This window comes from Micromonospora sp. NPDC000089 (assembly GCF_042899365.1).
Taxonomy (GTDB): Bacteria; Actinomycetota; Actinomycetes; order Mycobacteriales; family Micromonosporaceae; genus Micromonospora.
In genome coordinates, this window is the sequence record NZ_JBIAZT010000010.1 from 1 (window position 1) to 55,394 (window position 55,394).

The 55,394-nt window shown below is 74.3% G+C and carries 53 protein-coding genes and 3 pseudogenes (1 of these 56 running past the window's edge); 20 read left to right on the forward strand and 36 right to left on the reverse strand.

Annotation, left to right across the window (positions count from 1 at the left end; translation table 11 throughout):
• Positions 1–379 precede the first annotated feature (379 nt).
• From ACFY3U_RS18960 to ACFY3U_RS18970, 3 genes are all read right to left on the reverse strand, one after another.
• Complete coding sequence (locus ACFY3U_RS18960) at positions 380–745, reverse strand: WhiB family transcriptional regulator (RefSeq protein ID WP_387203044.1); 366 nt, start codon at positions 743–745, stop codon at positions 380–382.
• 132 nt (positions 746–877) lie between these two features.
• Positions 878–1,135 carry a hypothetical protein gene (locus tag ACFY3U_RS18965; protein WP_387203047.1) on the reverse strand — a complete coding sequence of 86 codons (258 nt, stop codon included), beginning with the start codon at positions 1,133–1,135 and terminating at the stop codon, positions 878–880.
• Positions 1,136–1,260: 125 nt separating this feature from the next.
• Positions 1,261–3,426 (reverse strand): ATP-dependent DNA helicase UvrD2, encoded by a 2,166-nt coding sequence (locus tag ACFY3U_RS18970; protein ID WP_387203050.1) that lies wholly within the window; start codon positions 3,424–3,426, stop codon positions 1,261–1,263.
• A 94-nt stretch (positions 3,427–3,520) separates the two neighbouring features.
• Here ACFY3U_RS18970 and ACFY3U_RS18975 point away from each other — a divergent pair, with 94 nt between their 5' ends.
• Positions 3,521–3,763 carry a mycoredoxin gene (locus ACFY3U_RS18975; protein WP_387203053.1) on the forward strand — a complete coding sequence of 81 codons (243 nt, stop codon included), beginning with the start codon at positions 3,521–3,523 and terminating at the stop codon, positions 3,761–3,763.
• A gap of 132 nt (positions 3,764–3,895) precedes the next feature.
• Here the strand turns inward: ACFY3U_RS18975 and ACFY3U_RS18980 are convergent, their stop codons facing one another.
• Entirely contained in the window at positions 3,896–5,203 is a 1,308-nt protein-coding gene (locus ACFY3U_RS18980; RefSeq protein ID WP_387203056.1) for an MFS transporter, read from the reverse strand.
• 212 nt (positions 5,204–5,415) lie between these two features.
• Between ACFY3U_RS18980 and ACFY3U_RS18985 the strand changes: the two genes are divergently transcribed.
• The 3 genes from ACFY3U_RS18985 (at position 5,416) to ACFY3U_RS18995 (ending at position 7,208) form a co-directional block, all read left to right on the forward strand.
• Positions 5,416–6,390, forward strand: a complete 975-nt coding sequence (locus ACFY3U_RS18985; protein ID WP_387203059.1) for a helix-turn-helix domain-containing protein — start codon at positions 5,416–5,418, stop codon at positions 6,388–6,390.
• Positions 6,391–6,464: 74 nt separating this feature from the next.
• Complete coding sequence (locus ACFY3U_RS18990; protein ID WP_387203062.1) at positions 6,465–6,698, forward strand: DUF397 domain-containing protein; 234 nt, start codon at positions 6,465–6,467, stop codon at positions 6,696–6,698.
• 213 nt (positions 6,699–6,911) lie between these two features.
• Entirely contained in the window at positions 6,912–7,208 is a 297-nt protein-coding gene (locus ACFY3U_RS18995; RefSeq protein WP_387203065.1) for a hypothetical protein, read from the forward strand.
• A 159-nt stretch (positions 7,209–7,367) separates the two neighbouring features.
• Here ACFY3U_RS18995 and nudC read toward each other — a convergent pair whose 3' ends face one another.
• From nudC to ACFY3U_RS19010, 3 genes are read right to left on the reverse strand one after another with little or no spacing between them, the layout of a single operon-like run.
• Positions 7,368–8,315, reverse strand: a complete 948-nt coding sequence (gene nudC / locus ACFY3U_RS19000) for an NAD(+) diphosphatase (RefSeq protein WP_387203068.1) — start codon at positions 8,313–8,315, stop codon at positions 7,368–7,370.
• Positions 8,312–9,649 carry a M16 family metallopeptidase gene (locus ACFY3U_RS19005; protein ID WP_387203071.1) on the reverse strand — a complete coding sequence of 446 codons (1,338 nt, stop codon included), beginning with the start codon at positions 9,647–9,649 and terminating at the stop codon, positions 8,312–8,314. Before ACFY3U_RS19005 ends, nudC begins: the two co-directional genes overlap by 4 nt.
• On the reverse strand, positions 9,646–10,956 hold the full coding sequence (locus ACFY3U_RS19010) for a M16 family metallopeptidase (protein ID WP_387203073.1): 1,311 nt from the start codon (positions 10,954–10,956) through the stop codon (positions 9,646–9,648). Before ACFY3U_RS19010 ends, ACFY3U_RS19005 begins: the two co-directional genes overlap by 4 nt.
• A 161-nt stretch (positions 10,957–11,117) precedes the next feature.
• Here ACFY3U_RS19010 and ACFY3U_RS19015 point away from each other — a divergent pair, with 161 nt between their 5' ends.
• Genes ACFY3U_RS19015 through ACFY3U_RS19030 form a run of 4 tightly spaced genes read left to right on the forward strand, consistent with a single transcriptional unit; the run spans position 11,118 to position 14,345 of the window.
• The gene (locus ACFY3U_RS19015; RefSeq protein WP_387203076.1) at positions 11,118–12,176 is read left to right on the forward strand and encodes an ABC transporter substrate-binding protein; all 1,059 of its coding nucleotides are present in this window, start codon (positions 11,118–11,120) and stop codon (positions 12,174–12,176) included.
• Positions 12,173–12,949, forward strand: coding sequence for an ABC transporter ATP-binding protein (locus tag ACFY3U_RS19020; RefSeq protein ID WP_387203079.1), 777 nt, complete (start codon positions 12,173–12,175; stop codon positions 12,947–12,949). The genes ACFY3U_RS19015 and ACFY3U_RS19020 overlap by 4 nt, the downstream gene beginning before the upstream one ends.
• Positions 12,939–13,823 (forward strand): ABC transporter permease, encoded by an 885-nt coding sequence (locus ACFY3U_RS19025; protein WP_387203082.1) that lies wholly within the window; start codon positions 12,939–12,941, stop codon positions 13,821–13,823. The genes ACFY3U_RS19020 and ACFY3U_RS19025 overlap by 11 nt, the downstream gene beginning before the upstream one ends.
• Positions 13,824–13,826: 3 nt before the next feature.
• The gene (locus ACFY3U_RS19030) at positions 13,827–14,345 is read left to right on the forward strand and encodes an RrF2 family transcriptional regulator (protein WP_387203085.1); all 519 of its coding nucleotides are present in this window, start codon (positions 13,827–13,829) and stop codon (positions 14,343–14,345) included.
• Positions 14,346–14,349: 4 nt separating this feature from the next.
• On the opposite strand, the gene ACFY3U_RS19035 is transcribed toward ACFY3U_RS19030, so the two are convergent.
• The 8 genes and pseudogenes from ACFY3U_RS19035 to ACFY3U_RS19070 all read right to left on the reverse strand — a co-directional run bounded on the left by ACFY3U_RS19035 (position 14,350) and on the right by ACFY3U_RS19070 (position 26,307).
• Positions 14,350–15,186: an alpha/beta fold hydrolase gene (locus ACFY3U_RS19035; RefSeq protein ID WP_387203087.1), complete on the reverse strand. Its 837-nt coding sequence runs from the start codon at positions 15,184–15,186 to the stop codon at positions 14,350–14,352.
• 69 nt (positions 15,187–15,255) lie between these two features.
• Positions 15,256–16,554 (reverse strand): DEAD/DEAH box helicase, encoded by a 1,299-nt coding sequence (locus ACFY3U_RS19040; RefSeq protein ID WP_387203090.1) that lies wholly within the window; start codon positions 16,552–16,554, stop codon positions 15,256–15,258.
• A 218-nt stretch (positions 16,555–16,772) separates the two neighbouring features.
• Positions 16,773–16,976 (reverse strand): cold-shock protein, encoded by a 204-nt coding sequence (locus tag ACFY3U_RS19045; protein ID WP_007464836.1) that lies wholly within the window; start codon positions 16,974–16,976, stop codon positions 16,773–16,775.
• A gap of 225 nt (positions 16,977–17,201) precedes the next feature.
• Positions 17,202–17,912: pseudogene (locus tag ACFY3U_RS19050) on the reverse strand (RecB family exonuclease); the annotation flags it as partial.
• 179 nt (positions 17,913–18,091) lie between these two features.
• A pseudogene (locus ACFY3U_RS19055) lies at positions 18,092–20,717 on the reverse strand (ATP-dependent helicase); the annotation flags it as partial.
• Entirely contained in the window at positions 20,714–24,268 is a 3,555-nt protein-coding gene (locus ACFY3U_RS19060) for an ATP-dependent helicase (protein WP_387203093.1), read from the reverse strand. The pseudogene ACFY3U_RS19055 and the gene ACFY3U_RS19060, both read right to left, overlap by 4 nt.
• Positions 24,269–24,872: 604 nt before the next feature.
• Positions 24,873–25,418, reverse strand: a complete 546-nt coding sequence (locus tag ACFY3U_RS19065) for a TIGR00730 family Rossman fold protein (protein WP_387203096.1) — start codon at positions 25,416–25,418, stop codon at positions 24,873–24,875.
• A gap of 4 nt (positions 25,419–25,422) precedes the next feature.
• Positions 25,423–26,307, reverse strand: a complete 885-nt coding sequence (locus ACFY3U_RS19070; RefSeq protein ID WP_387203099.1) for a TIGR00730 family Rossman fold protein — start codon at positions 26,305–26,307, stop codon at positions 25,423–25,425.
• A 156-nt stretch (positions 26,308–26,463) separates the two neighbouring features.
• Here ACFY3U_RS19070 and ACFY3U_RS19075 point away from each other — a divergent pair, with 156 nt between their 5' ends.
• Positions 26,464–26,625 (forward strand): hypothetical protein, encoded by a 162-nt coding sequence (locus tag ACFY3U_RS19075; protein ID WP_387203102.1) that lies wholly within the window; start codon positions 26,464–26,466, stop codon positions 26,623–26,625.
• A gap of 142 nt (positions 26,626–26,767) precedes the next feature.
• On the opposite strand, the gene dapE is transcribed toward ACFY3U_RS19075, so the two are convergent.
• Positions 26,768–27,844, reverse strand: coding sequence for a succinyl-diaminopimelate desuccinylase (dapE, locus tag ACFY3U_RS19080; RefSeq protein ID WP_387203105.1), 1,077 nt, complete (start codon positions 27,842–27,844; stop codon positions 26,768–26,770).
• An 83-nt stretch (positions 27,845–27,927) separates the two neighbouring features.
• Between dapE and dapD the strand changes: the two genes are divergently transcribed.
• Positions 27,928–28,884, forward strand: coding sequence for a 2,3,4,5-tetrahydropyridine-2,6-dicarboxylate N-succinyltransferase (gene dapD / locus ACFY3U_RS19085; protein ID WP_387203108.1), 957 nt, complete (start codon positions 27,928–27,930; stop codon positions 28,882–28,884).
• A gap of 112 nt (positions 28,885–28,996) precedes the next feature.
• Here the strand turns inward: dapD and ACFY3U_RS19090 are convergent, their stop codons facing one another.
• Positions 28,997–32,395: a S8 family serine peptidase gene (locus tag ACFY3U_RS19090; protein WP_387203111.1), complete on the reverse strand. Its 3,399-nt coding sequence runs from the start codon at positions 32,393–32,395 to the stop codon at positions 28,997–28,999.
• 110 nt (positions 32,396–32,505) lie between these two features.
• Between ACFY3U_RS19090 and ACFY3U_RS19095 the strand changes: the two genes are divergently transcribed.
• Together ACFY3U_RS19095 and ACFY3U_RS19100 are read left to right on the forward strand one after the other, a co-directional pair.
• Positions 32,506–33,063 (forward strand): sugar O-acetyltransferase, encoded by a 558-nt coding sequence (locus ACFY3U_RS19095; RefSeq protein WP_387203114.1) that lies wholly within the window; start codon positions 32,506–32,508, stop codon positions 33,061–33,063.
• A gap of 93 nt (positions 33,064–33,156) precedes the next feature.
• Positions 33,157–35,733, forward strand: coding sequence for a hypothetical protein (locus ACFY3U_RS19100; RefSeq protein WP_387203118.1), 2,577 nt, complete (start codon positions 33,157–33,159; stop codon positions 35,731–35,733).
• On the opposite strand, the gene ACFY3U_RS19105 is transcribed toward ACFY3U_RS19100, so the two are convergent.
• Both ACFY3U_RS19105 and ACFY3U_RS19110 read right to left on the reverse strand, forming a co-directional pair.
• On the reverse strand, positions 35,710–36,351 hold the full coding sequence (locus tag ACFY3U_RS19105) for a nucleoside/nucleotide kinase family protein (protein WP_387203121.1): 642 nt from the start codon (positions 36,349–36,351) through the stop codon (positions 35,710–35,712). The two genes, ACFY3U_RS19100 and ACFY3U_RS19105, sit on opposite strands and share 24 nt — an antisense overlap.
• An 80-nt stretch (positions 36,352–36,431) precedes the next feature.
• Positions 36,432–37,295 (reverse strand): helix-turn-helix domain-containing protein, encoded by an 864-nt coding sequence (locus ACFY3U_RS19110; RefSeq protein ID WP_387203124.1) that lies wholly within the window; start codon positions 37,293–37,295, stop codon positions 36,432–36,434.
• Positions 37,296–37,396: 101 nt separating this feature from the next.
• On the opposite strand from ACFY3U_RS19110, the gene ACFY3U_RS19115 reads away from it, so the two are divergent.
• Positions 37,397–38,095 (forward strand): SDR family NAD(P)-dependent oxidoreductase, encoded by a 699-nt coding sequence (locus ACFY3U_RS19115; RefSeq protein WP_387203126.1) that lies wholly within the window; start codon positions 37,397–37,399, stop codon positions 38,093–38,095.
• Here the strand turns inward: ACFY3U_RS19115 and ACFY3U_RS19120 are convergent.
• The 3 genes from ACFY3U_RS19120 to fdxA are packed head-to-tail and all read right to left on the reverse strand — an operon-like array spanning position 38,092 to position 40,561.
• Positions 38,092–39,111: a prephenate dehydrogenase gene (locus ACFY3U_RS19120; RefSeq protein ID WP_387203129.1), complete on the reverse strand. Its 1,020-nt coding sequence runs from the start codon at positions 39,109–39,111 to the stop codon at positions 38,092–38,094. The genes ACFY3U_RS19115 and ACFY3U_RS19120 overlap by 4 nt on opposite strands.
• An 11-nt stretch (positions 39,112–39,122) precedes the next feature.
• Positions 39,123–40,238, reverse strand: coding sequence for a succinyldiaminopimelate transaminase (dapC, locus tag ACFY3U_RS19125; protein ID WP_387203662.1), 1,116 nt, complete (start codon positions 40,236–40,238; stop codon positions 39,123–39,125).
• Entirely contained in the window at positions 40,235–40,561 is a 327-nt protein-coding gene (gene fdxA / locus ACFY3U_RS19130) for a ferredoxin (protein ID WP_387203132.1), read from the reverse strand. The genes dapC and fdxA overlap by 4 nt, the downstream gene beginning before the upstream one ends.
• Positions 40,562–40,638: 77 nt before the next feature.
• Here fdxA and ACFY3U_RS19135 point away from each other — a divergent pair, with 77 nt between their 5' ends.
• Positions 40,639–41,598 (forward strand): GNAT family N-acetyltransferase, encoded by a 960-nt coding sequence (locus ACFY3U_RS19135; RefSeq protein WP_387203135.1) that lies wholly within the window; start codon positions 40,639–40,641, stop codon positions 41,596–41,598.
• 43 nt (positions 41,599–41,641) lie between these two features.
• Here the strand turns inward: ACFY3U_RS19135 and ACFY3U_RS19140 are convergent, their stop codons facing one another.
• The 3 genes from ACFY3U_RS19140 to mshB all read right to left on the reverse strand — a co-directional run bounded on the left by ACFY3U_RS19140 (position 41,642) and on the right by mshB (position 43,566).
• Positions 41,642–42,106: a hypothetical protein gene (locus tag ACFY3U_RS19140; protein ID WP_387203138.1), complete on the reverse strand. Its 465-nt coding sequence runs from the start codon at positions 42,104–42,106 to the stop codon at positions 41,642–41,644.
• An 81-nt stretch (positions 42,107–42,187) separates the two neighbouring features.
• Entirely contained in the window at positions 42,188–42,625 is a 438-nt protein-coding gene (locus ACFY3U_RS19145; RefSeq protein ID WP_387203140.1) for a hypothetical protein, read from the reverse strand.
• A 17-nt stretch (positions 42,626–42,642) separates the two neighbouring features.
• Positions 42,643–43,566 carry an N-acetyl-1-D-myo-inositol-2-amino-2-deoxy-alpha-D-glucopyranoside deacetylase gene (gene mshB, locus ACFY3U_RS19150; RefSeq protein WP_387203143.1) on the reverse strand — a complete coding sequence of 308 codons (924 nt, stop codon included), beginning with the start codon at positions 43,564–43,566 and terminating at the stop codon, positions 42,643–42,645.
• Between the two features lie 86 nt (positions 43,567–43,652).
• Here mshB and ACFY3U_RS19155 point away from each other — a divergent pair, with 86 nt between their 5' ends.
• Positions 43,653–45,797: a prolyl oligopeptidase family serine peptidase gene (locus tag ACFY3U_RS19155; RefSeq protein ID WP_387203146.1), complete on the forward strand. Its 2,145-nt coding sequence runs from the start codon at positions 43,653–43,655 to the stop codon at positions 45,795–45,797.
• 37 nt (positions 45,798–45,834) lie between these two features.
• Here the strand turns inward: ACFY3U_RS19155 and ACFY3U_RS19160 are convergent, their stop codons facing one another.
• The 5 genes from ACFY3U_RS19160 to ACFY3U_RS19180 form a co-directional block, all read right to left on the reverse strand.
• Positions 45,835–46,089, reverse strand: coding sequence for a Txe/YoeB family addiction module toxin (locus tag ACFY3U_RS19160; RefSeq protein ID WP_387203148.1), 255 nt, complete (start codon positions 46,087–46,089; stop codon positions 45,835–45,837).
• Positions 46,086–46,370: a type II toxin-antitoxin system Phd/YefM family antitoxin gene (locus ACFY3U_RS19165; protein WP_387203151.1), complete on the reverse strand. Its 285-nt coding sequence runs from the start codon at positions 46,368–46,370 to the stop codon at positions 46,086–46,088. Before ACFY3U_RS19165 ends, ACFY3U_RS19160 begins: the two co-directional genes overlap by 4 nt.
• 64 nt (positions 46,371–46,434) lie before the next feature.
• Positions 46,435–46,626: a hypothetical protein gene (locus ACFY3U_RS19170; RefSeq protein ID WP_387203154.1), complete on the reverse strand. Its 192-nt coding sequence runs from the start codon at positions 46,624–46,626 to the stop codon at positions 46,435–46,437.
• Positions 46,623–46,868 (reverse strand): Arc family DNA-binding protein, encoded by a 246-nt coding sequence (locus ACFY3U_RS19175; RefSeq protein ID WP_387203157.1) that lies wholly within the window; start codon positions 46,866–46,868, stop codon positions 46,623–46,625. The genes ACFY3U_RS19170 and ACFY3U_RS19175 overlap by 4 nt, the downstream gene beginning before the upstream one ends.
• 99 nt (positions 46,869–46,967) lie before the next feature.
• Positions 46,968–47,408 carry a YybH family protein gene (locus ACFY3U_RS19180; protein WP_387203160.1) on the reverse strand — a complete coding sequence of 147 codons (441 nt, stop codon included), beginning with the start codon at positions 47,406–47,408 and terminating at the stop codon, positions 46,968–46,970.
• Between the two features lie 139 nt (positions 47,409–47,547).
• Between ACFY3U_RS19180 and ACFY3U_RS19185 the strand changes: the two genes are divergently transcribed.
• The gene (locus ACFY3U_RS19185) at positions 47,548–47,709 is read left to right on the forward strand and encodes a hypothetical protein (RefSeq protein ID WP_387203163.1); all 162 of its coding nucleotides are present in this window, start codon (positions 47,548–47,550) and stop codon (positions 47,707–47,709) included.
• A gap of 259 nt (positions 47,710–47,968) precedes the next feature.
• Here the strand turns inward: ACFY3U_RS19185 and ACFY3U_RS19190 are convergent.
• Together ACFY3U_RS19190 and ACFY3U_RS19195 are read right to left on the reverse strand one after the other, a co-directional pair.
• Positions 47,969–48,337 (reverse strand): annotated as a pseudogene (locus ACFY3U_RS19190) (hypothetical protein); the annotation flags it as partial.
• A 33-nt stretch (positions 48,338–48,370) separates the two neighbouring features.
• Entirely contained in the window at positions 48,371–48,538 is a 168-nt protein-coding gene (locus tag ACFY3U_RS19195) for a hypothetical protein (RefSeq protein ID WP_387203165.1), read from the reverse strand.
• 195 nt (positions 48,539–48,733) lie between these two features.
• Between ACFY3U_RS19195 and ACFY3U_RS19200 the strand changes: the two genes are divergently transcribed.
• Positions 48,734–49,435, forward strand: coding sequence for an XRE family transcriptional regulator (locus tag ACFY3U_RS19200; protein WP_387203665.1), 702 nt, complete (start codon positions 48,734–48,736; stop codon positions 49,433–49,435).
• Positions 49,436–49,514: 79 nt separating this feature from the next.
• On the opposite strand, the gene ACFY3U_RS19205 is transcribed toward ACFY3U_RS19200, so the two are convergent.
• Positions 49,515–49,961, reverse strand: coding sequence for an oxidoreductase (locus tag ACFY3U_RS19205; RefSeq protein WP_387203168.1), 447 nt, complete (start codon positions 49,959–49,961; stop codon positions 49,515–49,517).
• Between the two features lie 208 nt (positions 49,962–50,169).
• On the opposite strand from ACFY3U_RS19205, the gene ACFY3U_RS19210 reads away from it, so the two are divergent.
• The 3 genes from ACFY3U_RS19210 to ACFY3U_RS19220 all read left to right on the forward strand — a co-directional run bounded on the left by ACFY3U_RS19210 (position 50,170) and on the right by ACFY3U_RS19220 (position 52,862).
• Complete coding sequence (locus tag ACFY3U_RS19210) at positions 50,170–51,432, forward strand: ISL3 family transposase (protein ID WP_387203171.1); 1,263 nt, start codon at positions 50,170–50,172, stop codon at positions 51,430–51,432.
• A 158-nt stretch (positions 51,433–51,590) separates the two neighbouring features.
• Positions 51,591–52,253, forward strand: a complete 663-nt coding sequence (locus ACFY3U_RS19215; protein WP_387203173.1) for an MOSC domain-containing protein — start codon at positions 51,591–51,593, stop codon at positions 52,251–52,253.
• A 9-nt stretch (positions 52,254–52,262) separates the two neighbouring features.
• Positions 52,263–52,862 carry a YdeI family protein gene (locus ACFY3U_RS19220; RefSeq protein WP_387203177.1) on the forward strand — a complete coding sequence of 200 codons (600 nt, stop codon included), beginning with the start codon at positions 52,263–52,265 and terminating at the stop codon, positions 52,860–52,862.
• Between the two features lie 19 nt (positions 52,863–52,881).
• On the opposite strand, the gene ACFY3U_RS19225 is transcribed toward ACFY3U_RS19220, so the two are convergent.
• From ACFY3U_RS19225 to ACFY3U_RS19235, 3 genes are all read right to left on the reverse strand, one after another.
• Positions 52,882–54,126: an RNA polymerase sigma factor gene (locus ACFY3U_RS19225; protein ID WP_387203180.1), complete on the reverse strand. Its 1,245-nt coding sequence runs from the start codon at positions 54,124–54,126 to the stop codon at positions 52,882–52,884.
• A 20-nt stretch (positions 54,127–54,146) separates the two neighbouring features.
• Positions 54,147–54,527, reverse strand: a complete 381-nt coding sequence (locus ACFY3U_RS19230) for a YciI family protein (RefSeq protein ID WP_387203183.1) — start codon at positions 54,525–54,527, stop codon at positions 54,147–54,149.
• Between the two features lie 135 nt (positions 54,528–54,662).
• A protein-coding gene (locus ACFY3U_RS19235; protein WP_387203186.1) for a DUF6194 family protein crosses the window boundary here: on the reverse strand, positions 54,663–55,394 show its final stretch. Its footprint extends 852 nt past the window's final position; the window shows 732 of its 1,584 coding nt (coding positions 853–1,584); its start codon lies beyond the right edge, outside the window — the gene reads right to left on this strand; its stop codon occupies positions 54,663–54,665.

The window sequence follows — 55,394 nt, forward strand, 5'->3', positions numbered from 1 at the left end:
CTCGGCACGCTGGGGGCTAGGGCCCCCCCCCGCCCGGCCGGGGGGGGGGGGGGCCCGGCCGCGGGGGGGGGGGCGCCCCGCCGCCCCGCGGGGGGGGGGGGCCCGGGCTTCCGGCCCCCCCCCCCCGCGGCGTTGGTAGGGATCTAGCGGATGCCCAGATCGTGAGCCGACCGGCTGCGGCCGGCCATGGCGACGGTACGGGCGGAACGGGTTGCCTCAGTGCTCGTGGTGGTACGACCGGCCTGAGGCCGGCGCATTCGAGCCCTGGTCAACGCTTCGTGGAGTAGTTGCATCTCGGTTCCGTTCGGCAGGAGCAGCATCGTTGTCAGCTTTCGTGCGGCCGGTGCGGGCACCGGCGGGACGTGTGGAACGGGAGTTGTCAGGCCGCCAGCCGGACGGCGTTACGCGAGGTGGCCACACCACTGGCCGCCAGTCGCGCCTCGGCCTCGACCCGGAGCGCCGCGTCGCGGGCGAGGTCCTCCTTGCGTGGCCGGCCACGGGGCCGCTTGCGCGGGACGACCGCGCCACGCTCGAAGATCTCGCCGCCCCAGACGCCCCAGGGCTCGGCCCGCTCCACCGCGCCGGCCAGGCACTCGACGCGCAGCGGGCAGTCCCCGCAGAGCGACTTGGCCAGCTCGAGCTCGGTGGGCGAGTCGGAGAACCACAGGTCGGGGTCGACCTTCCGGCAGGGCAGGTTCGCCTCCAGCTCGACACTAACGTCGAGGGGGGCCAACGCCAGACTCATCGCCCGGTCACCTCTCTCTCACTTCGATCTCGTGGATCGCATTCCGACGTACTTCGACGGGATAAAAAAACTGAGGCCGCGGATCCCGGTGTGCGGGTTCCGCGGCCTCGAGGTGAGCCGGTGGTCTGTGGATCAGACCGGTCTCCCTCGAGGTGGAACGCCGCGGACATCCAGCCGCTTCTTGGCGCCATCGATGCCCATGCCCGTGAAGCCACTGGTGGCGTCGACTCCGGCATTCGGCGCAACGGTCAAGGTCAGCTCGGCCTGAACCTGGACCTGGTGCACCTGCGAAACCGACGGTCGCGCAGCGGCAAGGGCCACCCGGACAGTCGACAGCGGAGCGCAGGCAGCTGGCAGCGCCGCCGGACGCTCATAGGTGAAGATCTCCATTGGGGCCACCTCCCTCACGTTCCTCGATGTCAACTCGGACTCAACCCCGCTGAGCAGCCGGAATGCGCCGCTCGGTGAGGTGTGTCCTGAGGCTATTCCTCGCCACGGGGCGAGGGCAAACGAATTTACGACGAGATTTCGAAAGTTTTCTGCGGGCCGATCTCGTCCACCGTCGCGCCGCCCACCAGCGCCAGCACCGCCTCGCCGTACAGGCCGAGTTTCCGGGGCCCGATGCCGGCGATGGCGATCAGCTCCTCGACCCGGGCGGGCCGCCGCTCGGCCAGCGCGGTCAGGGTGGCGTCGGTGAACACCACGTACGCCGGGACCTTCTGCGCGTCGGCCACCCGGGCCCGCCAGTCGCGCAGCCGCTCGTACAGGGCCTCGTCGATGTCGGACGGACAGGTCGGGCAGCGGCCGAGCTTGCGGTCCGGGCCGGCGAGCAGGGTCGCGCCGCAGATCCGGCAGGAGACGATCTGGGTGGCCGGCCGCCGGGCAGCCCCCCGCTTGGCGACGCCCCCGCCGGCCCGCTCGCCGCCGCCGGAGCGGTCCAGCTGGGGCAGGAAGCGCGACGGCCGCCGGGCCCGACCGCCCGGCGAGCGGGCCGCGGCGTACGACAGCCAGAGCCACTCCCGGGCCCGGGTCACCCCGACGTAGAGCAGCCGCCGCTCCTCCTCGACCTGCTCCGGGGTGCGGGCGTACGAGGTGGGCAGGGTGCCCTCGGAGAGCCCGACCAGGAAGACCGCGTCCCACTCCAGGCCCTTGGCCGAGTGCAGCGAGGCCAGGGTGACCCCGTCGACCGTGGGCACGTGCTGCTGGGCGGCGCGGCGGGCCAGCTCGTCGTTGAAGTCGGTCAGGGTGACTTGGCGCTCCACCGCCGCCGCCTCGCCGATCGGCAGCACCTCGGGGGTGGCCGCGTACTCCTCGGCGAGGCCGACCAGCGCGGCCAGCGCCTCCCAGCGCTCCCGGGCGGCGCCACCGGGCGGGGCGGCGTCCGGGGCCCAACCGACCGCGGCGAGCGCCTCGCGCACCGCCAGCGGCAGCGGGGTCTCCCCCGGGATCGAGCGGGTGGCGGCCCGCAGCGCGACCATCGCCTGGCGCACCTCGACCCGCTCGAAGAACCGCTCCGCGCCCTGCACCACGTACGGCACGCCGGCCTCGGTCAGCGCCTTCTCGTACGCCTCGGACTGCGCGTTGGTGCGGAACAGCACGGCGATCTCCCGCGCCGGGACGCCCCCGCCGACCAGCGCCCGGCAGCGGGCCGCCACCGCGGCGGCCTCGGCCGGCTCGTCGGTGAAGATCCGCAGCTCCGGCTCGGGGCCGGGCGGGCGCTGGCCGTGCAGCTCCAGCCGCAGCCGGGCCTCGGCGCCCCGGGCCTGACTGATCACCGCGTTGGCCAGCCCGACCACCTGCGGGGTGGAGCGGTAGTCGCGGACCAGCCGGACCACGGTCGCGCCGCGGTGCCGGCGCGGGAAGTCGACCAGGTACGACGAGGTGGCCCCGGTGAAGGAGTAGATGGTCTGGCTGGCGTCGCCGACCACGGTCAGGTCGTCCCGGCCGCCCAGCCACGCCTCCAGCAGCCGCTGCTGCAGCGGGTTGACGTCCTGGTACTCGTCGACGACGAAGTGCCGGTACTGGCCGCGGACCTGCTCGGCGACGTCCCGGTGCTCCTCGATCCCCCAGACCGCGGCGCGCAGCATGTCCTCGAAGTCGATCACCCCGTTGCCGCGCTTGAGCCGCTCGTACGCGGCGAACACCTCGGCCACCTTCGCCGGCTCGTACGGCGTCTCGCGCAGCGCCTTGGCCGCGGCCACCGGGTACTCGCCGGGCTCGACCAGCGACGACTTGGCCCACTCGATCTCACCGGCCAGGTCCCGCGCGGCGGCCCGGTCGGCGCGCAGGCCGACCTTGGCGGCGGCCAGGGTGACCACCCGGACCTTGCTGTCCAGCAGCTCGGGCATGGCCCGCCCGTCGAGCAGCCGGGGCGCGAAGTAGCGCACCTGGCGCAGCGCGGCGGCGTGGAACGTCCGGGCCTGGACGCCGGCCACGCCCAGCGTGCTGAGCCGGGCGCGCATCTCGGCGGCGGCCCGGGCGGTGAAGGTGACCGCCAGCACGTGCCGGGCGGAGATCTCCCCGGTCAGCGAGCGGTGGGCGATCCGGGAGGTCACCGCTCGGGTCTTGCCGGTGCCGGCGCCGGCCAGGATGCAGACCGGGCCGGCCGGGGCGGTCACCGCGGACCGCTGCTCCGGATCCAGCCCGGCGAGCACGAGCTCCGCCGCCGAGTGAACCACCACAGCGAGGAATCATCTCAGCTCCCGCCGACGTTGCACTGGTTAGCCTGGCCTGAACCGACCGGGTGTACGGCGAGACCCTCTGGAGGATTCGACCATGTTGACGATGTATTCCACCCCGTGGTGCGGCTACTGCCACCGGCTGAAGTCGCAGCTGGACCGGGAGGGCATCGGTTACCAGGTGGTCGACATCGAGCAGGACCCGAAGGCGGCGGAGTTCGTGATGAGCGTCAACGGCGGCAACCAGACCGTCCCCACGCTCCGCTTCGCCGACGGCAGCGCCCTCACGAACCCGTCGATCACCCAGGTCAAGCAGCACCTCGCCACCCTCCCCAGCTGACCTTCCCCCTCCCGAAGAGCGGCCGCCCCACCCGGGCCGGCCGCTCTTCCCCTTCCCACCCCGCCGCCCCGCCTCGCCGATCTAGGGATTGATGCTGCTAGTCGATCTCCATCAGCAGCAACGGTCCCTAGATCAGCGAGGCGGGGGCGCGGCGACGGGGGCTGAGGGAGGGGCGGGGGCCGGGGATGGGCGGCGGGGGGACGGGATGCGGGTGGGTGCGGGTGCGGGTGGGGGTGGGGGTGGGGGTGGGGGTGGGGGTGGGGGTGGGGAGAGGGCGCGGCCGCGCCAGAGCCAGGCGCCGGCGGCCGTGGTGATCAGGCCGACCCCGACGAAGAGCAGGCGGTAGTCCAGGACGCTCACCAGCAGCGCGCCGGTGCCGATGGAGATCGCCTGCGGCCCGCTCACCACCGCCTCCGAGGCGGCCGCGACCCGGCCGAGCAGCGCCGGCGGGGTACGCCGCTGGATCAGCGTGGCCAGGCCGACCATGGTCAGCGGCAGTGACACCCCGGCCAGCAGCAGCGCCAGCACCCCGAGCCGCAGGTCCGGCCAGGCGAGCGCCAGCGCGGCCGGCCCGAAGAAGCTCACCCCGGCGGCGAGCGCGCCGACCTCACCGACGCGGCGCACCACGCCCGCGGAGAGCAAGCCACCGACCAGGCCGCCCACCCCCTGCACGGCGACCAGCACGCCGACGAACGCGACGTCGCGGCGCAGCCCCTGGTCGACGTACGCGAAGATCAGCGACTCACTGAAGCCCATCACCAGCGAGCCCAGCCCGTAGCCGAGCAGGGCCCGGCGCAGCGCCGGCTCGGCGGCCAGGTGCCGTAGCCCGGCCCCCAACTCGGCCGGCCAGCGCAGCGCGGCCGGCGCGGCACCCGGCTCGGGCACCCGCAGCGTCGCCACCACGGCGGCGGCCGTGACGAACCCGGTCATCGCCAGCGTGGTCAGCAGCCACCCGCCGACGGTCGCGTAGAGCGCCGCCCCGGCGAGCGGGCCGCCCAGCCGTAACCCCTGCCGGACGGTCTGCAGCGCGCCGTTGGCCTCGGCCAGCAGCTCGCCGGGCACCAGTTGCCGGATCAGCCCGCTGAGCGTCGCACTGAGCGTGAGGTACGACAATCCGTAGAGCGCCGCGACCACGTAGATGATCCACACGTCGGCCCGGTCCCGGACGGCGAACAGCGGGGTGAGCAGCAGCGCGGTGCCGAGGTTGGCGGCGACGAAGAACGGCTGGCGGCGATGCCGGTCGACCACCCAGCCGACCAGCGGGGCCAGGGTCATCGGTGCGATGATCGCGAAGATGGTCGCGCCGGCCAGCCCGTCGGAGCCGGTCAGGTCCTTGACCCAGATGGCCAGCGCGAGCAGCAGGATCGACTCGGCGGCCATGCTGGCCAGCAGGGCGACGAAGAGCAGACGAAAGTCGGGACGGCGCAGGACGGTGCGCATGGGGTTCCCTCCGGCGGGGGTGGCAGGAGCGCCCGACCGGCCGTGACCTCGTCGTCCAAGCCGGTGGAGCACCTTCCACAGTCCTCTTTTTGTCGCAGGACACGCCGCGCCGGAACCTCCGGCACCGGTCGCGACGTCCATACTGACCGTGGGGGGCGAATTTCATACAGTTACCGTCGCGTCCGCGGCGGTCGACGGGAATCGAGGACACCGTGCCTCCTGCCGTACCGAGTCCGATCCTGCGCCGGCGCAGGCTCGGCATCGAACTGCGCCGCCTGCGGGAAGCGGCGGGCCTCACCGGCGATCAGGTCATCGAGCGGATCGGCTGGGCGTCCGCGTCGAAGCTGTCCCGCCTGGAGAACGGCCGCAGCCGCCCCGACCCGGACGACGTGGCGCTGCTGCTGGAGCTCTACGGCGCCGACCCCGACGTCCGTACCGACCTGCTCGGCATCACCGAGGAGGCCGGCGACATGCGCGCCTGGCGGCGGTCGTACCCGGTGATGACCCAGCAGCAGCTCGGCTGGGCCGAGCTGGAGGCTGGCTGCGCGGATATCCGGGAGTACAACCCGGTGCTGGTGCCAGGGCTGCTGCAGACCGCCGGGTACGCCCGGTTGCGGATCGTCTCGGCCGACCGGGCGGCCACCCAGGCCGGCGAGCCGGACGTGGCCGACCCGGAGACCGAGGTGCAGGCGCGCCTGGCCCGGCAGCGGCTGCTGGACCGCACGGACGGCCCCCGCTACACCGCGGTGCTGGAGGAGGCGGCGCTCGGCCACCGCGCCGGCCCGCCGCAGGTGCTGCACGAGCAGTTGGTCCAGCTCTGCGAGCTGGCCATGCTGCCCAACGTGACGCTGCGGCTGCTGCTGCGGGACACCCGGATCGGTGAGTTCTACCTGCCACCGACGGCGTTCTCGCTCTACCGCTTCGCCGACCCGCAGGATCCGGAGACGCTCGCCATCGAAGGTGGCTTCATCGACGCCATGTCCACCGAGGCAAATACGGTAAACCGCTATAAAGTGACATTCGAGTGGCTATGTTCGGCGGCGCTCTCCGCATCGGACACCCTGACCTGGCTCTTCGTGGCAACGGGACGGCTGACCGAAACGGCGGTTCCGCCCACGGCGACCCCGGGCCCGGCAGCGGCGCCGACCCAGCGCCGCCGCCCCTCCGGGCGACTGACGGATCGGTGATCCACACCGGACCGTCAGGTTCGGGCGGGCGTCACTCGTTCCCATCAGAACAGCTCAGGACCAGGAGCAGACCCATGACCGAGATCCGCAACCTCGTCACCGCCGGCCAACTGACCGGCGCGCCGTGGCGCAAGAGCACCCGCAGCCAGACCTCCAACTGCGTGGAGGTGGCGCCGCTGGGCGCCGCCCCGGGCCCGATCGCCCTGCGGGACAGCAAGGACCCGGACGGCCCGGTGCTGCTGTTCGACCGGGCCGGCTGGCTCGGCTTCATCGGCGGCACCAAGACCGGTCGGTTCGACCTGAGCTGATCCGGTGACCGGGCGGGGCCGTCGGCCGTCGGCCGGCGGCCCCGCGTCGTTCCCACCACCTCGACCGACCCCGTCGCCCTCCCCCGATCGGTCGGGTAGTGGACCCAGCACCGCGTTTCCCTTGCCCGGGGTCTCACCGCGCGTAACATGACGTCTCAGTGACGTGGAAGTTCCACTGCGTACTCGTCCGTCGCGGTCCATCCGGAGACAGCCATGCGTTTCCTGATCGTTCGTACCGACATCCGTGCCGCCGCCGACAACGACATCCTGGCCGCCTGGGCCGGTGGAGGCCGGCTGCGCGACGAGACGACCGCCCCCGAACCCCGCCGCCAGATCGTGCACGCCGAGGACCGGGACGCCGCGTTGCTGCTGGCCCGGGCGTTGGCCACGGTGGGCGCGGTGCGCGCCGGCCGGCAACGGGTCAAGGTGCTGCCGCTGGACGACCCCGGGCAGTACGCCTACTGGGACGCCCCGCCCCCGCCGGAGCGACCGGGTGGCCCCTACGGCTGACCGCTCCCCGACGTCCGTCGTGGTCGGATCGGCTCCTCGCCGCGTTCCTCGCCCCGCCCGCCCACGACGGTCCGTGTTCCCGGCCCGTGACCGCCGCGGCAACGACGGTCACGGGCCGGGGCCGCGTCCGGGCCCGGCCAGTCAGCAGTGGCCGTCGAGTCAGCAGTGGCCGTCGAGCCAGCGGTGGATCAGGAACAGCGCGATCGACGACGCCGGCGGCAGCACCAGCCGGGCGCCGTCGCCCACGTCGACCGCCCGACCGGCCAGTGCCGCGCCGATCTCCCGGCGGGTGAACCATCGGGCGTACGCGATCTCGACCGGGTCGACCCGGATCGGCGCGCCCGGGTCCGCCTCGGCCAGGAAGCCCAGCATCAGCGAGCCGGGAAACGGCCACGCCTGGCTGCCCACGTACCCGATCCGGTCGACCGCGACGCCGACCTCCTCGCGGACCTCGCGCAGCACGGCGGCCTCGGCCGACTCGCCCGGCTCGACGTAGCCGGCGAGGCAGGAGTAGCGGCGCTCGCCCGGGCTCTGCGGCCAGGTGGCGTTGTTGCCGAGCAGGCAGCGCCCGTCCATCCCGTCCACCCCGTCGTGAACCAGCACGATCATCGCCGGGTCGGTCCGCGGCCAGGCCCGGTGGCCCTCCGCGTCCACCCGGGACCAGCCGCCCTCGTCGATCGTGGTGCGGTGCCCCGTCCGGGGCGACCAGCCGTGCCCGCGGTGCCAGTTGACCAGCGCCAGCGCGGTGGTGAACAGGCCGGCGTCCCGGTCCGGCAGCAGGTGGCCGATCTCCCGCAGGTTCGCCGGCTGGGCGCCGGGCAGCTCGGGCAGCGGCGCGTCCACGGCGAAGACCGGCACGCCGTCGGGCTCCACACCGAGGAAGAGCGGCACCGACTCGCCGGTCGACCCCACCTCCACCGCGTCCCGCAGCACCAGCGTCGGCGGGCTGGTGTCGGTACGCACCAGCGCCCGGCCCTGCCGCCCGGAGTCCAGCACCAGCACCCGGGCCCGCCGCCACGCCTGGGCCAGCCACTCCGGGTCGGTGCGCCGGTGCGCCGCCCGGTCCAGGGTGGAGCGGGCCAGCGGCGGCGCTGTCTCGCCGGTCACGGCGCCTCGACCTCGACCGGGGTGAGCGCCGACAGCTGGGCACCCACCCGCTCGGCGTCACCCAGCACCACGGTCACCGCGTGCGCCGGCGCCAGGTAGCGGGCCGCCGCCGCGGCGACGTCGTCGATCGTCGCCGCGGCCAGCCGGGCGGAGTGCTCGGCGAGGAAGTCCAGGCGCAGCCCGTTGCCCGCGTACGCGCTGGTCAGCGACGCCAGGCCGGCCTGGGTGGACATGCCGAGCTGGAGCGTGCCGAGGGCGTACTGGCGGGCCTGCTCCAGCTCCTCCACCTTGGGCGGCAGCGTGGCCAGCCGGCCCAGCTCGTACGTCGTCTCGACCAACGCCGGGCCGGTCACCTCGGTGGCCACCTCGGCGGAGGCGACCAGCACCGAGCCGGCGACCGAGTGCTCGATCCCCGAGTACGGGCCGTAGGTGTAGCCCTTGTCCTCGCGGATGTTCTCCGTCCAGCGGGACGAGAAGTAGCCGCCGAAGATCAGGTTGGCCAGCTGCAGCGCGGCGTGCTCCGGGTGGGTGCGGGGCACCGCGGGCAGCGCGACGCGCAGCGACGACTGCACCGAGCCGGGCCGGTCGACCAGCAGCAGCGGCCCCGGTCGCAGCGCCGGGGCGGGCGGCAGCTCCACCGCGTGCCCGGCGCCGTTCCAGCCGGACAGCGCCGCCTCGGCCGCGTCCAGCGCCTGCTCCGGGCGCACGTCGCCGACCAGCACCAGCACCGCCTCGGCCGGGTGCACCCGCTCGCTGTGCAGGGCCCGCAGCGTGTCCGGTGCGACCTGGCGCACCTCGTCCGGTTCGGGGGTCTGCACGGCGTACGGGTGCTCGCCGTAGACCCGCTTGAGCAGCGCGGTCCGGGCCAGGTGGCTGGGCTGGCTCTGGGCCACCTGGATCCGGTCGACCAGCCGGTCCCGCTCGGTGCCGACCTCGTCCCGCGGATAGCTGGCGCCGGTCAGCACGTCGGCCAGGATCTCCAGGGTGCGGTCCAGCCCGGTGACCAGCCCGGCGCCGGAGAGCATCAGCCGGTCCGGGTCGATCCCGGCGGAGAGCCCGCCGCCGACCCGTTGCAGCTCGGCGGCGATCTGGATGGCCGACATGGCCTGCGTACCGGAGAGCATGGTCTGCGCGAGCAGCGCGCCGTCGGCCAGCGGGGCCCGGCCGAACGGCATCCACAGCCGCAGCTCGACCAGCGGCACGGCGGGCCGGCGTACCGCGATCACGGTGAGCCCGTTGGCCAGCGTCCGTTCGGCCTGCTCGGGCAGGTTGAGCCGGGGGTTCGGGCCGAGCGGCGGCAGGGCCCGCCCGGTGGCGGGGGCGGTCGTCGTCATCGGGCACCTCCGGCCACGACCTCGACGCAGGCCCGGCGCTCGGGGCGCAGGGTGGCCGCGGCGGCCCGCACCTGCTCGTCGGTGACCTCGCCGACCAGCCGGGGCAGGTCGTTGAGCAGCCCCGGTTCGCCGCGTTGCTGTTCCAGCACCGCCATCCGCAACGCCCGGCCGAGCACCGCGTCGGTCTCGCGCAGCAGGTGGGTCGCCATCCGGGCCTGGGTGCGCGCCAGCTCGCCGTCGGCCAGCCCGTCGGTGGCCAGCCGGTCCAGCTCCTCGTCGACGGTGCGCAGCACCTTGTCCACGTCGCCGCCCGGCGGCAGGTGCGCCTGCAGCAGCAGCGCGGTGGGGTCGCGCACGTCGAACGGGTCGCCCATGAAGCCGAGGTAGCCGGCCAGGGCGGTGACCGTGCGGTCCCGCTGGACCAGCCGGTCGACCAGCCGGGACGCGTCGCCGTCGGTGAGCACCTCGGCCAGCACCACGTACGGCAGGTAGCCGGCGAAGTCGCCGATCGGGTCGGGCACCCGCCAGGCCCCGGCCACCGCCGGCAGCGGCGCCAGCTTGTCGGTGTACGAGGTGCGCCGCTCGGCGGTCAGGTCCGGCTCGGCGAAGTCGGGGCGCTCCGGGGCGGGCCGGGCCGGCACGTCGCCGAAGTGCCGCTCGATCAGCGTGGTCGCCTCGGCCACGTCGAGGTCCCCGCTGACCGCGAGCACCGCGTTGCCGCTGGCGTAGTACCGGCGGAAGAAGTCGGCGGCGTCCGCGACGGTGGCGGACTCCAGGTCGACGAAGGACCCGTACCCGTCGTGGGCGTTGGGGAAGGTGTCGAACATGACCGGCGGCAGGGTCAGCCAGGGGAACCCGCCGTACGGCCGGTTGAGCACGTTGACCCGGATCTCCTCCTTGACCACGTCGACCTGGTTGCGCAGGTTCTCCTCGGTCAGCCTGGGGCCGCGCATCCGGTCGGCCTCCAGGAACAGCGCCCGTTCCAGGGCGTTGCTCGGCAGCGTCTCGAAGTAGTCGGTGTAGTCCAGGTGGGTGGAGCCGTTGAAGGTGCCGCCGGCGCCCTGGACGTGCCGGAAGTGGGCCAGCTTCTCGAGATTCTCCGAGCCCTGGAACATCAGGTGCTCGAAGAGGTGGGCGAAGCCCGTCCGACCCTCCGGCTCGGAGCGGATGCCGACGTCGTAGACGACGGCCACCCCGATCACCGGGGCGCTGCGGTCGGGGGTGAGCACCACCCGCAGGCCGTTGTCGAGGACGAACCGCTCGACCGGGTATTTCGTCGCTGGAATTGTCGCTCTCCGCGTCGGCACGAGACCGACCCTAGCGCGTCGGCCCGCTCGGCACCGGCGACCTCGCGTCAGCGGCCCCGAGCCGTCCCCCGTCCCGGATGGTGGACCGGTCTTGACGGCCGCGCCACCGGTGACCCAGTCTTCCTATCAACTAAGTAGGAATACTGCGGATTGGACGAACGATGAGACTCCCCTACCGTCGGCTGGCCTCCCTCGCCACCCTCGCCGTGATCGGCGTGGCGACGATGGGGACCACCGCGGCGTGCGGCGACGACGACAGCGCCGACGCCGGCTCCGGCCCGGTCACCCTGCGGCTCGGCTACTTCCCCAACATCACCCACGCGCCGGCGGTGGTCGGCGTGGAGAAGGGCATCTTCGCCGAGAAGCTGGGCAGCGACGTCAGGCTGGAGACGAAGACCTTCAACGCCGGCCCGGCCGCCGTCGAGGCGATCTTCTCCGGCGCGCTCGACGCCACGTACATCGGTCCGAACCCGACGGTGAACGCCTTCTCCAAGTCCAACGGCGAGGCGGTCCGGGTGGTCTCCGGCGCCGCCTCCGGCGGCGTGGCCCTGGTGGTCAAGCCGGGCATCACCTCGGTGGAGCAGCTGCGAGGCAAGAAGATCGCCACCCCGCAGCTGGGCAACACCCAGGACGTGGCGCTGCGCTACTGGCTCAAGGAGAAGGGCCTGAAGACCACCAAGGAGGGCGGCGGCGACGTCAAGGTCGTCCCCCAGGAGAACTCGCAGACCGTGGAGACCTTCTCCAGCGGCGCGATCGACGGCGCCTGGGTGCCGGAGCCGTTCGTCTCCCGGCTGGTCAACGCCGGCGGCAAGGTGCTGGTCGACGAGCGGGACCTCTGGCCGGACAAGCGCTTCGTGATCACCAACCTGATCGTCAGCACCAAGTTCCTCAAGGCCCACCCCGACGTGGTGAAGAAGCTGGTCGCCGGGCAGGTCGCCGCGAACGAGTTCGTCAACACCAAGCCGGACGAGTCGCAGCAGGCCATCTCCGACCACATCGGCAAGATCACCGGCAAGCCGCTGGACGTCAAGCTGATCAAGCAGGCGTGGCCGACCCTGGAGTTCACCGACGACCCGATCGCCGCCTCGCTCAAGACCGGCCTGGACCACGCCGTGGCGGTGGAGCTGACCAAGCCGACCAGCCTGGACGGGCTCTACGACCTGAAGTACCTGAACGAGGTGCTGAAGGAGCAGGGCAAGGCCGAGGTCGCCCAGCCATGACGTCGACCACGACGACGCCACGCAGCGCGACCGGCTCGGTCGCGCTGCACGGCGTGACCAAGGTGTACGGGCGCGGGGCGAACGCCGTCCTGGCCCTGGACGGGCTCTCCCTCGACGTCGCGCCCGGCGAGTTCGTCTGCCTGGTCGGCGCCTCCGGCTGCGGCAAGAGCACGCTGCTCAACCTGGTCGCCGGCCTGGACCGGGCCAGCGCCGGGCGGATCGACCTCGGCGACGCCGAGCCGGGGCTGATGTTCCAGGAGCCGGCGCTCTTCCCGTGGCTGACCGTCGAGGGCAACGTCGAGGTGCCGCTGAAGCTGCGCGGGCTGCCCCGGGCCGCCCGCCGCGAGCGGTCCGCCGAGCTGCTGCGCACGGTGCACCTGGCCGACTTCGCCCGCAAGCGCCCGCACGAGCTCTCCGGCGGCATGCGGCAGCGGGTCGCGCTGGCCCGCACCCTGGCCCTGGACACCCCGGTGCTGCTGATGGACGAGCCGTTCGGCGCGCTCGACGCGATGACCCGGGACATCCTGCACGACGAGCTGGAACGGATCTGGACCGAACGGAAGCTCACCGTGCTCTTCGTGACCCACAACGTCCGCGAGGCGGCCCGGCTCGCCGACCGGATCGTGCTGCTGTCCAGCCGGCCCGGCCGGATCATCTGGTCCACCGAGGTGACCGCGCCCCGGCCCCGGCGGATCGACTCCCCCGAGATCGCGGCGATCGCCGCCGAGGTCACCGACCGACTCCGTTCGGAGGTGGGCCGTCATGGCCGCTGACACCCTCGCCACCGACTCGCGTACCGACACCGAGATCTCCGGGCTGGACGCGCTGGAGATCGCCGGCCGGGAGCGGGAGACCAGCCGGGGCGCCCGGCTGTGGGCGGCCACCTGGCCCAAGCTCGCCGCGCTGGTCATCGCCATCGGGCTCTGGCAGGTGGTGGTCTGGAGCGGGTGGAAGCCACCGTACTCGCTGCCCGGGCCGGTCACCGTCGGCGAGGAGCTGCTGCGCCAGGCCCGCGGCGCCCAGCTCTGGGACGGCCTGGCCACCACCCTGCGCCGGGCCGCGCTCGGCTATCTCTTCTCGGTCGCGGTCGGGCTGCTGCTCGGCTTGGCGGTGGCCCGCTCGAAGATCCTGCGGGCCGCCCTCGGCTCGATGATCACCGCGCTGCAGACGATGCCGTCGATCGCCTGGTTCCCGCTGGCCATCCTGCTGTTCGAGCTGAGCGAGAAGGCGATCTTCTTCGTGGTGGTCCTCGGCGCCGCCCCGTCCATCGCCAACGGGGTGATCTCCGGGGTCGACTACGTGCCGCCGCTGCTGCTGCGCGCCGGGCGCAACCTCGGCGCCCGCGGGCTCAACCTCTACCGGTACGTCATCGCACCCGCCGCGCTGCCCGCCATCGTGGCCGGGCTCAAGCAGGGCTGGGCGTTCTCCTGGCGCAGCCTGATGGCCGGTGAGCTGCTCGTGGTCGGCATCTCGCAGACCTCACTGGGCGCCCAGCTGACGTACGCCCGGGAGCTGTCCGACGCACCGTGGCTGATCGCCACGATGATCGTCATCCTGGTGGTCGGTCTGGCGGTGGACGCCGCGTTCGGGGCCGCCGACCGGGCCATCCGCCGCCGCTGGGGCGTGCTCGACTCCGCCGGCGCCTGATCCGTGTACGTCTCCGCGCGCAGCGACTACGCCCTGCGGGCCATGCTGGCGGTCGCCGCCGGGGCCGACCGGAGCGCCACCCCCGGCGCCCCCGGCCCTGGCGGCCCCGACTCCGGGGGTCCGGGCTCCGGCGGCCCGGATCCCGGCGAGTCGGTGGGTGGCTGCGGCGGGCTGGTCAAGGCGGCCACGCTGGCCGACGCGCAGGACATCCCGCTGAGCTTCCTCCAGGCCATCCTGCTCGACCTACGCCGGGCCGGGCTGCTGCACAGCCACCGGGGCACCGACGGCGGGTACGCGCTGACCCGACCCGCCGACCAGATCACCGTCGGGGACGTGCTGCGCGCGGTCGGTGGCTCGTTGACCAGCGTCCGGGGGCTGCCGGTGGAGGACGCCGGCTACCACGGCGTGGCGACCGGGCTGCGGGACGTCTGGCTCGCGGTCGACGGGGCCATCGCGGTCGTGGTGGACCGGACCACCCTGGGCGACCTGCTGGTCCGTCGCCGGCAGTCGACGGCCGGCTGACCGCTCAGCGGGCCGGGGCGGACGCCTCGAGGAACGGCAGCAGCAGCGCCACGGTCTCGTCGGGGAACTGGGTGTGCGGGTAGTGCCCCGCGCCCTCGATCACCTCGAGCCGGCCGACCCCGCCCGGCAGTGCCGCCACGATCGCCTCCCCCTCGGCGCGCGGGTCGGCCCAGTCCGGGTCGAGGGAGCCCTCGACGATCAGCGCGGGGCAGCGGACGTTGCCGAGCTGCGCCCCGGCGTCGACGGGCGCGGAGCTGCCCATCCGCTGCAACGCCCGCATCCGGCCGGGCTCCCCGAGCATGGCCGCGTTGCGCCGCAGCTGCTCGGCCCAGTCGGCCGGCCGACGCCCGGGGAAGGCGACGTCGAGGTAGCGGTGCCACCACTTCACACTGCCCAGCAGGCCGGCCGCCAGCAGCCGGGTCATGCCGGCGCGGTAGCGCCCGACCCGCAGGTCGCCCGCGCGGACCGACTGCCGCCGGGTGAACGGGGCGAGCTCCACGACGCCCGCGACCAGCTCCGGCTCCCGGGCCGCGGCGATGGTGACCGCGCCGCCGGAGATCGAGTGCCCGACCAGCACGGCCGGGCCACCGAGGTGCCGCACCAGCGCCACCAGGTCGCCGGCGATGTCGGTGCGGGTGTAGGACGGCCACTCGGCGCTCGACTCGCCGCAGCCGCGCAGGTCGACGGCGGCCACCCGGTAGCCGGCCGCGACCAGCCGGGGAACCACGAACCGGTACGACGCGCGGCTGTCGCCCATGCCGTGCGCCAGCACGACCAGCGGACCGTCGCCGGTGACCTGGTAGGCGATCGTGCCACCGGCGACGGCGAGAAGTTCGGACATGACGACCTCCGGGCTTAGCTAATGTGGTTAGCTTAAAGCTAACTCAATTAGCCAAGCCCGTCAACGGGGTCAGGCGGTGCGGGGCCGGCGCGGCCGGCGGGACCGGCCGGAGGCCCGGTGCGCGGTGCGCGGCGCGCCCTCACCGGTACGCGGCCGGGCCGGCGCCTGCTGCGGGGCGGCGATGGTGACCGCCACGCCGGACGGCTCCCGGGCGCCGGTCACCCGGGCCAGCGCCTCGTCACCGGGGCGGACCTGGATGGTGTGCGGCCGGAGGCCGGCCACGCTCATCAGCCGGGAGACGTCCCGGCGCTGCTCCGGCAGGACCAGGGTGACCACGGTGCCGGACTCCCCGGCCCGGGCGGTCCGCCCACCGCGGTGCAGGTAGTCCTTCGCCTCGGTCGGCGGGTCCACGTTCACCACCATGTCCAGCCCGTCGACGTGGATGCCGCGGGCGGCCACGTCGGTGGCGACCAGCGCGGTCACCTGGCCGGTGCGGAACTGCTCCAGGATCCGGGTGCGCTGCGGCTGGGACTTGCCGCCGTGCAGCGCGGCCGCGCGTACCCCCCGGGACAGCAACTGGCGGGCGACCCGGTCGGCGCGGTGCTTGGTGGCCATGAACAGGATGGTGCGGCCCTCGCGGGCGGCGATCCGGGCCAGCGCGTCCGGCTTGTCGGCCGCGTCCACGTGCAGCACGTGGTGGGTCATCGCGGTCACCGTGGCGGTGCCCGGGTCGACCGAGTGCGACACCGGGTTGGTCAGGAAGCGGCGGACCAGCTTGTCGACGCCGCCGTCCAGGGTGGCCGAGAAGAGCATCCGCTGGCCGTTCGGGGCGACCTGCTCCAGCAGCTTGGTGACCTGCGGCAGGAAGCCCATGTCGGCCATCTGGTCGGCCTCGTCCAGGACGGTGACGGTGACCTGGTCGAGACGGGCGTCACCCCGGTTGATCAGGTCGTGCAGCCGGCCGGGGGTGGCCACCAGCACCTCGGCGCCGGCGCGCAGCGCGTCCGCCTGGCGCTGGAGGGAGAGGCCGCCGACCACGGTGGCGCAGCGCAGCCCGAGCGCCCGGGCGTACGGGGCCAGGGCGGCGGTGACCTGGGCGGCCAGCTCACGGGTGGGCACCAGCACCAGGGCCAGCGGCCGGCGGGCACCGGCCCGGCGACCGGCGGTGCGGTGCAGCAGCGGCAGCCCGAAGGCGAGCGTCTTGCCCGAGCCGGTACGACCCCGGCCGAGCACGTCCCGGCCGGCCAGCGAGTCGGGCAGGGTGGCCGACTGGATCGGGAACGGCTCGTTGATGCCCTGCGCGGTCAGCTCGGCGAGCAGCGCCGGGGCCAGGCCGGTGGCGGCGAAAGTGGGCACGGTCATGGTCATGCGGAATGCCTTCCTCGACGCGGCACGTGTCGAGGGAGGGCGCCGGGAGACGGCGCGGTCGCCGGCGGCGGGCCGCCGGGACTCACAAGCACGAACCGAAGGGGTACGGGCCGGTCCGCCGCGGCGCGTGCCCCCCGCCGGAGCGGGGGGCGGCGCGACGGACCGGTCCCGTCACCACGCCCGGAGGGCGCGGTGGGTGTTACCGATGGATCCGAAGATCAGAGCGGGCGGATGTTCTCCGCCTGCGGGCCCTTCTGGCCCTGGGTCACCTCGAACTCGACCCGCTGGTTCTCGTCCAGGCTGCGGTAGCCGGAGGACTGGATCGCCGAGAAGTGGGCGAAGACGTCCGCGCCGCCGCCGTCCGGGGTGATGAAGCCGAAGCCCTTGTCAGCGTTGAACCACTTGACGGTGCCAATAGCCATTTGTTTCGTCTCCTTGACGGAACGTCGAACCCGCACCTGTTGCAGGCTCGAAGAGGAGCGCGCCGCAGTTCACGGCGCACCTGTCGCTGCTGGTCGCCCCGCCCGGAGAACTCCGGACACAACAAAGAGCGCCTGGGGCCACAATCCGCCAGGCGCACACAGAGTCTCTGGAAACCAAAACTGCAACAAGACCAAGTTACCACGGATCGGCCCGCGCGCAACCCCCTACCCGGAAACGGGTTCGCCGGCCGGCGGCACACCGCCGATCAGCGCGGCGAGGCCGTCGTCGTCGAGCAGGTCCGCCGGCCGGACCGTGACGCCGTCCCGGACGTAGTGAAACGCCGCGCCGACCCGCTCCACCGGCACCCCGGCCAGCTGCGCCCAGGCCAGCCGGTAGACCGCCAGCTGCACCGCTGCCGCCTCGGCCTCCCGGCCGACGGGTCGCCGGCCGGTCTTCCAGTCGACCACGTCGTACCGGCCGCCGGGGCGGGCGAAGACCGCGTCCATCCGGCCTCGGACCACCACCCCGGCGAGCACCGTGGCGAACGGCACCTCCACCTCGGCTGGCGCCCGGTCGGCCCACTCGCTGGCCAGGAAGCGCTCCTGGAGCTCGGCCAGCGCCTCATCGGGCGCGGCGTCCGCGTCGGCCGCGCCCGGCAGCTCATCCACGTCCAGCAGCCGGTCGGCGCCGAACCGCTGCTCCAGCCAGGCGTGGAAGGCGGTGCCCCGGCGGGCGTACGGGTTCGGCTCGGTCGGCATCGGCCGGCGCAGCGTACGGGCCAGCGCCTCCGGGTCGCGGCGCAGCGCCACCAGCTGGGTCACCGACAGGTGCCCGGGCAGCGCCACCTCCACCGCCTCGGCCTGCCGCAACAGCTCGGCCCGCTCGGCGAGGAGCAGATCCGCCTCCCGCCGCCACCGGGCCACCTCGGCGTCCTCACCGGGCGCCTGCCGCGCGGTCGCCGATTCCCTCCCGGCCACGTCAGCATCGGCCGACGATTCACGCCCGGCCAGGTCAAGATTGGCCGACGATTCACGCCCGGCCACGTCAAGATTGGCCGAGAGTTCACGCCCGGCCGGCGCAAGATCGGCAGGCGGCTCACGGCGGGCCGCGGCGGGGTCGGCGAGGAAGCGGCGGACCAGCGCGGCGGCCTCGGTCAGCGCCGGGCGGCGGGCGCCGAGCGGGTCGGCCGGCCACTCCGCCCGCAGCACCACCTCGGTGGTCGGGTTGACCGCGTCCCCGGCCGGCTCGGGCGCCCACGCGTCGACCAGGTGCCCGTCGGCGCCGTCCAGGCAGGCGTCGTGCACCTCGCGGAGCAGCACCGAGGGCCCGCGGAACCGCTTGGTCCCCTCCCCCCACCAGTAGCCGGAGCAGAGCAGCAGCCGCCGCGGCCGGGTCACCGCCACGTACGCCAGCCGGCGCTCCTCCCGCTCGTCGTGCGTCCGCCAGGCGTCGGTGAAGTCCTCCACCGCCCGGGCCAGCCCGCGCTGGTCGGTCACCTCGGTCAGGTCCAGCTGCGGCAGGCCGTCGGCGTCCCCGCGCAGCGGGAACGGCAGCACCCCCAGCCCGCCCAGCCAGTGGTCGGAGTTGCGCACCGGCCCCGGCCAGACGCCCCGGGTCAGCCCGGCGACCGCCACCACGTCCCACTCCAGGCCCTTGGCGGCGTGCGCGGTGAGCACCTGCACCGCGCCCTCCACCACCTCCACCTCGCCCGGGGTGAGCCCGCGCTCCTCGTCCTCGGCGGCGGCCAGGAACGCCAGGAAGCCGGCCAGCGTGGCGCCGGGCGTCTCGCCGCCGAACCGGGCGGCCACGTCACCGAGCGCGTCCAGGTGGCCCCGGGCCAGGCCGGCGTCGCCGGTGCCGTCCCGGCCGGCCCGCACGGCCACCTCCACGTCCAGGCCGATGGTCCGCTCGACGTCCGCGATCAGCTCCGGCAGGGTCTGGTCCAGCCGGTACCGCAGCAGCGCCAGCTCCATCCCGTACGACCGCAGCCGGGCGTAGCCTTCCGCCGAGTACGCCTGCGCCGGGCCGAGATCCGCCAGCGCCTCGACCAGCGTGGCCTCGTCCAGCACGTCCACCGCGATCTCCGGCTGGTCGTCCCCGGTGAACTCCCGACGGGCCCGGGCCAGCGCCCGGGCGCGGCGGTGCAGGGCCACCAGGTCGCGCGGCCCGATCCGCCAGCGGGCGCCGGTGAGCAGCCGTAGCAGCGCCGCCCCGTCGGTCGGGTCGGCGAGCACCCGCAGCGTGCAGACCACGTCGCGTACCTCGGGGGTGTCCAGCAGCCCGCCCAGCCCGACCACCTCCACCGGCAGGCCCCGGGCGCGCAGCGCGGCCTCGATGGCCGGGATCTGGCTGCGCAGCCGCACCAGTACCGCGGTGGTCGGCCGGTGCGGTACCGGGATGTGCTCGGGCAGCGCACCGGGCATCCCGGCCGCGCCCCGCCAGGCGGCCAGCACGCTGTCCGCGATCCAGTCGGCCTCGTCGGCGTACGTCTCCAGCAGCGCGCAGTGCACGGTGCCGGCGGCCCGCCCACCGGGGCTGCGGTGCGGGATCGGGTCCCTGACGCTGAGCGCGGCGTGCAGCTCGGGGACGCTGGCCCCGGCGGCCCGCAGCGGCACCGACAGCGCGTTGGCCACGCCGAGGATCTCCGGCCGGTTCCGCCAGCTGGTGGTGAGGCCGAGCACCGCCGCCGGGCTGCCGTCCGGGCGGGCGAACTCGGTGGGGAACCGGTCCAGCGTGCCGGCGCTGGCGCCCCGCCAGCCGTAGATCGACTGGCAGGGGTCGCCGACCGCGGTGACCGGGTGCCCACCGCCGAACAGGTGGTTGAGCAGCACCACCTGGGCGTGGCTGGTGTCCTGGTACTCGTCCAGCAGCACCACCCGGAAGCGGTCCCGCTCGATCGCGCCGACGGCCGGGTGGTCGCGGGCCACCCGGGCCGCCCGGGCGAGCTGGTCGGCGAAGTCCATCGCCTCGAAGTCGTCCTTGCGCCGCCCGTACGCCCGGACCAGCGGCAGCAGCTTCAGCCGGGTCTGCTGCAGCTGAAGCGCCCGGCGCACGTCGGCGTAGACCCGGCCGGGGCGGGACTGCACCTCGGCGAAGAACCGGCCGGTCCAGGCGGCCAGCTCGTCCGGGTCGACCAGGTGCTCATCCAGCTCGCCGGCGAGGGCGAGCACGGCGTCGGTGATGGTGCTGGGCATCCGGTCGACCGACGACATGTCCCCGTCGTAGTTGCGCACCAGCAGGTCGACCAGCTGCCAGCGGGACGCCTCGGTGAGCAGCCGGGTGCTCGGCTCGTACCCGGCGCGCAGGCCGTGCTCGGTGACGATCCGGCCGGCGTACGAGTGGTAGGTGGAGACGGTCGGCTCGCCGGTCAGCGAGGTGTCCAGCGGGTCCCGGCCGCGCCGGCCCAGCCGCCGCACCAGTTGGTCGAGCCGGGTACGCACCCGGTGCGCCAGCTCGCCGGCCGCCTTGCGGGTGAAGGTCAGGCCGAGGATCTGCTCCGGCCGGACGTACGCGTTGGCGACCAGCCAGACCACCCGGGCGGCCATCGTCTCGGTCTTGCCCGACCCGGCGCCCGCGACCACCAGCAGCGGCTCGACCGGCGCCGCGATGATCGCCGCCTGTTCCCGGGTGGGCGCCGGCAGCCGCAGCAGCTTCGCCAGCTCGACCGGGGTGTAGCGGGGCCCGGCGTCGGCGGCGCGCGGTGCGGGGGCGGCCGTGCTGAACAGGGTCGGCTGGGTCACCCGGCCGCCTCGGTGCTCACGGTCACGCGTCCTGGAGGTCTGCGGGTGGCCGGCGGCTCGACGACCTGCCGACCCTGGCCGGAGACCGGGCAGCTGGTGCGCACCGGGCAGACCCGGCACTTCGAGTTGGCGACGGCGGCGAAGGTGGCGGCGGCCATCGTATCGGCGGTGCGCCGGACCAGGTCGGTGGCCCAGCCCGCCTCGGGGCCCTGGCCGGCGGCGGCCTGGGTCTGCTCCCGGGCGTCCTTCGCCCCGGTGCCGAGCTGCACCAGCGCCGCCCCGCCGGACTCCTCGCCGTAGTCGGCGAACGCGCCCGCCTCGACCGCCGCCTGGTACGCCCCGAGCTGCGGGTGCTCGGCCACCTCGCGCTCGGTGACCGCGGTGGACTTGCCGGTCTTCAGGTCGATCACCACGAGCCGGCCCTCGGCGTCCACCTCGAGCCGGTCCACCCGGCCGGTCAGCTCGATCGGGCGGCTCGGGTCGTCCAGGCGCACCGCGAACTCGTGCTCGATCGCGAGCAGCCGGCGCGGGTTGCCGGCCAGCCAGCGCAGCAGCTTGTCCACCATGGCCTCGGCGCGCTCCCGCTCCGGGCCGACCATCCACCGGGCGGCCAGCTCGATCGCGTCGAACCGGGCGGCCACGTACTCCAGCAGGGCCGTCCGGTCGGCGCTGGCGTCCTCGGCGAGCATCGCCGCGGCGTGCACCAGGTTGCCGACCCCCTGGGCGGTGCTGGCCGGGCCGCTGCCGCCGTGCCGCTCCAGCAGCCAGCGCAGGCTGCACCGCAGCGCGCTCTCCATCGCCGACGGGGTGACCCGGACCGGCTCGCCCTCGTCGACCAACGGCCGGTCGTCGGAGAGCCCGCGCAGGCCCCACCAGTCGTCCGGGTGCGCGCCGGGAATGCCGGCGGCGGCCAGCCGGGCCAGCTCGCCCGCCGCCGCGCGCCGCCGGGCCACCGGCGCCGCCGGGTCGGTGACCGCGGTACGCAGCTCCGCCACCAACGCGGACAGGGTGAGCGCCCGCGGCGGCCGGCCGACCGGCAGCTCCCGCGGGTCGTCGAACTCCTCGTCGCCGTCACCGTCCCCCTCGACCGGGTCACCCGCGCGGGACGCCGGCGGCCCGGGTTCGACCGGGCCGGCGCCACCCTGCGGACCGGGACCGACGGCCGGGCCGGGACCACCCGTCGGGCCAGGACCACCCGTCGGGCCGGGACCCTTGGAGGGCGGGCCGGGAGGCGTGGGTGGTTCGCCGGCGCCCAGCTCGTGCAGGAAGCGGCTCGGTTGCTCCTCGTGGTCGTCGCCGCCCACCGCGGCGGAGGCGACGGCGGTGACCAGCAGCCGGTGCCGGGCCCGGGTCACCGCGACGTGGAACAGCCGACGCTCCTCGTCGAGCAGGGCGGAGGTCTGCCCAACCAGGCCGGCCCGCACCCCGGCGCCGTCGGCCCGGCCGGCCAGCACGTCGACCAGCCGTTCCGAGCCGAGCAGGCTGCCGCGCAGCCGCAGGTCGGGCCAGATGCCCTCCTGGACGCCGGCGATGGCGACCAGGTCCCACTCCAGGCCCTTGGCGGCGTGCGCGGTGAGCAGCCGGACCGCCTCGCCCCGGTCGGCGCTGGCCGCCAGGGTGTCCGCCGGCAGGTCCTGGCCGAGGACGTGGTCGAGGAAGACCTCGGTACGCGCGCCGGGCAGCCGGTCGGTGAAGCGCGCGGCCGCGTCGAAGAGCACCATCACGGCGTCCAGGTCCCGGTCGGCGGCCTCGGCGCGCCAGCGCTGCGCGGTCTCGTGCTCCCCGGTGGCGACCCGGCCCCGGTTGATGGCGCCGGCCCACCGCTCGGCGAGCCCGCTGGCCCGCCACACCGCCCAGAGCACGTCCTCGGCCGTGGCGCCGGGTACGGCGGCGGCCCGTCGGGCGGTGTCCAGCAGCTCGGCCACCAGCCGGGCCGGCTCGACCCAGCGCCGGTCGATCGCCGCCAGGCCGACCGGGTCGCCGAGCGCCTCGACGATCAGCTCACCGGAGGGTCGCCGGTCGCCACCGGCCAGCGCGAGCGCCCGCAGCCCCTGGCGCAGCCGCCGCTCGGCCAGCGGATCGGCCCCGCCCAGCGGGGAGTGCAGCAGGGCGACCGCCGCCTCCTCGTCCAGCCGTTCCGGCTCCAGCGCGCAGCGCAGCAGGAGCAGCAGCGGCGCGACCGCCGGCTGCAGGTGCAGCGGCAGGTCCTCGCCGTGCACCACGGTCGGCACCCCGGCGGTGTGCAGGGCCCGGCGCAGCGTAGGCAGGTGCAGGTGGGTCGAGCGGACCAGCACCGCCATCCGCGACCAGGGGACCCCGTCGAGCAGGTGCGCGGCGCGCAGCGCGTGGGCCAACCAGGCGGACTCGCTGGTGCTGGAGCGGAAGGTGCGCACCTGCACGGTGCCGGGCGGCGCGCCGGGCAGCGGGCGCAGCTGCCGGTGCGCCGCCGGACCGCGCAGCCGGCGGGCCAGCCGGCCGGTGGCGGCCACCAGCTCGGCCCCGGCCCGGTACGAGGTGGTCAGCACCACCTGGGCGGCGGGCGCGCCGGAGGCCGTCCGGAACCGGTGCGGGAAGGTGGCCACCACGCTCGGATCGGCGCCCCGGAACGCGTACGTGGAGGAGTCCGGGTCGGCGAAGGCGACGAGCGAGGCGCCCCCGCCGGCGATCACCGCCAGCAACTCCTGCTGGGCCGGGTCGGTGTCGGCCAGCTCGTCGACGTAGACGTGGGCGAGCCGACGGCGCTCGGCGGCGAGCAGCTCCGGGTCGTCCAGCAGCATCCCGGTGGCCGCCCGGACCAGCTCCGCCGGGTCGTACCCGATGGAACCGCGGTTGGCGACGTCGCGCAGCGCGAGCACGGCGACGTACTCGCGCAGGAAGCGGGCCGCGGCCGGCCAGTCGGCGCGGCCCAGCTTCTCGCCGAGCCGGGCCAGCTCGACCGGGCCGACGCCACGCTCGGCCGCGCGCATGAGCAGGTCGCGCAGCTGGCCGGCGAAGGCCCGGGTACGCAACGCGGGCCGCAGGTCCTCCGGCCAGCCGACCGGGTCGTCGTCGGGCTCCTCGCCGACCACGTCGAGCAGCTCGCGGATGATGAGATCCTGCTCGGGGCCGGTGAGCAGCCGGGGGGACGGCTCGCCGCGCTCGGCGGCGGCCCGGCGGAGCAGCCCGAACGCGTACGCCGGGACGGTGCGTACCAGCGGCTCGCGCAGCACCCGGTGCCCGTCCGCGGCGATCCGCGCCTCGATCCGGTGCCGCAGCTCGGTGGCCTGCCGGCGACCGAAGGTGAGCACCAGGACGCGTTCCGGGTCGACCCCCTCGGCCACCCGGGCGGCGGCGGCTTCGATCAGGGTGTGCGTCTTGCCGGTGCCTGGACCGCCGACGACCAGCATCGGCCCGTCGGTGTGCGCCACGATCTCGGCCTGGCGCGGATCGACCGGGTACGCGCCATCGCCCGCCGACCCCCCGGACCGCGGCTCCCCCTCGGCGCCACCGTCCGCCCGCCCGACCCCGTGGGCAGGCGCGCCCGGCCGGCGCACCAGCCGGTACCCCTGCATCCCCTCATCCCACCACGCCGGTACGACACCCGTCGCGCACCACCCCGCCGTCACCGCACCCCCCGCGAGCACGGCGAAGCGCGGACCGCGCGGCTGGGGCGGGCGTGGAGGACGGTGGCGGGCGGACCGCACGCCCGTGGCGGGCGGTCGCGGAACCGCGCGGTGCGCAGCGGGCAGCACGAACCGGGCAGTGGGCGGGGCGAACCGGCACAGTCGGCGGGGGCGGCGGGAGCGGCGGGAGCGGCGGGAGCGGCGGGGGCGGCGGGAGCCGCACGGTGGGCCGGTCCCAACGGCGGTAGCCGGGGCGACGAGGAAGGCGATGTCGCGGAGAGCGATATGACGCTCAGTCATGAATATGACGCACCGTCATACCGCTCCCCAGAGGATCCATCCGCGCCGACGACACGCCCGGGTCGGCGCCACGACCATCGAGCGTCGAGCCACCGCCGACGACCCGCCGGCCGAGCCATCGCCGACCGACCCACCCGCCGACCGACCCATCCGCCGGCCGACCCATCCGCCGGCCGACCCGCCGGCCGACGGCGGAACGGCCGGCCGACCCGCCGGCCGACGGCGGGACGACGCCACAGCAGGGTGAGCGCCGTCAGCCGAGCCGGGACTCCAGCGCGTCGAGTGCCGCCGGGACCGAGTCGACGACGGTGACCAGCGCGCGACCGGCCGGCTTGAGGAAGCGCCGCTCGCCGAGGTCGTCCAGCCAGTCGAGCAGCGGACGGTAGAAGCCGTCCGCGTCCACCAGCACCATCGGCTTGGCGTGCATGGCCAGCGTGGCGGTGGTCCACACCTCGAACAGCTCGTCCAGGGTGCCCAGCCCGCCGGGCAGGGTGAGGAACGCGTCCGACTTCTCGATCATCAGCGTCTTGCGGGCGGCCATGGTGTCGGTGACCAGTAGCTCGTCCGAGGACAGGTCGGCGACCTCCAGGTCGACCAGGGCCTGCGGGATGACGCCGAGGGTACGGCCGCCGGCAGCCCGCGCGCCGTCGGTGACGGCGCCCATCATGCCGACCCGGCCACCCCCGCTGACCAGGGTGTGCCCCCGGCGGGCGAGCTCGCGACCGGTCTCGGTCGCCAGCTCCAGCCAGCGCCGGTCGAGGGTCCGCGAGGAGGCGCAGAAGACGCAGACGTTCGCCACCGGCTCAGCTCCCCCCGTCGTCGGCCCGACCCGGCGACCTGGCAACGTCGTCGTCGGCCTGCCGCGCCGCGGCCTGGCGGTCGGCGGCGGTCCGGGCGACGGCCTCCTCGCGGATCGCCTCCTGCTCGGCGGAGAGGGCGGCCTCGGCCTCGACGATGTGCCGCACGGCGTCCTGCACGTCGTCCGTGACCCGGATCAGCTCCAGGTCGACCGGCCCGATCTTGCCGTCGGCGGCCATCGTGTCGCGCAGCCAGTCCAGCAGCCCCCGCCAGTACGCGGTGCCCATCAGCACCACCGGGAACCGGGTCACCTTGCCGGTCTGCACCAGGGTGAGCGCCTCGAACAGCTCGTCCATCGTGCCGAAACCGCCGGGCAGCACCACGAACGCCTGGGCGTACTTGACGAACATGGTCTTGCGGGCGAAGAAGTAGCGGAAGTCGATGGCGAGGTCGACCCAGTCGTTCAGGCCCTGCTCGAAGGGGAGCTCGATGCCCAGCCCCACGGAGAGCCCGCCGGCCTCGCTGGCCCCCCGATTGGCCGCCTCCATCACGCCCGGGCCGCCGCCGGTGATGACCGCGTACCCGGCCCGGGCCAGCGCCCCGCCGAGCTCCTCGGCCGTGCGGCACTCCGGGCTGCCCGGCGCGCTGCGGGCGGAGCCGAAGACGCTGACCGCCGGCGGCAGGTCGGCCAGGGTGTCGAAGCCCTCGACGAACTCGGAGAGGATCCGCAGCGCCCGCCAGGCGTCCTTGGTCTTCCAGTCGCCGCGCCCGCGGGAGTCCAGCAGCCGCTGGTCGGCGGTGCTGGTGGGGATCGAGCCACGGCGCAGGGTGACCGCGCCGCGGTGCCGCTCCGGGTCGCGGCCCCGTCGCCGCCCGTTGCTGTCGGTCATGGGAGCAACCGTAGTGGAGCGGCACCCCGGGAGTGACCTGGCCGACGTCCCGGCAAGAAAAGTTCCGATCTTGGGCAACTAAATGTGTCGCCCACACGTCCTACTATTCACATACCGGGTATGGCCCGGGCGCGCGCCTTCGGGGGAGGAGCAAGCGTGATCAACAACAACGAGCGGATGCGGATCCGCCGCCAGATGCAGCGACGGATCAGGGACGTGGTGGCCGAGCGCCGCCGCGCCCGCCAACTCGAGTCCCCGGCGGCGGCCGCCACCGACCCCACCGAGCCCGACGACACCGCCCTGCTGACCACCGTCTGAGCGACTTCCGGCCGCCCGGGCACGCCCCGCCGGCCGGCACCCGACGTCCGCCCTCCCGGAGCTCTCCCTCCGGGAAGGGCGGACGTCGTCGTCATGGACGCTCCGGCAACGGCGGACGTCGCGGCACCCCGCAGGGTGGGCGTCAGGCGTGCGGGGAGAGCCAGCGGTGCAGCGTCGCGGCGCCGTCGCGGATCTTCGTCAGCTCGACGTGCTCGTCCTTGTGGTGGGCGAGGTTCGGGTCGCCCGGGCCGAAGTTCAGCGCCGGGATGCCCATCGCGGCGAACCGGGCCACGTCCGTCCAGCCCAGCTTGCCGATCGGCGCGGCGCCCACGGCGGCCAGGAACTCCTGCGCAGCCGGCGACTCCAGCCCGGGCGCGGCGCCGGCCGCCGCGTCGGTCACCCTCAGGTCGTAGCCCTCGAACACCTCGCGCAGGTGCGCCTCGGCGGCGGCCGGGTCGCGGTCCGGGGCGTACCGGTAGTTGAGCTCGATCTCGCAGTGGTCGGGGACGACGTTGCCGGCCACCCCGCCGTTGATCCGGACGGCGTTCAGCCCCTCGCGGTAGTCGCAGCCCTCGATGGTGACCCGGCGGGCCTGGTACTCGTTGAGCCGGCGCAGGACTTCGCCGGCGCCGTGGATGGCGTTCACCCCGTGCCAGGAGCGCGCGGCGTGCGCCCGCTCGCCGTGCGTGGTGAGGACCGCCCGCATGGTGCCCTGGCAGCCGGCCTCGACGATCCCGTACGTCGGCTCCAGCAGCACGGCGAAGTCGGCCTGCAGCCACTCCGGGTGCGCCTCGGCGACCAGGGTGAGGCCGTTGTACTTCGACTCGATCTCCTCCGCCTCGTAGAAGAAGTACGTCACGTCGAAGCGCGGGTCGGGCAGGGTGACCGCCAGGTGCAGCGCGAACGCCACCCCGGACTTCATGTCGGAGGTGCCGCAGCCGTACATCAGGTCGCCGCGCATGGTCGACGGGAAGTTGTCGTTGAGCGGCACGGTGTCCAGATGGCCGGCGAGCACCACCCGCTGGTCACGGCCGAGGTCGGTACGCGCCATCACGGTGTTGCCGTGCCGGTAGGTGGTCAGGTGCGGTACGCCCCGCAGCACGTCCTCCACACAGTCCGCGATCGCCTTCTCGTTGAGGGAGACGGACTCCATGTCGACCAGGGCGCGGGTGAGCGCCACCGGGTCTGCCAGTACCTCGGGGGTCAGCGGGTTCTGCATGGTTGGCACGGTACCGTCATTTCCGGTGGGTGCGCGGGGTGAGCCTCCCGGCCCACCGGCCGCGCAGAACGAAAGGTGAAACCGTGACGTCCGCACCATCCGCCTGGGGCATCGGCCTGGCCACCGTCACCGGCGACGACCAGGTGCTGGACACCTGGTACCCGACCGGCAAGCTGGGGCTGGGCGAGTTGCCGCTGGTCGCCGGCGAGGATCAGGCGGACGTGCTGGACCTGCCGCCCGGCGCGATCGGCGAGCGGGCGCTGCCCGGGCTGCGTACCGTCGAGGTGGTCACCGTGATCGGCTCGCTGGACGACCCGATCAAGGACGCCGCCGACGCGTACCTGCGGTTGCACCTGCTCTCCCACCGCCTGGTGCGGCCCAACGAGCTCAACCTGGACGGCATCTTCGGCAAGCTGGCCAACGTGGCCTGGACCTCGGCCGGCCCGTGCCCGCCGGAGCGGGTGGACGAGCTGCGGGTGATCGAGCGGGCCGCCGGCCGCCACCTGGCCGTCTACGGGGTGGACAAGTTCCCCCGGATGACCGACTACGTGGTGCCCGCCGGGGTGCGGATCGCCGACGCGGACCGGGTCCGGCTCGGCGCGCACCTGGCCGCCGGCACCACCGTGATGCACGAGGGCTTCGTCAACTTCAACGCCGGCACGCTGGGCACCTCGATGGTGGAGGGCCGGATCGTGCAGGGTGTGGTGGTCGGGGACGGCTCCGACATCGGCGGTGGCGCTTCGATCATGGGCACCCTCTCCGGCGGCGGCACCGACCGGGTCCGCATCGGTGAGCGGAGCCTGATCGGCGCGAACGCCGGGGTCGGCATCTCGCTCGGCGACGACTGCGTGGTCGAGGCGGGCTGCTACGTCACCGCCGCGTCAAAGATCACCCTGCCGGACGGCCGGGTGGTCAAGGCCCGCGAGCTGTCCGGCGTCGACGGGCTGCTGTTCTGGCGCAACTCGGTCACCGGGGCGCTGGAGGCAAAGCAACGTACCGGTAAGGGCATCGAGCTGAACGCGGCGCTGCACGCCAACTGACGTTCACCGCGAGGAGTGGGCCGGGTCTGCGGGCTCCGCGGTCGCGAACGCCAGTCGACACCGACCGGCCCCGCCGGGTCCGCGGCACCCGCCGCGGACCCGGGGGTACGGCTCACCGCAGGCGGTACGCCTGGATGATCCGGGTGCTGGTCGTGCCGCCGTCCGACAGCCAGGCGGTGGCCCGCAGGGACGCGTACCCGGTGCCGGCCGGATGGCGCAGCACGGCCGCCCAGCCCCGGCCGCCCAGCCGGACCACGCCCGCCGGGTGCCAGGTCCGGCCGCCGTCGTACGAGGCGTCGACGGTGAGCCGGCGGACCGTGGCGGCGGGTGCGCCGGGCTGCCGGCGTACCTGCACCGGCACGGCGAAGACCCGGCCCGCCGGGGCAGTGTTGTCCACCCGCAGCGGCGGGGTGAAGCCGATCGCCGACAGCGGCAGCCGGGCCGGGGTCGCCCCCGACACGTGGCCGGAGCGGAACGTCCAGCGCGACTCGACCTCGGTGCTCAGGTCGGTGAAGCTCCGGGTCGCTGAGGCGGTGAGCGTGTAGTCGCCGGCGGCGGGCGGCACGGCGAACTCGCCGTACCCGGGGGTGTCGGTCTCGCCGACCAGCTTGCCGCCGCGGCGCAGCGTCGTGCGGGCCCGGTCGGTGATCGAGCCGCCGGGGTGCCCGGCGGCGTCGCCGAACATCGGCACGCCGACCGTGACCGTGTCGCCGGCCCGGGTGACGCTCTGCTCGGGCCACTCCGGCTGCGGGAAGGACGGCCCGTACGGCGCGGCGTTCCAGGTGTCCTCCCCGACCGTGCCGGCCCGATAGGCGCGCTGCGGTGAGTCCAGCACCGCCCGGCCGTCCAGCCAACCGTCCGGGTCCGGCACCCCGAACAGCAGCTCGGAGCCCCACCGCACCCCGGCGTTGCGGTGCTCGACCCGGCGGCCGGGCACCTCGGTGGGCAGCACGATCGACCAGCCGTCGTTGTCGGACCAGACCGACCGCGTGGCGGAGAGGCCGGGATAGCCGCCCCGGAACCGCTGCACCACGGTCGCCAGGTCGCCGCGCCGGTAACTCCGCACGAATCCGCTGGGCAGCCGGCCGAGCACCTGCTCGCTCAGGGTGTACAGGTAGGGGCTGCTGGCGGCCTCGAGATCCGCCCACTGGCTGGTGAAGGTGGAGCGGAACCGGGTGCCGGGCACCGGGTGGCCGAGCTGCCCGGTGGCCAGGCCGCCGAAGGACCCGAAGCTGAGCAGCCCGAACCCGAACAGCCCGCCGTCGTCGGTGGTGAACTCCGCGCCGGTGACCGCCAGCGCGACCCGGGCGTCGGCCTGCGGGACGGTCATCCGGAACGGCTTGGCCCGGCGCAGGTCGATGGTGAGCCGCTGGTCGTGGTCGACCACCAGCTCGGGCTGAGCCAGCTGGGCCAGCCCGCCCGGCCCGCCGCCGGGAGCGCTCTCGAAGAAGACGCTGTTCACGCCGTACCGGCCCTTGGGCACCCGGACCTGGACGACGCCGTCGGCCTCGAACACGTCCCGCAACAGGAACGCGTCCAGCCCGATCAGCGTGGTGGCGTAGTCGGCGAACGGCCGGCCGTCGCGACCCAGGTGGGTCAGGGTGAGGTTGTAACTCTCCACCTCCCGGTGCACGGCCAACGGGGTGACCGCGACCGCCGCGCCGGCCCGGGCGACGACCCGCCCGGTCCAGTAGCCGTCGACGCCGAGCCGGGTGTTCGCGGTGACGGTCGTCGCCGCGGTACCGCCGGCCGGCACGGTGAGCCGGGTCGCGCCGAGGGTGAACATGCCGGCGGGCGCGGCCTTACCGCCCGGGCCGGTGACCTCCAGGGTGAGCGCGACGGTGACCGGGGCGGTGCCGGCGTTGTGCCAGCGGACGGTGCGGGTGATCGGCGCGTCGTCGCCGTGCGGCCAGAGCGCCCGCCCGAAGGAGACGCTCGCCGGCTCGCTGGTCAGCTGCTGGCCGATCGCCCGGGCCACGTCCACCCGGCCGGCGCCCTGCTGGTACGCGGTCTGCGCCGGGTGCGGCTTCGCGGCGGCCATCAGCGTCGCTTTGAGCTGCCCGGCCTTCCAGCCGGGGTGCTCCTGGGCGAGCAGCGCCGCCGAGCCGACCACGTGCGGGGTGGCCATCGAGGTGCCGGAGAGGGCGACGTAGCGCTCCCCCACCGGGTCGCCGATCTGACCGTCGGCGGAGCGGGCCGCGACGATGTCCACGCCGGGGGCGGTGATGTCGGGCTTCAGGCCGTCGTCGCCGACCCGGGGGCCGCGGCTGGAGAAGTCGGCCAGGTTGTCGTCGCGGTCCACCGCGCCGACGGCGAGCGCGGCGTCGGCGCTGGCCGGTGAGCCGACCGTGCCGTCCGCGCCGTCGTTGCCGGCGGCGGTGACGAAGAGCGTGCCGGTCTGCGCGGTGAGCGTCTGCACCGCCAGCTCCAGCGGGTCGACGTCGGGGGTGTCCGGGCCGCTGAGGCTCATGTTGACCACCGTGGCGCGCTGGTCGACGGCGGCCCACTGCATGCCGGCCAGGATGGCCGAGTCGGTGCAGCCGAAGTCCTCGCAGACCTTGCCGTCCAGCAGCGTCGCGTCGGGCGCCACGCCCCGGTAGCGGCCGCCGGAGGCGGCGCCGCTGCCGGCGATGGTCGAGGCCACGTGGGTGCCGTGGCCGACGGTGTCCCGGCCGTCCGGCGCCTCGGTGAAGTTGCGCTCCCGGGCCACCCGGCCGGCCAGGTCCGGGTGGGTGGCGTCGATGCCGGTGTCGAGCACCGCCACCGTGACCCCCTTGCCGGTCCAGCCGGCCGCCCAGGCGGCGGGAGCGCCGATCTGCGGCACGCTGTGGTCGAGGGTGACCGCGCGCCGGCCGTCCAGCCAGATCCGCTCGACGCCCCCCGCCGCGTCGAGCCGGGCCCCGGCGGCACCGCCGCCGAGCGCCGTCCAGACCGCGCCGGCGGACGCCTTCCCGGCGGTCAGCGCGGCGCCGCCGATGGCCGGCAGGTCGCGGGTCACCCGGGTGCCGGGCAGCGCGGCCGCCGCTCGCCGGGCCGCCCCCGGGGCGTACGCCACCAGCAGCGGCACCGTGTCCCGGTGGGCGTCGTCGTAGCGGGCGGCGACCAGGCCGGTGACGTCGAACAGTCGCCGGTCGACCCGGCCGGAGCGGACCAGCGGCACCGCGTCGGTGGGCAGCACGGACAGGTGGCCGCGTTCCCGGCGTACCAGGAAGCGGATCTTCTCCCGGCCGGGACCGGGACGGACGGCCGCGCCGGTGCCGGCGCCGGTGCCGGTCCCGGTCAGGGTGACCCGGTCGCCGGTGATCAGGGTGACCGTGGTCGGCGGGGCGGCCGCCGGCCGGCCCGCGGCGGGCGCGGCGGTCGGCGGTACGACGGCCGGCGCGGCGCCGGCCGCCCGAGCGGGTGCGCCGAGGGCGGTGCCGGGTGCGCCGAGCGCCAGCCCCAGCACGAGGCCGAGCGCGGTGATTCTGCGGTGTGCTTGCAACGAATCCTCCTCGTCGAGCGTCTTCATTAACGGGAGTCGCATTGACAACCCAGAATTGCATACCGGGTATGCAAAGTGAAGTACGGAAGATGACGGACCCACTACGTTCCGCGGCGCCGATCGGGCATGATCGACCGGTGACGTCCATGCGGGAACGAATGCTGGCCGGCGAGCTCTACCGCGCCGACGAGCCGGAGACCATCGCGGACCGCACCCGGGCCGCGCTGCTGATGGAGCGCTTCAACTCCAGCTCCGCAGCCGACCTCGGGGGTCAGCTCGCCGCGCTGCGCGACCTGCTCGGCTCGCTCGGCGAGGACACCTTCGTCCGCCCGCCGCTCTACTGCGACTACGGCTGGCAGATCCACATCGGCCCGCGCAGCTTCGTGAACTACCACGCGGTCTTCCTGGACGTCGCCCGGATCACCATCGGCGCGGACGTCCAGATCGGACCGAACGTCCAGCTGCTCACCCCGACCCATCCGGTCGAGCCGGGGCCACGGCGGGACAAGTGGGAGGCGGCGCAGCCCATCACGATCGGTGACAACGCCTGGCTGGGCGGCGGCGCGATCGTGCTCGCCGGGGTCACCGTCGGGGAGAACACGGTGGTCGGGGCCGGCGCGGTGGTGACCCGGGACCTGCCGGCCAACGTGGTCGCGGTCGGCAACCCGGCCCGCCCGGTGCGCTCGGTCGAATAGCCGCTGAGCTGGGAAAAGTTTCTCACCCCAGGGGTAGCCAAAGCCGAGCCGGAGGAGCACTCTAAGTAATTAGACGGTTACTTGGAGGCACCGATGGCCGGACGGGTGCTCGAACTGCGGGTCCACGGCGTGTCCAACACCCCACCCGGCCAGCTCCTCGGCCTCCGCCCCGAACCGGGCGGCGCGGGACCCCAACCGTGGTTGGTCGCCGGCGGCGAGGTAACCGGCTTCTACCGGTCCACCGCCGTCAACGCGGACGACCCGATCGTCGTCGAGGCGTACAGCTGGGGGCAGTTGACCTCGGGCGCGCGGACCGCGCGGGACGTGGAACGCGCGCTGTGGACGGTGCTGCTGCCGTTCACCCTGGCCAACGTTGCCCTGCACGCCCGACCCGGCATCCCGGCCGACCCGGACCGGGAACGCTGGGGCAGCCGCTCCGGCATCGCCGCCTGGCTGATCCGGCTGTTCTGCCTGAGCCTGACCGGCACCCTGGTGCTCACCAGCGTCGGCGTCGGCGTCGACCTGATCGGCTGGCAGTGCGTCGACCGGGACTGCCTGCGCCGGCTGCCCGGCCCGTGGGAGTTCCTCGGCCAGGGCTGGTGGCAGCAGGGCACCAGGCCACTCGCCGTCGGCCTGCTGCTGCCGCTGGCCATGCTCACCGTGCTCGGACTGGTGGCCTGGCGCACGTACCAGTACGAGGCGGAGATGCCCGCCCAACCCCGGCCCCGGGACGATCCGGACCGGGTCGAAACGGCCGAGCCGGCGCCGCTGGCGAACCCGTTGCAGGACCCCACCTTCTGGTGCGGCGAGGGCCAGCTGCGCCGCGCCGCCGTCCTGCACCTGTGCACCGGGGCGGCGATCGCCGCGGCGGTGCCGCTGGGCGCCGCGCTGGCCGCGGACCCGCCGCGCGGAGCCCGGACGGCGCTGGCCTGGCCGACGGTCGTCACGCTGGCCGCGGTGGTCACCATCGCCGTGGTCGCGGTGGGCCGGCCCTGGCTGACCCGGCGGGCCGGGGACACCCCGCTCGGCCGGTGGAGCGGCACGGTGGCGGTGCTGACCGGTGCCGCCCTGCTCGGCACGTTCCTGTACCTGCTGCTGCCGGACGGGCCGGCCGGGGTGCCGCTGGCGCGGCTGCGGCCGCCCGTCGGGTGCGCCGGCGACGCCCGGCTGCCCGGCTGCGGCACCGACCGCTCACTGCCCGGGTACGACGCCGTGGTCGCCTGGTTCGCCACGTACCAGGTGCTGCTGCTCGTCGCGATCGGCGCGGTCACCCGCTCCGGCCGGCGCGCGCTGGCCGCCCCGGTGACCGCCGCGGCGCTGCTGCCGCTCGGCGCGGCCTGGCTGGACGGCCGGCTGCCCGCGCTGCCACCCGCACCGGGCGGCCCGGCGGCGTGGCTGCTGTACGGGTCGGCCGTCGCGCTCGCCGCCACCGGCCTGCTGCTGCCCCCGGTACGCCCGGACCCCACCGCGGAGCCGCCGGCCGCGCACGCCGAGCTGGCCTGGGGCGGGCGGGGCGCCGCGCTGATCGCCGGGTTCGGCTGGGTGCTGGCCATCGGCTACAGCGCCGGCCTGCTCTACTGGGTCACCGACCGGCTGGACGGCGGCGGCAGCCCGGACGGCCCGTCGACGATCGTCCCGCCGCTGCCGGTGGCCTGGGCGGGGCTGGCCTTCGCGACGGCCGGGCTGGGCGTGCTCGGCACCGGGCTGCGTGCCGGCTGGCTGTTCCGCCGGTTGCGGCGGGCCGAGTACGCGGCGCTGACCACCCCGGTAACCGTCCGGTCCGCCCACGACCTGCGCCGCTGCCGGGACGTGAGCGTGTTCCGCGCCCTGCACCGGCTGGTCGGTGAGCACGCCGTCCGGCTGGTCGGCTGCTACGCCACCGGGGCGGCGGTGCTGGTCACCTGCTGCTGCACGGCGGCACTGAGCGGGGCGCGACCCGTGCCCCCGGGCACCACCGGCGGGGCTGCCGTGGTGCGCACCGTCGCCGACCTGGGCGACCTGCTGCTGGGGCTGCTGCCGGTGGCGGTCGCCGGGGTGGGGCTGCTGGTGTACCGCAACGACACGGTCCGCCGGACCGTCGGGGTGCTCTGGGACGTCGGCACCTTCTGGCCCCGCGCCGCGCATCCGCTCGCCCCGCCGAGCTACGCCGAGCGCGCGGTGCCCGAGCTGCAGACCCGGGTCGCCGGCCTGCTCGCGCTGGCCGACCAGGACCCGCGCCGGGTCGACGGGGTGATCCTCTCCGGGCACAGCCAGGGCGCGGTGATCTGCGCCGCCACCCTGCTGCACCTGCCCGAGCGGTGGCGACGGCGGATCTGGTTCTTCTCGTACGGGTGCCAGCTCACCCGGCTGTACGGGCGGGTGTTCCCGGCGTACTTCGGGCCGGGCCGGCTACGGGTGCTGGCCGACGCCGTGACCTGGCCCGCCGGTCACGTCGCCTGGACGAACTTCTGGCGGGACACCGACCCGCTCGGCTGGCAGGTCGGCGTGGGCGAGCGGGACGTGCCGGTGGCCGACCCGGAGGCCCTGCACCCGGTCGCCGGTGAGGTCGCCGACCCGCCGATCCGCAACCACGGCGGCTACCCGGACGCGATCGAGTTCCAGCGCGAGCGGGCGGTGGTGGCCCGGCTGCTGCGCCGGGCGGTGCCCTCACCCCGGCAGCGGGTCGGTTAGCCGGACCACCAGGTCGGCGCGGTCCGCCGTGCCGGCGACCAGGCTCGCGTTGGCCTCGTCGCTGCCGTGCGCCCAGGCCGCGGCGTCGGCCGGCGACCGGCCGTACGCCTGGTGCCGGGCGACCAGCCGGCGCAGCCGCAGCTCCGCGTCCAGGTCGAGGAACCACGCCTCGTGCAGCAGCGGGCGTACGTCGTCCCAGGGCGGGTCGGCGAGCAGCAGGTAGTTGCCCTCGGTCACCACCAGCCGCACCGAGGGCGGCACCTGGATCGCCCCGGCCACCGGCTCCTCCAGGTCCCGCCGGAACTGTGGCGCGTACACCGCGCTGGGCTCCAGCCGGTGCAGGCGGCGCAGCAGCGAGACGTACCCGTTGGCGTCGAAGGTGTCGGCGGCGCCCTTGCGGTCCGCGCGGCCCTGCCGGACCAGCTCGGCCTGGGCCAGGTGGAAGCCGTCCATTCCGACCAGCCGGGCGGCCGGGCCGACCTCGGCGACGATCCGCTCGGCGAGGGTGGACTTGCCGGCACCGGGCGGCCCGGCGATGCCGAGCAGCTGGCGGGGGCCGGCCTCGGCCAGCGACCGGGCCCGGGCGATCAGGTCATCGAGCGAGAGCGGGCGCGCCACCCACCCACCCTAACGGCGCAGCGGATGCCGCGCCGGACCGCGCGGGTTTCCGCGGCCGCACCGGTTCGCGGGGAGGCGGGTCAGCGCCCGGCGGAGTCGTGCACGCCGGCCACCGCGGCCAGCCGGAGCCGGGTCTCGTCGTCACTGCCCGGCGCCGCGGAGAGGATCACGATCTTCAGCTCCCGGTCGCCGTCGGTCAGCACGTCGCAGTCGACCCGGACCGCACCGACCGACGGGTGCTCGACGACCTTGTGGTCCTCTCGGTGCGCGCCGACCGTACCGGCTGCCCACAGCTCGGCGAACCGCTCGTTGCCCTCGATGAGGTCGCGGACGAGCCGCGCCAGCCGCCGGTCGGCCGGAAAGCGGCCGGTAGCTCGCCGGAGGTCGGAGACGACCGCCAACCGGGTGGCCTCAGCGTCCAGGGTGAGCACCGGCCAGCGTGACATCGCCGGCTCGTCCGAGGCGACCGGGAACGTGTCGCGGGCGAAGTTGCGCCGGGCCGGTGGGGACGCCGAGGGATCACCCAGCAACGCCGCCCACCACCGGTTCCACCAGATCACCTGCCAGTCCGCCGCGAAGACGGCGACGGCAGCGTCACCGAGACGGCCCACCACCCGCTGCACGCCCGGCGGGAGGTGGTCGCAGATCTGGTCGTCGGCCGGGGGCATCAGGTTGGCCAGCCGGAACAGGTGGTCGCGTTCGGCGGTGCTCAACCGCAGGGCGCGCGCGATCGCGGCGGTCACCTGTGCCGACGGGGTCGTGGCCCGGCCCTGCTCCAGTCGTACGACGTAGTCGACCGAGACGCCGGCCAGCTCGGCGAGTTCCTCCCGACGCAGCCCGGCGGCACGGCGCCCGTGGCCGACGGGGAGCCCGGTGGCGGCCGGCGACAGCCGGTCACGCCACGCCCGGATCGTCGTGCCCAGTCCCGTCGCCCGTGTCGTCACCGCTCGATTGTCCCGCGCCGCGCCGGCACCGAGGTGGTACGGCTGGTCCTACCGTGAGGGCGTCCCTGGCAGCCGCTCGCGCGCCGGCCAACGATGGGCGCATGACGATCACCTTCATCACCGGCGCCAACAAGGGCCTGGGTCACGAGACCGCCCGCCGACTCCTCGCGCTGGGGCACACCGTGCTCGTCGGAGCCCGGGACCCCGAACTCGGCGCCAAGGCGGCGAAGAGCCTCGGCGCGCGTTTCGTCCCGATCGACGTCACCGACGACGCCTCCGTCGCCGCGGCCGCCGCCGACGTCGAGCGGCACGAGGGCCACCTGGACGTACTGATCAACAACGCCGGCGTGCACGGGCCGATGGGCGATCCGAGCGAGCTGACCGGCGGTGACCTGCTCGCCGTCCTCGACGTCAACGTCGCCGGCGTGGTGCGGACGACCACCGCGTTCCTGCCGCTCCTGCGCCGCTCGTCCGACCCGGTGATCATCAACGTGAGCAGCGCGATGGGGTCGCTGGCAGCCACCCACGACCCGACCCGCGCCGAATCGCACGTGGTCGCCCCCGTCTACACGTCGTCGAAGGCGGCGCTCACCATGCTGACCACGCAGTACGCCAAGGCGCTGAAAGATGTTCGGATCAATGCCGCCGACCCCGGCTACACCGCGACGGACCTCAACGGCCACAGCGGCCCGCAGACCGTCACGGAGGGCACCGACGCGATCGTCGCCCTCGCGACCGAGGGGCCGGGGCACGGCTCGGGACGGTTCGTCGACCGGCACGGCGAGATCGCCTGGTCCTAGGCGGAGGTGCCGCCGGCGGGCATCCGGCCGGTGTAGGTCACCGCCCCGGCGTCCACCACGCACCCGGTCAGGTGCCCGCCGGCCTCACCGACCGACTGGACGAACGCCAGCTCGGCGGCGGGGTCGGCGGCGAGATCGAAGCTCCGGTGGACGGCTCCCCAGCGGTCCACCCCGCCCGACCGCACGATTCGGGCCCGTTCGTAGCGGGCCACCAGCGCGGGCCGGTCCTCGTCGCGTACCGCCTCGGTCAGCTCGTCCAGCGCCGCCCGCACCCCGGCCAGCTGCCGCAGCACCTGCTCCCGGTTCGACAGCAGCATGTCGGCGGTACGGCGGGCCGGGGTGCTCGCCACCCGGGTGCCGTCGCGGAAGCTGCCCGCCGCCAGCGCGAGCACCGCGTCGCGCACCGGCGAGTCGGCGGCGGCCCCGGCAAGACCGCCGGCCAGCAGGTGCGGCACGTGCGAGGAGAGGGCGACGACGCCGTCGTGCACCGCCGGCGACATCGGTACGACGTGCGCGCCGAAGACGTCCACGACCAACCCGACCAGCGACCGGAACGACCCCAGCCCGTCGACGCTCGGGCAGAGTACCCAGGCGGCGTCCGTGAAGAGGCCCGCCTGCGCGGAGACGAGGCCGGCCCGTTCGGCGCCGGCCATCGGGTGGCCGGGAACGAACCGGCCGGTCAGGCCGTGCGTGGCGGCGAACCCGGCGACCGCCGCCTTGGTGCTGCCCACGTCGGTCAGCACGCACTGGCCCGGGGTCAGCGCGGCGACCGCGAGCAGGGTCTCCGGCAGGCTGGGCAGCGGACCGGCCAGGAAGACGACGTCCCGGTCGCCGACCGCGTCGGCCAGCTCGTCGGGGAGGTCCACCCCCCGGCGTCGACCCTCCGCCCGGGTCGCCGGGTCCGGGTCCCAGCCGGTCACCCGAACACCGGTCTGGTGCAGGCGCAGCAGGATGGAGCCGCCGATCAGGCCGGTGCCCACCACGGCGATCCGTGGCCGGTCGACGGCGTCACCCACCGGGTCGCCCGCTACGGCTGGGCGAGTCGCTGCGCGACCGCGGCGACGTGCGCGTCGGACTCGGTCAGCGCGGCCCGGACGTGCCGTTGGCCGCCGGGGCCGTAGAAGGCGCCGGCGGCGACCAGGATGCCGCGCCGGGCCAGCCAGTCGACGGTGTCCCAGCAGTCCTCGTCACGGGTCATCCAGAGGTAGAGCCCGGCCTCGGAGTGCTCTACCGTGAAGCCGGCGCCGGTGAACGCGGCGAGCAGGGTCTGCCGCCGGGCCCGGTAGCGCTCCCGCTGCTCGTCGGCGTGTGCCTGGTCGCCGAGGGCGGCCACCATGGCGGCCTGGACCGGGGCGGGCACGATCATGCCGGCGTGCTTGCGGACCTTGAGCAGCTCGGCCACCAGCGCGGGATCGCCGGCCACGAAGCCGGCCCGGTAGCCGGCCAGGTTGGAGCGCTTGGACAGCGAGTGCACCGCCAGCACCGAGTCGTACGACCCGCCGCAGACCTCGGGCGCGAGCACCGACACCGGCTGGGCGTCGGCCGACCAGCCCAGCGGCAGGTAGCACTCATCGCTGGCCACCACGGCACCGCGCTCGCGGGCCCAGTCGACCACCTTGCGCAGGTGGGCGGCGGGCAGCACCCGACCGGTCGGGTTGCCGGGCGAGTTGACCCAGACCAGGCGCACCCGGGAGGTGGGCCCCACGGCGGTGAGCGAGTCGGCGCGGACCACCTCGGCACCGGCGAGCGCGGCCCCGTCGGCGTACGTCGGGTAGGCGATCGACGGCACCACGACCACGTCGCCGGGGCCGATCCCGAGCAGGGTGGGCAGCCAGGCGACCAGCTCCTTGGAGCCGATCGTGGGCAGCACACCCAGCCCGTCCACGCCCGCCCCGCAGGCTCGGGCCACCCAGCCGGCGATCGCCTCGCGCAGCGCCGGGGTGCCCGCGGTCAGCGGGTACCCGGGCGCGTCGGACGCGTCCGCCAGCGCCTGCCGGATCACCGGGGGCACCGGGTCGACCGGGGTGCCCATGGAGAGGTTGATCGGACCGTCCGGGTGCGCCGCGGCCAGGGCGGCCGCGGCGTCCAGGGTGTCCCAGGTGAACTCGGGCAGCCGAGCCGAGACCGGCGCGGGCCGGTTCAGCGGCCCTCTTCCCGCGGCGGCTGGGCGGCGACGAAGGTCGCGTCCTTCTCCACCTTGCCGATCTTCGAGGCGCCACCCGGGGAGCCCAGGTCCTCGAAGAACTCGTAGTTGGCGCCGGTGTAGTCCTTCCACTGCTCCGGGACGTCGTCCTCGTAGAAGATGGCCTCCACCGGGCAGACCGGCTCACAGGCACCACAGTCGACGCACTCGTCGGGGTGGATGTAGAGCATCCGGTTTCCCTCGTAAATGCAGTCGACCGGGCACTCCTCGATGCATGCCTTGTCGAGCACATCCACGCACGGCTCGGCGATGATGTAGGTCACCGGTCTTCTCCTCCGCAGACTCGTCGCGATCACCCGCGACGGTAAGAGCCTAGTATCTCGCCGGGGGGAGGTCGATCGTGCTCCGACAGCAGGACGTGGGCCACCGGATCGTGGTGCGCCGCATTGTGGGGATTCGTGAGGGCCGGCCGCTCTTCTCGGACGCGCTGGGCGAGCTGGTGGAGCTGACCGAGACCCACCTCACACTGACCACCGCGCAGGGCCGGCTGCGGGTGCCGGTGGCCGAGGTGCACCGGGCCAAGCGGGTGCCGCCGACCCGCCGGCCGACCGCCGCCGCGGTGGTCGCCCTGGAACTGGCCGCCGACGAGGCCTGGCCCGCCCCGGTCCGCGGACGGCTCGGCGACTGGCTGCTGCGCTGCGCCGACGGCTGGACCGGCCGGGCCAACTCCGCGCTGCCGGTCGGCGACCCGGACCGGCCGCTGCCCGCGGCGATCGACGCCATCGAACGCTGGTACGCCGAGCACGGCCAGCCGGCGATGGTGAACACCCCGCTGCCGCTCGCCGCGCCGGTCGGCGCCGAGCTGGACGCGCGCGGCTGGACCGCCCGCCCGCCGGTGCTGGTGCAGACCGCCGCGCTCACCGCGCTGCCGCCGGCGCCGCCGGTGCCCGCCGACGCGCCGTCGGTCGAGCTGGCCGACGCGCCGTCGGCGGACTGGCTCGCGGTCGCCGCCGGCCGCAAGGGCAGCCTCCCGGACGCCGCCCGGCACGTGCTCACCGCGGTGGACCGGGTCCGCTTCGCCCACGGGTACGCCGACGGCACGCTGGTCGCGATCGGCCGGGGCACGATCACGGGCGAGGGACGGTGGCTCGGGCTCAGCCTGGTCGAGGTGCTGCCGCAGGCGCGCCGCCGGGGGCTGGCCGGCCGGGTGATCCGCTCACTGGCCGACTGGGCGGCCGGCGAGGGCGCGTCCCACGCCTTCCTCCAGGTGGAGCAGCGCAACACGGCGGCGGTGGCGCTCTACCAGGGGCTGCGCTTCACCACCCACCACACGTACCTGACCCGGATCGCCCCGCACTGAGCCGCCGGGCGGCCGGCCGCGCGCCGCCGCCCGGCCAGGGCGATCAGCGGCGGACGACCCGGCGGGGCTTGGCCGCCTTGATCTCCGCGTACCGCTTGAGCATCCGGGAGCGGTGGTCGCGGCCGAGCGCGGTGAGGATCAGATACCCGACGGCCACCCCGGCCAGCGCGGCGGCGAGGTAGAGCCAGATCTGGGCGAAGAACAGGCCGGCGCCCCCGCCGAACGGGTTGTCGCCGACCAGCAGCGGACCGACCAGCACGGTCAGCGCCAGCGCCACCGCGACCGCACCGGCCACCTCGGGGGCCCAGCGCCCCACCGGCCGGGTCGCGCCCTCGCGGAAGACGACCACCGCGAGGATCAGCCCGACGAGCAGGAACATGCCGAGCGACACCCGGTCGGTGCCGGCGTCGTCGCCCGCGAAGGCGAGCTTGGCGATCACCCGGGCCACCACGTTGACCGCGAACAGGGCTGCCGCGAGCACCCCGATGGTGCGCCACCGATTCGTCATCGCACGCCTCCCGCCGTACCGCCCGCCCCGACGGCGGGCCTTCCCGCAGGAATATGTACCACCGTTACCTGTGTGCCGTCATCACCCGTCGTGACGACGCTGCGGCGGGCCGAGGATCTGCCGGAACGCCATCACCGCGAAGGTCATCGCGCCGGTGGTGATCATGGCGAGGCCGACCCAGTTGTCACCGGCCAGCAGCAGGTCGCCCTCGGTGGTCCGGACGGCGGCCACCGCCATCAGCGCGAACCAGGGCAGCGCCGGCAGCGCCACCGCCCACTTCCGGCCGACCGTCGCGTACGCGAACCAGCTCAGCGCGATCGCCGCGCCGATGGTGACCGGCACGGACACCCCGATCAGCTGCCCGCCCAGCCGGACGGTGGACAGCAGCAGCCCGATCAGCCCGGTGAGCACCCCGCCGACCACGGCGACCAGGCCACCGGCCACCCGCAGCGCGACGTCGAGCAGCCGTGCGCCCCGTCGGGGGGCCGGCGGGCTGGGCTCCTCCTCGACGACCGGCATCGGCGCGACGGGCGAGGTCACCGGAGACCGGCCGTCGCGACGGGTACGCGGTCCGACCCGTCCACGGCCAGCCCGGCGAACAGGTCGTCCTCCCAGCCGTACGGGCCGGCGCCCGGGCCCTTCTCCCCCGCCGCGAGGGTGAAGTACTCCACGCCCATGAACTCGGCGCCGAAGTTGCCGGCGATGGCGTAGAGCCAGGAGTTGGCCGGGATCTGGGTGGCGTGCGCCCGCATCGCCGCCTCCTTGGCGGCGTGCTGGTCAGTGCCGTCGACCCGCGCGGCGATCTGCGGGTCGGGGGTGCCGAAGGGCAGGTCGCCCGCGTCCTCGATGCCGGCGAACGGGTTGTCGGCGGACTCGGCGAAGCTGTCCATGCCGGCCTCCAGGACGGACAGCGGCAGCGCCGTCCAGTAGACCTTGGCGGGGGCGCACCCCTCGGCCGCCGCCAGCTCGACCGCGCGCATGGCCACCCGGTGCGCCTGGATGTGGTCGGGGTGACCGTAGAAGCCGTTCCCGTCGTACGTGATCATGACCTGCGGGCGGACCTCGCGCATGATCTCCACCAGGTGCCCGGCGGCCTCGTCCAGGTCGGCCTGCCAGAAGGCCCGGGGGTGCTCGTTGGTGGCCAGCCCCATCATCCCGGAGTCGCGGTAGCGGCCGGCGCCGCCGAGGAAGCGGTGGTCGGTGACGCCGAGCGCGGCGCAGGCGTCGGAAAGCTCACCGATCCGGTACCCGCCGAGCTGGTCGGCCTCGGCGGCGGCGAGCCGCGCCAACGCCGGCACGTGGATCTCGCCCTCCTCGCCGAGGGTGCAGGTGACCAGGGTGACGTGGGCGCCGGCCGCGGCGTAGTGCGCCATCGTCGCGCCGGTGCCGATGGACTCGTCGTCGGGGTGCGCGTGGACCAGCAACAGGCGGCGGTCGGGCAGCGTCGTCACGACGGTCACTCTAACCGGCGGTGCCGGCCGCCCGAGGCGTACGCGTCCAGGCAGGTCGGCCACATCACGCCCGACGCCGCTCTACGATCCGGATTGTGGACTTTCCCGAGCTGGCCGCCCGTACCCGTCGGTTCAGCCACGGGGCGCCGCGCGCCGTCTCCGTGGCCGACGACGGCTCCCGGGTGGTCTTCCTCCGCTCGGGCGGACCGGACGATCCGGCGGACGCGCTCTGGTCGCTGGAGGTCGACTCCGGCGAGGAACGGCTGATCGCGGACCCGGCGGTGCTGCTCGGCGCGGACGCCGGCCCGGCGGCGCTCGCCCCCGGCGAGCGGGCGCTGCGCGAGCGGCGCCGGCTCAGCGCCGGCGGGATCGGCTCGTACGCCCTGGACGCGGCCGGCCGGGTGGCGGTCTTCGCGCTGGCCGGCCGGCTGTTCCGGGCCGACCTGGTGCACGGGGACGTGGTCGAGGTGACCACCGTGGGGCCGGTGATCGACCCGCGGCCGGACCCGACCGGGCAGCGGCTGGCCTACGTCACCGACGCCGCCGACGGGGTCCGCCGGGGCGAGCTGCGGGTGGTCGAGGCGGACGGCACGGACACCCTGCTGGCCGGCGAGGACGGGCAGGTCACCTGGGGGCTGGCCGAGCACGTGGCGGCCGAGGAGTTCCACCGGTTCCGCGGCTACTGGTGGGCCCCGGACGGCAGGATGGTGCTGGCCGCCCGGGTGGACGAGACCCGGGTGCCGCGCTGGCACCTGCACGACCCGGCCGACCCGGCGAGCCCGCCGACCACCCTGGCGTACCCCCGGGCGGGTGGCCCGAACGCCGAGGTCAGCCTGCACCTGCTCGACCTGGACGACGGCTGGGTCGACGTGCACTGGGACCGGGAGACCTACCCGTACCTGGCGTCGGTGGACTGGGCCGACGGCGCCCCGCTGATCACCGTGCTGCGCCGGTCCCAGCAGCACGGCCTGGTGCTGGCGGTCGACCCGCGTACCGGGGAGACCCAGGTGCACGCCGAGCTGGCCGACCCGCGCTGGGTGGAGCCGATCCCGGGCACCCCGGCGCACCTGCCGGACGGGCGGGTGCTGGTCGGCGGGGAGCTGGCCCATGACGGGTACGACGCCCGCTGCCTGTTCGCCGACGGCACCCTGCTCACCCCGCCGTCGCTCTACGTGCGCCGGGTGGTGGGCCGGCTGCCCACCGGCGGCGGGCCGGCCGACCTGCTGGTCGAGGCGAGCGAGGGCGAGCCCAGCCAACGGCACCTCTACCGGGTGCGCACCACGATCGGCGGCGGGGTGGACAGCCGCCGGATGAGCGGCAGCCCCGGCTGGCACACCGCCGCCGTCGGCGGGAACGTGCTGGTGGTGGGCACCGCGTCGCTGGACGAGCCGGGCACCAACTGGTCGGTCTGGCGCGGCGACCGGGAGGTGGCGCAGCTGCGCTCGCTCGCCGCGATCCCGCCGTACGCGCCGCGCCCGATGCTGGTCCGGGTGACCGACCGGCGGCTGCCGACCGCGGTGCTGTACCCGACCGACCACGTCAAGGGCACCCGGCTGCCGGTGCTGGTCGACATCTACGGCGGCCCCGGGCACCAGGAGGTGGTGGCGGCCCGGGCGGCGTGGTTGGAGCGGCAGTGGTGGGCCGAGCAGGGCTTCGCCGTGGTGACGATCGACAACCGGGGCACCCCCGGGGTGGCGCCGTCGTTCGAGAAGGCCATCCACCGGCGGGTGGCCGACGTGATCCTGACCGACCAGGTGGACGCGCTGACCGCGCTCGCCGGCAAGCACCCCGACCTGGACCTGGAGCGGGTGGCGATCCGCGGCTGGTCGTTCGGCGGCTGGCTGGCCGGGCTGGCGGTGCTGCGCCACCCCGAGCTGTTCACCTGCGGCATCGCCGGCGCCCCGGTCACCGACTGGGCGCTCTACGACACCGCGTACACGGAACGCTATCTGGGCCTGCCGGACGACGGCATGGACGTGTACGACCACCACTCGCTGGTCGAGCTGGCAGCGGAGCCGATGATCAGCGCGCAGGAGGCCCGGCCGCTGCTGCTGGTGCACGGGATGATGGACGACAACGTGGTGGCCGCGCACACCCTGCGGCTGTCTGCGGCGCTGCTGTCCACCGGCCGGCCGCACTCGGTGCTGCCGCTGCCCGGGGCGAGTCACATGGCGGCGAGCGGCGTGTCGGAGCGGCTGCTGAAGCTCGAGCTCGACTTCCTCCGCACCCACCTGGGCTGAACGGTCTCGCCGCTGCCCTCGGGGAGGGCGACCTCGTTCATTCGTAGTGGTAGCGACACTGGGCGATCTGCACCGTGTCCTCGACGATCCGGTACACCAGCCGGTGCTCCTGATCGATGCGTCTCGACCAGAACCCCGCCCAGTTGCCTCGGAGCTGCTCCGGCTTGCCGATGCCCTGGTGGCCATTGCGCCGGATGTCCTCGATCAGGGTGTTCACCCGCTTGAGCATCTGGCGATCCCGTTGCCAGGTCAGGTAGTCCTCCCAGCCCCGGCCGGCGAACTGCACCTTCACGCCGCCGACGCCTCGCCCGGTCGGGCGTCCGGGTCGATCAGGTCGTGCATCTCCCCGCCTCCGTTGCGCAACTCATCGACGGCCTCGTTCAGCCGGCGTGCGTTGGCCGGGCTGGCCATCAGGTACGCCGTCTCCTTCAGCGACTCGTACTCCCGCAGAGAAATGATGACAGCGGCCTCGCGGCCGGAGCGGGTGACCACCACCTCCTCCGCGTCATCGACGACATGATCGAGCATCTTCGCGAGGTTCTGCCGGACTTCCGAGTAGGGAACGGTGCGCATGCTGCCTCCCAACGAAACGTACAATAAATTGTACAATACTCGCCGATGCTGCTGTTGAAGGAACTCAGGCCGCCCCGACGTTGCGCTGGCGCTGCCCCTCCGGCAGGCGTGCGATGCCATTACGGATCTCGGCGACCGTGACGGCCGTGGTGTGCAGGCCGGCGCCGGAACTTCGCCGAAGCCACGCGAGCACCACCGGCGCGGGCTCGGCCGGCATGAGTCCGGAAACGACGTCCGTGTCGAGGATGGTGATCACTCGGCCAGGCTCGCCGCGCCGGGTGGGGTGGAACGGGCAGACAGATCCAGCTCGACACCGCCGAGCCTGGCGAATCGCTCGGCGAGCGCGCTGAACAGGTCGGTTTTCGGGACGTCCTCGGCAACGGCTGCGCTGAGAATGTCCCGGATCTCGGCCTCCATGGACTTCCCGTGCTGCGCGGCGCGGATCCGCAATTTCTCGCGGACTCCGTCGTCAAGATCTCGGATGCTGACAGCAGCCACTGCTGCTCCTCCCCGACCTCCACCGAATGACAGCGATGCTAGACCGGCTCAGCTGGCAGCCTCCGTCAATCACCGGCGCGCGGGTCTCCTTGGCCGTAGTCAGGCGTCGGGGTCGAGCGCGGCCAGCCCCTGACCGGTCTGCGGGTCCCACGGGATCGACTCGTGGTCGTGCACGATGAGCCATCGCCCGTCCCGCTTGCGGCACACCAGGGTCGCGCGCACCCACATCGACACTTCGTCGCCGGACCGCAGTCGCCCCGTCACGTGGTACAGAAACGCGCAGTAGCCGAGGTCGCCGTCGGCGTCCACGTGCAGGTCGCGGATCTCGTAGCCGGGTCCGCTGGCGTAGCTGTCGAACCATGCCTCAGTCTGCGGCGCCACCTGGTCAGCGCCGCGCAGCTGCAGCGGCGGCAAGACGTTGAAGGCGAGCACGTCGTCAGCCTGCCGGGCCGCGAGCGCCGCCGCGTCGCGACGCGCCACGGCGGCCACCCGCTCCTCGATCAGTTCCCGCAGTTCCTGCTTCGCGCTGTCGCTCGACATGCCTCTCGATACCCCGGTCACCAGCAGCGCTAACGACAGCGGCTCGCCTATAGCTCCACCTATAGTTCAACGCGATCCCGGTCGCCGAGGTCGAGTACGAGGGATGGCTCGCCTTCGAGAGGAAGCGGAGAGAGGGCTGATGAGCGACTTTCACGACTGGGACGACATCCGATCCGAGCTGCACGACGGTGACGACGCCGCGCTCGACGCGGAGCGCGCCCGTACCGAGGCGTGGATCAGCGCGTTCCACCCGGCAGAGGCTGGGAGCCCGGATGCGGATCATCTTCGACTACGGCAGTGACCTCCGGCAGATCGCCTGACACAGTCACTCGGTCCGGGGTCGGCTCCCCTGGTCCAGCCGAGGAAGCGGCGGTGCAGCACGCCGGCCGGTGTCCAGGACAGGTCCGCGGTCGCCCGCACGAGATGCGAGCCGAGGTACAGCGCCAGCGACACCGGCGCGCCCGCGTACTCCGCCCGCAGCTCGCGCCGCCGGGTCGGGCACGGCCACGGCAGGCCGCAGCCGCCACAGCTCCAGGCCGGCACGACCGGCCCGTGGGCGGTCACTGCCGGCCGGCCAGGAAGCGGGCCGTGACCGCCCGGGCCTGCCGGCTGGTCGCCCACTCCACCTGCCAGCACGGGTACGGCACCAGCCGCGACCACCACGCCCGGCAACCGGCACCCATCCCGTCGAGCCCGGGTACGTGCACCGCGAGGATCGCCTCCTCCCGGGTCACCGGTCCCCCTCCGCCGGCCAGTGCCCCCGGTTGATCGGGATCCGGTGCCGGGCCCGGCACGGCAGCTCGACACCGCACCGGCAGACCCACCGCCACCGCCGCCAGCACCAGACCGGCCGATGCCGGCGGGCCAGCGTCAGCGCGGTGGCCGACAGGTACTCGTCGTACGAGACACGCCGCGCCGGCTGTCTCGTCGGTGCGTTCGCTGGTACGCCTGCCGGCTCCGGGTCACCGACCATTACGCCACCGCCGATCCGGGACTGCCCGGGTCGGATCGTCCAGCGGTACTCGCTCCGCCTCGGCCTGCGCCAGGATCCGCTGCTTCGCCGCTTCCCGTTCGATCGCCTCCGACCGCTCACCCCGACTCACGGTCGAGTTCTCGTCGTCACCGCGCATCAGCACTCCGTCCACTTGGGGCGCGGCATGACGGCCGGCACCGCGCACCAATCACGGTGACGCCGATCTGTCACCGAGCGCGACGGCACAAGACCCGACAAGGCGGTCACATGGGGGGCGACATTGAGACGACGCGCGGCTACCGTGACGAGGGTGACCGCCCCCAACACGGCACTGCGCGCCGTCCGCACCGGGATGCGCATGAGCCAGGACGATTTCGCCCGCGCACTCCAGGCCGCCGGCCACCGCGTCGGCGAACCGAACGACGCCAACAAGAGGCTCGTCCAGCGCTGGGAGTCAGGCGCGATCGCCGCACCACGGCCCGTCTACGCCCGCGCGCTGGAGGTCGTCACCGGCCTGCCCATCTCGCTGCTCGGCTTCGCCGCGCTACCCGACGGCACCGTCGTCGACGACCAGCGCGGTGGTCACGACCTCGACTCGCCGATGTCCAGCCTGGCCACGCCGACGCCGAGACCGGCCGCGGTCCACGGGTCATACGAGGGCGTGTGGCTCAGCCGCTACCAATACCATTCCAGCGGCCGGGGAGAGTCATTCGCCGGGCAGCACTTCGTGGTGGTGCTCCAGCACGGTGACCGGCTGACCGTGCGCAGCCTGCCCGGCTCGGCGGCCTCGTCGCTGTCACTGGACCTCACCGTCGACGGCGCCGTCGTCACCGGGACCTGGGTGGAGCAGACCGACCCCGCGGGCTACTACCGGGGCGCCCGGTACCACGGGGCGATCCAACTCATGGTGGAGCCCACCGGCCGACGGATGGCCGGGAAGTGGGTCGGGTTCGGCAAGGACATGGACGTCAACACCGGTCCGTGGGAGCTGACCTTTCAGGACGCCTCGACCTCCAAGGCCACCCTCGACCGGTACAACATGTCGCCCGAGTAGTCGGAGATGGCCGTGTACCGGCCGCCTCGCCCCGTCGCGTGAGGGAGCACTGGGTGAGATCGTGCCTCGATCTCCAGACTCAGCGCTGCAGACCGTCCCACGACCAGTGCGGGATGACCAGCCCCTCGGGGACGTCGTCGGCGGACTCGTGGTACCGCGACATGGTCGTGGTGGTGGCGTACGCGAAGTAGTCGTGAAGCACCTGCCGGAGCGGCTCGGCGGTGAGCCCCACGTCCACCAGGGCCTGGTCGAAGCAGGCGATGGCCCGGCGGTCCATCTCCTCGTGCGGGCCGTTGCCGCTGTGCGCCCGCACCACCGACGTCTCGTCCCCGTACGACTCGGAGAAGGTGGCGGGTCCGCCGAGGGCCTCGGCCCAGTACGCGGCGAGCCGCTCGGTGTGGTGCGGGTGGACGCCCTGGTGGAACGCGTGGCTGACGATCTCGTCGGCCATGACGCGGTCATGCCACGCCGCGGCGAGGCGGCGCAGGGCCGCCATGCCACCGGCAGCCTCGTAGACGCTCGGCATGGTTGAACTATCCCAGATCGGCGGTGTCCACGGCGTCCGTGCCGGCCGGCACGTCGTCTCACCTCATTGAGCGATATGCCTACCAGTCATAAATATGGGTCTTGTGACGTGTCTGTGGGTGGTTGGGCGCGTCGTTTGTGGCGCACGCCGTTGTCCTGCCTAGGTTCTGGCTTGTCGAAGGTCAGAACTGTGTGGGCGGGAGAACGGCGTGCGTTCTGCCAGCGTATGGGCTGGGCTGCTCGGGGTCGAGCAGGCGGTGGTTGAGGGTGTGGAGTTCGATCCGGTCGAGTCGGTGGTGGTGGCTCGGGTGCGGGTGCGTAAGGGCGCGTCGCGGCGGTGTCCGTATTGCCGGCAGCGGTGTGCCCGCTATGACGCTGGAGTTCGTCGTCGGTGGCGGGCGTTGGATCTAGGGACGGTCCGGGCGGTGATCGAGGCGGATGCGCCCCGGGTCTCTTGTCGTGTGCATGGGGTGGTCGTGGCGGCGGTGCCGTGGGCGCGTCATGGGGCGGGGCATACCCGAGCCTTTGACGCGACGGTGGCGTGGCTGGCTGTGCATACCGCGAAGTCGGCGGTGTCGCAGTTGATGCGGATCGGGTGGCGCACTGTCGGGGCGATCGTGGCTCGGGTGTGGGCCGACACCGGTGGTGTGGTTGACCGGTACGACGGGTTGCGCCGTATCGGGATCGATGAGGTCAGCTACAAGAAGGGCCACCGGTATCTGACGGTGGTCGTGGATCATGACACCGGTCGGCTGATTTGGGCCGCGCCCGGCAAGAGCGCCGCCACGTTGCATGCGTTCTTCGACGAACTCGGTCCCGACCGGGCCGCGGCGATTACCCACGTGTCGGCCGACGGCGCCGACTGGATCTCCGCAGTGCTGCGCCGCCGCTGCCCGGACGCGGTCCGCTGCGCCGATGCGTTCCACGTCGTGGCATGGGCCACCGATGCCGTGGATCGGGTCCGCCGCCAGGCCTGGAACGAGGCCACCGGTCGTGGGGCCGGTCGTCGGGGTGTCGCTGTCGGCGCGGCCAGGCAGCTGAAGAACACCCGCTGGGCGTTGTGGAAGAACCCGGAGAACCTCACCGACGCCCAGCAGGCCAAACTCGCCTGGATCGCCAAGACTCATCCCCGCCTGCACCGGGCCTGGGCGTTGAAGGAGGGCCTCCGACTGGTCTTCACCCTGGCCAAGATCAGCCCGACAGCCGCGGTGGAAGCCCTCGACCGGTGGATCGGGTGGGCTCGCCGCAGCCGCATCGACGTCTTCGTCGACCTGCAACGACGCGTCACCCGTCACCGCGATCAGATCATCGCCGCGATCGAACACGGCCTATCCAACGGCCGCATCGAGTCCGTCAACGCCAAGATCCGCCTCATCACCCGGATGGCCTTCGGCTTCCACTCACCCGACGCCCTCATCGCCCTGGTCATGCTCAGCCTCGGCGGCCACCGACCCCAACTCCCCAGAAGATGATCACCAACGACCCACGAACCCAGCACAAGACCCATAAATATGACTCGTAGGCATACCGCTCGAACTCAAGCTGCTCGCGAGGGCGATGACGGTCGGTGACGGCCACGACGATGGAAAATCGTGCGGCGTACGCCGGGACGGTGGCTAGGCTGCCGGCCGTGGGAAGAATCGTGTCGGTCAATCTGGCGGTGCCGGAGCCCAACCCGGCCAAGAGCGTCGGCATCACCGGCATCAACAAGCGGCCGGTCGACCACCTGGTGCAGGTGCGGGCGCCGGGGCCGAAGACGACCGGCCTGCACAGCGGCCTGGTCGGCGACCAGATCTTCGACGTCGAGCACCACGGCGGCGACGACCAGGCGGTCTACGCGTACGCGCGGGAGGACTACGACTGGTGGCAGGCGCGGCTGAGCCGCCGGCTCGCCAACGGGCTGTTCGGCGAGAACCTGACCACCGAGGACGTGGACGTCAACGGGGCGGTCATCGGCGAGCGGTGGCAGATCGGGCCGCGGTTGGTGCTCCAGCCGACGTTCGGCCGTATCCCCTGTGCGACGTTCCAGCACAAGATGGGCGAGCCCCGGTGGACGAAGACCTTCACCCGGGCGAACCGGCCGGGCGCGTACCTGCGGGTGCTGGAGCCGGGCGAGGTGTGGGCCGGCGATCCGCTCGTGGTGGCCGACCAGCCGGCGCACGGGGTGACGATCGCGCGGGCGTTCCGGGCGTACCTGAGCGAGCCGGAGCTGCTGCCCGAGCTGCTCGAGATCGACGGCCTGCCCGACGACCTGCGCGAGACCCTCGCCGAACGACTACCCCGTCGGCGCTAACCTGCCGTCATGGGCACCGCCGAGTTGGATGAGTTGGTCGTCGCGGACGCCGCGGCGCTGCGCGAATGGTTGTCGGCGAACCACGCCACCTCGCCGGGCGTCTGGCTCGCCCTGACCCGCAAGGGCGGCACGGTCACCACGCTGACCTGGCAGCAGGCGGTCGACGAGGCGCTCTGCTTCGGCTGGATCGACGGCCAGGCCCGCAAGGGAGACGAGCACACCTCCTGGATCCGGTTCACCCCCCGCCGGGCGCGCAGCGCCTGGTCGCAGCGGAACGTCGCGCACGTGGCCCGGCTGGAGGCGGAGGGCCGGATGACGCCCGCGGGCCGGGCCGCGGTGGAGGCCGCCAAGGCGGACGGGCGGTGGGCCGCCGCGTACGCCCCGCCGTCCGAGGCCGAGGCGCCGGCCGACCTGCTCGACGCGATCGCCGCCGTCCCCGCCGCCCAGGCCATGTTCGACGTGCTCACCAAGACCAACCGGTTCGCGCTGATCTACCGGCTCAACTCGGTGAAGCGGGCGGAGACCCGCGAGCGGAAGATCGCGGAGTTCGTCGCCATGCTGGCCCGGCACGAGACGATCTACCCGCAGAAGGCCCGGCCCCCGGCGTGACGCGCCGGATCACCGCCGGTCAGCCGGCGAGCTGGTCGCGGCGCCGGCTGAGATAGGCCCGTTCGGCCGGGTTCCCGGCCAGGCCGATGGCCCGGTCGTACGCCCTGCGCGCCTCGCCGCTGCGCCCGAGTCGCCGCAGCAGGTCGGCCCGCGCGGCATGGAAGGCGTGGTAACCGTCCAGCGGCTCGGCGAGCCGGTCGATCTCGGCCAGCCCGACCGCCGGGCCGTCCACCTCGGCGAGCGCGACCGCCCGGTTGAGCCGCACGATCGGCGACGGGTCGAGCCGTACCATCCGCCCGTAGAGGGCGGCGACGGCGGACCAGTCGGTGTCCCGCGCGGACGGGGCGTTCGTGTGGACCGAGCTGATCGCGGCCTGCAGCTGGTAGCGCCCGGGCGGGTCACCGCCGGCCGCCACCGCCTCGATCCGTTCCCGCAGCAGCGTGTTGGCCTCGCCGATCAGGGTGCGGTTCCAGGCACCCCGGTCCTGCTCGTCCAGGGTCACCAGCTCCCCGGTACGGGACAGCCGCGCCGGCCGGCGGGCGTCGGTGAAGAGCATCAGCGCGAGCAGGCCGGCCACCTCACCGTCGTCCGGGAGCAGGTCGCGCAGCAGGCGGCCGAGCCGGATCGCCTCGTCGGTGAGGTCCACGCGCAGCGGGTCGTCGCCCTCACCGGCGAGATAGCCCTCGTTGAAGATGAGATAGACGACGGCGAGCACACCGGCGAGCCGCTCCCGCACGTCGCCGGCCGACGGCACCCGGTAGGGGATGCGGGCCGCCCTGATCTTCGCCTTGGCGCGGGTGATCCGCTGCGCCACCGTGGTCTCCCGCACCAGGAAGGCGCGGGCGATCTCGGCGACGGTGAGGCCGCCGAGCAGCCGCAGGGTGAGCGCCAGCCGGGCCTCCATCGCCAGCGCCGGGTGGCAGCAGGTGAAGACCAGCCTGAGCCGGTCGTCCTCCACCGGGCCGGTCGGCTCGGGCGCGCTGTCGTCGTAACTGATCCGGGCGGCCAGGTGCCGGGCGTCGCGCTGCGACTCGCGGCGGAGCCGGTCGATCGCCTTGCGGGTCGCGGTGGTGGCGACCCAACCGCCGGGATTGGCCGGTACGCCCTCGCGCGGCCAGCGCCGCACGGCCACCGCGAACGCCTCGGCCGCCGCCTCCTCGGCCACGTCGAGGTCGCCGAAGCGGCGCGCGAGCCGGGCGACCACCCGGGCCCACTCCTCCTGGTGGACCCGGGTGATCGCCTCCTCGACGGTCGAACCGGTCACCGGCCCGACCGGGTCCCCGCTCACCCCCGCCCGGAGCGGCCGTGCCGGTCGATGCCGGGGCCAGGGAACCGGTGCACCTCCTGGGGCCAGTCGAGCGCGGTGGCGAGCCGGCCGGCCCAGTAGCGCGCCGCCTCGTCGTCCGGCACGCCCACGACGGCGAAGCCACCGAGGTGCTCCTTGGTCTCGGCGTACGGGCCGTCGGTGAAGACCGGTTTCCCGTCGACCGCTTCGACGCTGCACAGCGCCGTGGACCGGTCGAGCGCGCCGTTGCTGAAGATCAGGACGTCCGCGGCCCGCATCTCGTCGATCACGGCCCGGACGGCGACGTCCTTCTCCCGGAGCTGCTCCTCGGTGTGGCGCGGCACCCACTCGTCGTTGAAGGTGATCAGGTACTCCGGCACGCTCGCTCTCCTCTCGGTCCCGGGCGGCCCTGTCCCGAAGCCCGGTGTGCGGTGGCCCGCCGTCGGTTCCACGAACGGCGACACCCCGATACGACACCACCGGTCGGCCTTCCGCTCAAGCGTGCCGGCCCTGAGTCAGTGCTGCGCCGCCCGGCGTACGGCGCGCTCGTGGCGGTCGACCGCCCGGGCGTGCGCGACCGCGAGCAGCCGGTCCACCTCGGGCAGCAGCTGCGGCCCGGGCATCACGATGCTGCCGAAGCCGTGCAGCGCGTACCCGGGGTGCGGCACGAGGGTGTCCAGCCGGGCGAAGTCGTACTCGTGCCGGTGGGCCTCGAACTCCCCGGGCGGAAAGCCGAAGGCCCGCTCGAACTCGGCCCGGCCCAGGTCGAGGTTGAGCCGGAAGACGCCGGGCCGGTCGAGCTGGGAGGCCTCGTCGAAGCCGGGCACGTCGTGCTCGACGATGGTGGCGAACGGCTGGCGGCGATCGGGGCCGACGTAGAAGAACCGGTCGCCCCACGCGCCCTCGGGTGCGCCGTTCTCCTCGCTCGCGACCAGCTGCTCGACGCCGGGCAGCGCCAGGATGCGCGCGGCGAGCACGCTCGCGTCCACGCCGGTCGGGACGTGCAGCACCGCGTCGGCGTGCGCGACGGTGGCCTGGTCCAGCGGGAAGTAGCGGTAGTCGTGCGTCCGCCGATCGCCCACCGTCAGCTCGGCCGCGCGGACGTACCGGGGCAGGTCGTTCCGCTGCCCGAGCCTGCCCTCCCAGGTGGACGGGTCGGGCGCCGCGATGCCCAGGGCGGGGCTCGCGCCCAGGCTGCCGACCACCACCGCGTACCGGTCGCCGAGCAGCGCGGCGACGATCGCGCC

Excerpts from the sequence above, each read along its gene's own strand:
- ACFY3U_RS18960 (WP_387203044.1), bottom strand. The coding sequence starts at position 745 with ATGAGTCTGGCGTTGGCCCCCCTCGACGTTAGTGTCGAGCTGGAGGCG.
- ACFY3U_RS18965 (WP_387203047.1), bottom strand. The coding sequence starts at position 1,135 with ATGGAGATCTTCACCTATGAGCGTCCGGCGGCGCTGCCAGCTGCCTGC.
- ACFY3U_RS18975 (WP_387203053.1), top strand. The coding sequence starts at position 3,521 with ATGTTGACGATGTATTCCACCCCGTGGTGCGGCTACTGCCACCGGCTG.
- ACFY3U_RS18980 (WP_387203056.1), bottom strand. The coding sequence starts at position 5,203 with ATGCGCACCGTCCTGCGCCGTCCCGACTTTCGTCTGCTCTTCGTCGCC.
- ACFY3U_RS18990 (WP_387203062.1), top strand. The coding sequence starts at position 6,465 with ATGACCGAGATCCGCAACCTCGTCACCGCCGGCCAACTGACCGGCGCG.
- ACFY3U_RS18995 (WP_387203065.1), top strand. The coding sequence starts at position 6,912 with ATGCGTTTCCTGATCGTTCGTACCGACATCCGTGCCGCCGCCGACAAC.
- ACFY3U_RS19005 (WP_387203071.1), bottom strand. The coding sequence starts at position 9,649 with ATGACGACGACCGCCCCCGCCACCGGGCGGGCCCTGCCGCCGCTCGGC.
- ACFY3U_RS19015 (WP_387203076.1), top strand. The coding sequence starts at position 11,118 with ATGAGACTCCCCTACCGTCGGCTGGCCTCCCTCGCCACCCTCGCCGTG.
- ACFY3U_RS19020 (WP_387203079.1), top strand. The coding sequence starts at position 12,173 with ATGACGTCGACCACGACGACGCCACGCAGCGCGACCGGCTCGGTCGCG.
- ACFY3U_RS19025 (WP_387203082.1), top strand. The coding sequence starts at position 12,939 with ATGGCCGCTGACACCCTCGCCACCGACTCGCGTACCGACACCGAGATC.
- ACFY3U_RS19035 (WP_387203087.1), bottom strand. The coding sequence starts at position 15,186 with ATGTCCGAACTTCTCGCCGTCGCCGGTGGCACGATCGCCTACCAGGTC.
- ACFY3U_RS19040 (WP_387203090.1), bottom strand. The coding sequence starts at position 16,554 with ATGACCATGACCGTGCCCACTTTCGCCGCCACCGGCCTGGCCCCGGCG.
- ACFY3U_RS19045 (WP_007464836.1), bottom strand. The coding sequence starts at position 16,976 with ATGGCTATTGGCACCGTCAAGTGGTTCAACGCTGACAAGGGCTTCGGC.
- ACFY3U_RS19060 (WP_387203093.1), bottom strand. The coding sequence starts at position 24,268 with ATGCAGGGGTACCGGCTGGTGCGCCGGCCGGGCGCGCCTGCCCACGGG.
- ACFY3U_RS19070 (WP_387203099.1), bottom strand. The coding sequence starts at position 26,307 with ATGACCGACAGCAACGGGCGGCGACGGGGCCGCGACCCGGAGCGGCAC.
- dapE (WP_387203105.1), bottom strand. The coding sequence starts at position 27,844 with ATGCAGAACCCGCTGACCCCCGAGGTACTGGCAGACCCGGTGGCGCTC.
- ACFY3U_RS19090 (WP_387203111.1), bottom strand. The coding sequence starts at position 32,395 with ATGAAGACGCTCGACGAGGAGGATTCGTTGCAAGCACACCGCAGAATC.
- ACFY3U_RS19100 (WP_387203118.1), top strand. The coding sequence starts at position 33,157 with ATGGCCGGACGGGTGCTCGAACTGCGGGTCCACGGCGTGTCCAACACC.
- ACFY3U_RS19115 (WP_387203126.1), top strand. The coding sequence starts at position 37,397 with ATGACGATCACCTTCATCACCGGCGCCAACAAGGGCCTGGGTCACGAG.
- ACFY3U_RS19140 (WP_387203138.1), bottom strand. The coding sequence starts at position 42,106 with ATGACGAATCGGTGGCGCACCATCGGGGTGCTCGCGGCAGCCCTGTTC.
- ACFY3U_RS19145 (WP_387203140.1), bottom strand. The coding sequence starts at position 42,625 with ATGCCGGTCGTCGAGGAGGAGCCCAGCCCGCCGGCCCCCCGACGGGGC.
- ACFY3U_RS19165 (WP_387203151.1), bottom strand. The coding sequence starts at position 46,370 with ATGCGCACCGTTCCCTACTCGGAAGTCCGGCAGAACCTCGCGAAGATG.
- ACFY3U_RS19180 (WP_387203160.1), bottom strand. The coding sequence starts at position 47,408 with ATGTCGAGCGACAGCGCGAAGCAGGAACTGCGGGAACTGATCGAGGAG.
- ACFY3U_RS19185 (WP_387203163.1), top strand. The coding sequence starts at position 47,548 with ATGAGCGACTTTCACGACTGGGACGACATCCGATCCGAGCTGCACGAC.
- ACFY3U_RS19195 (WP_387203165.1), bottom strand. The coding sequence starts at position 48,538 with ATGCGCGGTGACGACGAGAACTCGACCGTGAGTCGGGGTGAGCGGTCG.
- ACFY3U_RS19200 (WP_387203665.1), top strand. The coding sequence starts at position 48,734 with ATGCGCATGAGCCAGGACGATTTCGCCCGCGCACTCCAGGCCGCCGGC.
- ACFY3U_RS19205 (WP_387203168.1), bottom strand. The coding sequence starts at position 49,961 with ATGCCGAGCGTCTACGAGGCTGCCGGTGGCATGGCGGCCCTGCGCCGC.
- ACFY3U_RS19220 (WP_387203177.1), top strand. The coding sequence starts at position 52,263 with ATGGGCACCGCCGAGTTGGATGAGTTGGTCGTCGCGGACGCCGCGGCG.